Origin of the sequence: Gimesia sp., from assembly GCF_048260065.1 — a bacterium.
GTDB lineage: Bacteria > Planctomycetota > Planctomycetia > Planctomycetales > Planctomycetaceae > Gimesia.
Window position 1 is genome coordinate 1 of sequence record NZ_JBLXHC010000003.1, and the last position, 57671, is coordinate 57671.

At 47.4% G+C, this 57671-nt stretch carries 42 protein-coding genes and 1 tRNA gene (1 of these 43 running past the window's edge); 24 read left to right on the plus strand and 19 right to left on the minus strand.

Annotated features, from left to right (window positions below; genetic code table 11):
- Positions 1-306 precede the first annotated feature (306 nt).
- Positions 307-3642 (minus strand): LamG-like jellyroll fold domain-containing protein, encoded by a 3336-nt coding sequence (locus ACN0YN_RS06180; protein WP_417384127.1) that lies wholly within the window; start codon positions 3640-3642, stop codon positions 307-309.
- Positions 3643-3912: 270 nt separating this feature from the next.
- On the opposite strand from ACN0YN_RS06180, the gene ACN0YN_RS06185 reads away from it, so the two are divergent.
- The 3 genes from ACN0YN_RS06185 to ACN0YN_RS06195 are packed head-to-tail and all read left to right on the plus strand — an operon-like array spanning position 3913 to position 7746.
- The gene (locus tag ACN0YN_RS06185) at positions 3913-4716 is read left to right on the plus strand and encodes an HAD-IIB family hydrolase (RefSeq protein WP_417384128.1); all 804 of its coding nucleotides are present in this window, start codon (positions 3913-3915) and stop codon (positions 4714-4716) included.
- Between the two features lie 44 nt (positions 4717-4760).
- Positions 4761-5981, plus strand: a complete 1221-nt coding sequence (locus ACN0YN_RS06190; protein WP_417384129.1) for a glycosyl transferase — start codon at positions 4761-4763, stop codon at positions 5979-5981.
- 4 nt (positions 5982-5985) lie between these two features.
- Complete coding sequence (locus ACN0YN_RS06195; RefSeq protein WP_417384556.1) at positions 5986-7746, plus strand: sugar phosphorylase; 1761 nt, start codon at positions 5986-5988, stop codon at positions 7744-7746.
- Positions 7747-7771: 25 nt separating this feature from the next.
- Here the strand turns inward: ACN0YN_RS06195 and ACN0YN_RS06200 are convergent, their stop codons facing one another.
- Positions 7772-8161, minus strand: a complete 390-nt coding sequence (locus ACN0YN_RS06200) for a VOC family protein (RefSeq protein WP_417384130.1) — start codon at positions 8159-8161, stop codon at positions 7772-7774.
- A gap of 41 nt (positions 8162-8202) precedes the next feature.
- On the minus strand, positions 8203-8571 hold the full coding sequence (locus ACN0YN_RS06205) for a cupin domain-containing protein (protein ID WP_417384131.1): 369 nt from the start codon (positions 8569-8571) through the stop codon (positions 8203-8205).
- 290 nt (positions 8572-8861) lie between these two features.
- On the opposite strand from ACN0YN_RS06205, the gene ACN0YN_RS06210 reads away from it, so the two are divergent.
- Together ACN0YN_RS06210 and ACN0YN_RS06215 are read left to right on the plus strand one after the other, a co-directional pair.
- Positions 8862-9404 (plus strand): hypothetical protein, encoded by a 543-nt coding sequence (locus tag ACN0YN_RS06210; RefSeq protein WP_417384132.1) that lies wholly within the window; start codon positions 8862-8864, stop codon positions 9402-9404.
- 43 nt (positions 9405-9447) lie between these two features.
- Positions 9448-9984, plus strand: a complete 537-nt coding sequence (locus tag ACN0YN_RS06215) for a type 1 glutamine amidotransferase domain-containing protein (protein ID WP_417384133.1) — start codon at positions 9448-9450, stop codon at positions 9982-9984.
- Between the two features lie 4 nt (positions 9985-9988).
- Here ACN0YN_RS06215 and ACN0YN_RS06220 read toward each other — a convergent pair whose 3' ends face one another.
- The gene (locus ACN0YN_RS06220) at positions 9989-15421 is read right to left on the minus strand and encodes a PVC-type heme-binding CxxCH protein (RefSeq protein WP_417384134.1); all 5433 of its coding nucleotides are present in this window, start codon (positions 15419-15421) and stop codon (positions 9989-9991) included.
- 198 nt (positions 15422-15619) lie between these two features.
- Here ACN0YN_RS06220 and ACN0YN_RS06225 point away from each other — a divergent pair, with 198 nt between their 5' ends.
- The 12 genes from ACN0YN_RS06225 to ACN0YN_RS06280 all read left to right on the plus strand — a co-directional run bounded on the left by ACN0YN_RS06225 (position 15620) and on the right by ACN0YN_RS06280 (position 33305).
- On the plus strand, positions 15620-16774 hold the full coding sequence (locus ACN0YN_RS06225) for a XylR family transcriptional regulator (RefSeq protein ID WP_417384135.1): 1155 nt from the start codon (positions 15620-15622) through the stop codon (positions 16772-16774).
- A 232-nt stretch (positions 16775-17006) separates the two neighbouring features.
- Entirely contained in the window at positions 17007-17486 is a 480-nt protein-coding gene (locus tag ACN0YN_RS06230; protein WP_417384136.1) for a MarR family winged helix-turn-helix transcriptional regulator, read from the plus strand.
- Between the two features lie 509 nt (positions 17487-17995).
- Complete coding sequence (locus ACN0YN_RS06235; protein ID WP_417384137.1) at positions 17996-18610, plus strand: RNA polymerase sigma factor; 615 nt, start codon at positions 17996-17998, stop codon at positions 18608-18610.
- 19 nt (positions 18611-18629) lie between these two features.
- Positions 18630-20774, plus strand: coding sequence for a protein kinase domain-containing protein (locus ACN0YN_RS06240; RefSeq protein WP_417384138.1), 2145 nt, complete (start codon positions 18630-18632; stop codon positions 20772-20774).
- A gap of 191 nt (positions 20775-20965) precedes the next feature.
- Complete coding sequence (locus ACN0YN_RS06245) at positions 20966-22426, plus strand: glycosyltransferase family 2 protein (protein WP_417384139.1); 1461 nt, start codon at positions 20966-20968, stop codon at positions 22424-22426.
- Positions 22427-23050: 624 nt separating this feature from the next.
- Complete coding sequence (locus ACN0YN_RS06250) at positions 23051-23671, plus strand: GntR family transcriptional regulator (RefSeq protein ID WP_417384140.1); 621 nt, start codon at positions 23051-23053, stop codon at positions 23669-23671.
- A gap of 42 nt (positions 23672-23713) precedes the next feature.
- The gene (locus ACN0YN_RS06255; RefSeq protein ID WP_417384141.1) at positions 23714-27076 is read left to right on the plus strand and encodes a PSD1 and planctomycete cytochrome C domain-containing protein; all 3363 of its coding nucleotides are present in this window, start codon (positions 23714-23716) and stop codon (positions 27074-27076) included.
- A 17-nt stretch (positions 27077-27093) separates the two neighbouring features.
- Positions 27094-28500, plus strand: coding sequence for a DUF1501 domain-containing protein (locus ACN0YN_RS06260; RefSeq protein ID WP_417384142.1), 1407 nt, complete (start codon positions 27094-27096; stop codon positions 28498-28500).
- A 41-nt stretch (positions 28501-28541) separates the two neighbouring features.
- Positions 28542-29660: a mandelate racemase/muconate lactonizing enzyme family protein gene (locus tag ACN0YN_RS06265; protein WP_417384143.1), complete on the plus strand. Its 1119-nt coding sequence runs from the start codon at positions 28542-28544 to the stop codon at positions 29658-29660.
- Positions 29661-29694: 34 nt separating this feature from the next.
- A complete protein-coding gene (locus ACN0YN_RS06270; protein ID WP_417384144.1) occupies positions 29695-30729 on the plus strand; it encodes a succinylglutamate desuccinylase/aspartoacylase family protein in 1035 nt (344 codons plus the stop codon).
- Positions 30730-30757: 28 nt separating this feature from the next.
- The gene (locus ACN0YN_RS06275; RefSeq protein ID WP_417384145.1) at positions 30758-32431 is read left to right on the plus strand and encodes a sodium:solute symporter family transporter; all 1674 of its coding nucleotides are present in this window, start codon (positions 30758-30760) and stop codon (positions 32429-32431) included.
- A 25-nt stretch (positions 32432-32456) separates the two neighbouring features.
- Positions 32457-33305, plus strand: a complete 849-nt coding sequence (locus tag ACN0YN_RS06280) for an alpha/beta hydrolase family protein (protein WP_417384146.1) — start codon at positions 32457-32459, stop codon at positions 33303-33305.
- A 6-nt stretch (positions 33306-33311) separates the two neighbouring features.
- Here the strand turns inward: ACN0YN_RS06280 and ACN0YN_RS06285 are convergent, their stop codons facing one another.
- Positions 33312-33773 carry a PEGA domain-containing protein gene (locus tag ACN0YN_RS06285; RefSeq protein WP_417384147.1) on the minus strand — a complete coding sequence of 154 codons (462 nt, stop codon included), beginning with the start codon at positions 33771-33773 and terminating at the stop codon, positions 33312-33314.
- Positions 33774-34181: 408 nt separating this feature from the next.
- On the opposite strand from ACN0YN_RS06285, the gene ACN0YN_RS06290 reads away from it, so the two are divergent.
- Positions 34182-34255 (plus strand) — tRNA-Pro (locus ACN0YN_RS06290).
- Here ACN0YN_RS06290 and ACN0YN_RS06295 read toward each other — a convergent pair.
- The 6 genes from ACN0YN_RS06295 to ACN0YN_RS06320 all read right to left on the minus strand — a co-directional run bounded on the left by ACN0YN_RS06295 (position 34237) and on the right by ACN0YN_RS06320 (position 41528).
- Entirely contained in the window at positions 34237-35739 is a 1503-nt protein-coding gene (locus tag ACN0YN_RS06295; RefSeq protein WP_417384148.1) for a recombinase family protein, read from the minus strand. The genes ACN0YN_RS06290 and ACN0YN_RS06295 overlap by 19 nt on opposite strands.
- A gap of 78 nt (positions 35740-35817) precedes the next feature.
- Entirely contained in the window at positions 35818-37278 is a 1461-nt protein-coding gene (locus tag ACN0YN_RS06300) for a recombinase family protein (protein ID WP_417384149.1), read from the minus strand.
- Positions 37275-37631, minus strand: coding sequence for a hypothetical protein (locus ACN0YN_RS06305; protein WP_417384150.1), 357 nt, complete (start codon positions 37629-37631; stop codon positions 37275-37277). The genes ACN0YN_RS06300 and ACN0YN_RS06305 overlap by 4 nt, the downstream gene beginning before the upstream one ends.
- A gap of 14 nt (positions 37632-37645) precedes the next feature.
- Positions 37646-38632, minus strand: coding sequence for a hypothetical protein (locus ACN0YN_RS06310; RefSeq protein ID WP_417384151.1), 987 nt, complete (start codon positions 38630-38632; stop codon positions 37646-37648).
- A 77-nt stretch (positions 38633-38709) separates the two neighbouring features.
- The gene (locus ACN0YN_RS06315) at positions 38710-39336 is read right to left on the minus strand and encodes a DUF2293 domain-containing protein (protein WP_417384152.1); all 627 of its coding nucleotides are present in this window, start codon (positions 39334-39336) and stop codon (positions 38710-38712) included.
- 350 nt (positions 39337-39686) lie between these two features.
- Positions 39687-41528 (minus strand): hypothetical protein, encoded by a 1842-nt coding sequence (locus ACN0YN_RS06320; protein WP_417384153.1) that lies wholly within the window; start codon positions 41526-41528, stop codon positions 39687-39689.
- A gap of 719 nt (positions 41529-42247) precedes the next feature.
- On the opposite strand from ACN0YN_RS06320, the gene ACN0YN_RS06325 reads away from it, so the two are divergent.
- Positions 42248-42532 (plus strand): hypothetical protein, encoded by a 285-nt coding sequence (locus ACN0YN_RS06325; RefSeq protein WP_417384154.1) that lies wholly within the window; start codon positions 42248-42250, stop codon positions 42530-42532.
- Between the two features lie 111 nt (positions 42533-42643).
- Positions 42644-43036 carry a hypothetical protein gene (locus ACN0YN_RS06330; RefSeq protein WP_417384155.1) on the plus strand — a complete coding sequence of 131 codons (393 nt, stop codon included), beginning with the start codon at positions 42644-42646 and terminating at the stop codon, positions 43034-43036.
- Between the two features lie 280 nt (positions 43037-43316).
- Here ACN0YN_RS06330 and ACN0YN_RS06335 read toward each other — a convergent pair whose 3' ends face one another.
- Positions 43317-43478 (minus strand): hypothetical protein, encoded by a 162-nt coding sequence (locus tag ACN0YN_RS06335; protein ID WP_417384156.1) that lies wholly within the window; start codon positions 43476-43478, stop codon positions 43317-43319.
- A 273-nt stretch (positions 43479-43751) separates the two neighbouring features.
- Here ACN0YN_RS06335 and ACN0YN_RS06340 point away from each other — a divergent pair, with 273 nt between their 5' ends.
- On the plus strand, positions 43752-47717 hold the full coding sequence (locus ACN0YN_RS06340) for an HD domain-containing protein (protein ID WP_417384157.1): 3966 nt from the start codon (positions 43752-43754) through the stop codon (positions 47715-47717).
- Between the two features lie 4 nt (positions 47718-47721).
- Positions 47722-48306: a hypothetical protein gene (locus ACN0YN_RS06345; RefSeq protein WP_417384158.1), complete on the plus strand. Its 585-nt coding sequence runs from the start codon at positions 47722-47724 to the stop codon at positions 48304-48306.
- A gap of 328 nt (positions 48307-48634) precedes the next feature.
- Here the strand turns inward: ACN0YN_RS06345 and ACN0YN_RS06350 are convergent, their stop codons facing one another.
- The 5 genes from ACN0YN_RS06350 to ACN0YN_RS06370 form a co-directional block, all read right to left on the minus strand.
- Positions 48635-49063: a hypothetical protein gene (locus ACN0YN_RS06350; protein WP_417384159.1), complete on the minus strand. Its 429-nt coding sequence runs from the start codon at positions 49061-49063 to the stop codon at positions 48635-48637.
- Positions 49064-49898: 835 nt separating this feature from the next.
- Positions 49899-51215, minus strand: a complete 1317-nt coding sequence (locus ACN0YN_RS06355; protein WP_417384160.1) for a DNA methyltransferase — start codon at positions 51213-51215, stop codon at positions 49899-49901.
- A gap of 74 nt (positions 51216-51289) precedes the next feature.
- Positions 51290-51832 (minus strand): hypothetical protein, encoded by a 543-nt coding sequence (locus tag ACN0YN_RS06360; protein WP_417384161.1) that lies wholly within the window; start codon positions 51830-51832, stop codon positions 51290-51292.
- A 112-nt stretch (positions 51833-51944) separates the two neighbouring features.
- Positions 51945-52673, minus strand: coding sequence for a hypothetical protein (locus tag ACN0YN_RS06365; protein ID WP_417384162.1), 729 nt, complete (start codon positions 52671-52673; stop codon positions 51945-51947).
- Positions 52674-52940: 267 nt separating this feature from the next.
- Entirely contained in the window at positions 52941-53321 is a 381-nt protein-coding gene (locus ACN0YN_RS06370; protein WP_417384163.1) for a hypothetical protein, read from the minus strand.
- Between the two features lie 356 nt (positions 53322-53677).
- On the opposite strand from ACN0YN_RS06370, the gene ACN0YN_RS06375 reads away from it, so the two are divergent.
- Together ACN0YN_RS06375 and ACN0YN_RS06380 are read left to right on the plus strand one after the other, a co-directional pair.
- The gene (locus ACN0YN_RS06375) at positions 53678-54271 is read left to right on the plus strand and encodes a hypothetical protein (protein WP_417384164.1); all 594 of its coding nucleotides are present in this window, start codon (positions 53678-53680) and stop codon (positions 54269-54271) included.
- A gap of 109 nt (positions 54272-54380) precedes the next feature.
- Positions 54381-54938 carry a hypothetical protein gene (locus tag ACN0YN_RS06380; RefSeq protein ID WP_417384165.1) on the plus strand — a complete coding sequence of 186 codons (558 nt, stop codon included), beginning with the start codon at positions 54381-54383 and terminating at the stop codon, positions 54936-54938.
- Positions 54939-55004: 66 nt separating this feature from the next.
- Here the strand turns inward: ACN0YN_RS06380 and ACN0YN_RS06385 are convergent, their stop codons facing one another.
- Together ACN0YN_RS06385 and ACN0YN_RS06390 are read right to left on the minus strand one after the other, a co-directional pair.
- Entirely contained in the window at positions 55005-56288 is a 1284-nt protein-coding gene (locus ACN0YN_RS06385; protein ID WP_417384166.1) for a hypothetical protein, read from the minus strand.
- On the minus strand, positions 56285-57671 hold the 3' portion of the coding sequence (locus ACN0YN_RS06390) for an argonaute/piwi family protein (RefSeq protein ID WP_417384167.1). The gene runs 701 nt beyond the window's last position; the window shows 1387 of its 2088 coding nt (coding positions 702-2088); its start codon lies beyond the right edge, outside the window; it ends in the stop codon at positions 56285-56287. The genes ACN0YN_RS06385 and ACN0YN_RS06390 overlap by 4 nt, the downstream gene beginning before the upstream one ends.

Sequence of the window (57671 nt, forward strand, 5' to 3'; positions counted from 1 at the left end):
TCACTGCATTGAAATTGCAATGCAATCTCCCGGGTTGTTAAACCGGTTGCATACGCTTTGAGAACTTCGAGGCGGCGTTCTTTGGAATAAATCAACATGTGAAATCCTCCATGAAATGAGACTTCACCAGTCTACCAGACTTACCGCATTCGCGCTAGACTAAAATGTGACGCGCTCTAATGTTTCGTGAAGCCCGAAATCGGATCAGAATCAGCGCTGAGAAAATGACATTTTGCGCAGCAGGAACGGACGCACCTACCAGCAGAATTGACAGGTGTATTGAGAAACCGGAGACTCGTGAGACTTTCAGCCGGCAGGCTGCTCGGGGTTAAAGCCTTTAATATTCTGACCATGTGGCTTCACAGCAGAATTATCATCTGCCACCCGAAAAAAAGCAGTACTGCTTTTTCCTGAAGCCAGTTCTCTCACCCGAACTTTCCAGACACCTGCTTTATCATTGGGGGCGATCTGAATCTGAAATTTCTGTGTGCCATTCTGGAGAGCACGATATCCCGACATTTCCGCGATTCGTCCTTCGGCATCTTCGATTGAGACTTCTACCGGAATCACCGCAGCGACTGGCGTCCCCTGTTCATCGATGACCTGAATCGAAACGGTTCCTGCTTCCCCCCGTTTCAATGTCATGGGAACCTCAATCGCCACCTGAGCAATCGGCTGATCTGTGCGCAGATAAATTCCGCCTGCCCCTGGCCCCAGTTTCACATTGGCTGTTTGCTGCTGGTGGTCTGAACTGGTGCTGATCTGCTGATGTTGCACCAGATCATAGTAATAGCCAGTCTGGCGATTCACAGACAAAGTCGCTTCTGCAGGAAGACCGTTCTCCATGACGCGGCCATGGTGGCCAACATAATCGCCGAACTCTCGATTGTCATTCACCACAAATAGATAGTCGGCATGCGGGCCGCGACGGTAATAAGGAACCACATTGGGATTTGAGGAATCTACGTAGCGGGTATATTTACCAGTGAGTGCCAGACGCAGCTCTGCCGACTTTTTCAGCAGTTCCTGTTTATCAACATCCGCTTTGCCGGTCCGCGTGTAAGAGGTAATCACAATATCGGGTTTCACTGCAGGTGAAACCCGCTCGTCAGCAATCACGATCCCGCCCCGCTGCTGGAAGGCTTTGATCGTCTGCAGGATTGATTCGGTAATCACATCGCAGTCCATCATGACCAGCACCTTGTACTGATCCAGGCCTGTCTGAGTAATCGTTTCATCAAACACAACATCTGTCTGCAGGCCCGCCCACTGCAACATCTGGTGAGCATCCCCCAGCCAGTAACCGTTCCAGCCATAGGTCCCGCGCCGGGCAAATACCTGAGAGGCAAAACTTTCATAGAAAGCAATATCATTCTTTGCGTCTGGCATCGTTTTCAGAGCCGGTCCCAGAGGCTTGACAACGTCGTGAATCAATCGCGTCAGTTCGTGTTGAGTTTGTGGATTGGTATATCGATAGCCCCCTGCCCCATCTGTTGGTACCAGCGACTGCCAGCCATGATACATAATGCCCTTGATCGGGCGCGAAATCTTCGCCCAGAAAGCTTCCCGTAAATGCATGGGAGAAATCGTAATGAAAGCGGCATCGGGTTGTTCTTCTTCCCAGTGCGCCCGATTCTCCGGACCGTCCCCCGGTTTCTTTGGTATCGGTGCGGTCTGTGATCGATACCAGATAATCTGAGTCATATTCATCACATCCTGATGTTTTTGAGAGCCACGGGCCATCGCAAACAATTCATCACCAACGACATTGATGCGAATGGGATCGGGATAACTGTAAGTCCAATGCGACAGCACATCCACATTTCCACCAGAGCCAAATACACTCGCCACGCGCATCGCCGGGTCATACCAGGTCCAGAATTTTTTGGAAGTCGAATTGAGTCCCTGCTCCAGGTCGCTGTTTAAATCGTTCCAACCATCACCGGTTTTCCAGTGCCACTTGTAATAGACATAAAGCGGATCATTATCAGGGACAACGCGATCAGAGGGAAAGTTTTTCAGTTTCTTATAGTCAACACCCCGAGGCGGACCAGCTTCAGCGGGAATTTCAATTCCCGCAAACTTCTTAAATGCTTCGCGGTCATGCTCATGAAAACAGGGACGTGAATGTCCGCGGACTTCGGTGTGCAGAAGAGCAGAATCCAGGGCCGGATAATCCTGATAGGTCTGTGCTAATGAAGCCCCCACGTTATAAGTAAACTCTTTAATCTCAGGAATCAGCGGACAGATGTCTTCACGTGAAGAATGCGTCGTTCCATCCCGGTTCACACGCTGAAGTTTTTCCTGGTTCCTCAGATAGGAACCGGGAGACAGCGATGCATAGAAAGAGATGCCATTCGCCAGTCCCTTATCCAGGCCCGCTCTCATTTCAGCAACATTCTCCTCGGAATCGGCCAGTGTCGGTTTCCCAGCCTCCCGTACCTTCGCGTAGTTGACTCTGGTTCCAACAGCGTGCGTGAATCCGATTTTCTTCAAGCGATCCACTTCGTGAACTCCGGCGCCCCACATGATAACGGGAAACTGGTCCGGCAATTTCCGTCCCACGATCTGAATTGGAAATACCGCTTCCGCAGTAGTCTGTGACGGACCAGCTGTCTTCAATCGAGCCGTCAACGTATATTCATCCGGACGTAAAGCCGAATTCAATGGAAACAGGACCTGTTGGGGATTTCCCGATTCCAGATTCTTCAGCGTAGAAGTCCCCTGCACATCGCCATTCAGTAACCAGGTAACGGTGGCTTCTGAGAGCAGTTCCGGCTGCAGATTTGTAACCTGAAAAGAGAGTGATGGATTCTGCTCCATACGGATATAGCAGGCTCGCTGTGTAAGACGATCAAAGCGGACAGGACGAAATTCCAGTTCACCGCTGCTGATCCGGACCTGATCAATCAGGCCTGGGAAGCCACCATAGTTACTTCCGTTACGATCCCCGATCGTCAGTGGTCTTGTTCCGGGAGTAACCGCTCCCACACCAGCAACCGTTTTCTCACCATGGGGTAATCCATTGACCAGAAATCTGCCTCGACCGGCTCCATTGTACATGAACACGATGTGATACCAGGTTTCAGGATTCAACTGGAGGGGATCGGAATACCAGGTTTCAGAAAAGTCGCCGAAGCCAAGGACCGCTCTTAATGTTCGAGTACCAGTGCGTCCTGCCGGGTTAAACATCAATTGATAGTCAGTGTGGCTGACATATTTTTTATCGAGCAGATAGGCAGTACCTGCTTTTTCAATATCGGCCTCAGGTTTGATCCACATCTCCAGTGTAAACGCGCCGCGGGGTGAAAGTTCAGGAGAATCCTTGACGGCGGCCCAGTGCCGTTTATCTTCTATCGGAAAACCCGGGAATGAACGCATGGCTGCGCCAAATTTTCCCTGTGGTTCAATCTCCGCTCCATTGAACGATGCCGTATTTCCATTTCGTGAAAGATCAGTCCCCGGATTGGTACCATCAAAGGTCCACAACCCCAATACATGAGGGCCTGTGGCATTCTCTTTCGTATATTGTGATTTCCAGGGTTCCTGTAATGTGATGGTACCGGGATCAGCGGCAGCAAGATTGAAAACAGAGCCCAGTGACAAAAAAAACAGAGCAGCAGTTTGGATTAATTTTCGCATCAACTCGAACTTTCAATTTTCATGTTGCAGACACCAATTACTTAACACAGTTTACCAATCTATCTTTCAGAAGAAAACGGACTCGATTCTGACATTTGTCTACAATCGGTTCGAATTCCAGGATGCATTTGTCTGCTGCAAAGGTACGTGTTAGGATGCTGACAGTGCTCTTCAGTTACATCATCGATTTTTTATTCCCTCTCACCACATCTGCAGGTTATGTCAGCTGAAACTCAATGTACTCCGCAAAATTGTCCCCCCCTGATTGTCATGAGTGACCTGGATGGGACGCTGCTGGATCATGACACGTATTCCTTTGCGCCTGCTCTGCCTGTCATGACACGATTACAGGCTGCAGGAATTCCGTTGATTCTGAATACCAGTAAAACGGCTGCTGAGCTGCGCACGTTGCGGGAATCATTAAACAACACCGATCCCTACGTGGTGGAAAATGGTTCTGCCATCTATTTTCCGGATTCATCGATTATCGATTCGATCGGCTCGACTGCACATATTTCAGGAAATGACGTGCATATTTTAGGGGCACGCAGAACTGAGATCCTGTCAATCATTCAAAAAAAACGGAGCGATGAAAAATTCCTGTTTACCGGATTTTCAGACATGGAAGTCTCTGAAGTCATTGCATATACGGGATTATCGGAATCCGAGGCTGAACAGGCGATGACACGAGAATTTTCCGAGCCGTTAATTTGGCAGGACTCGGCACATCAATTGCGTAAGTTTGAAGCACTGATTGCCAATCATGGTCTGCGGCTGCTGCGAGGCGGCCGGTTTGTGCATGTGATTGGCGCGTGTGACAAAGGAAAATGTCTGCAGTGGTTCAGGGAGTGTTATACCCGTTCTGGGAAATTCATTCCTCGATTTGTGGCACTTGGTGACAGCCAGAATGATGTCGCCATGCTGAATGCTGCAGACATCGCAGTCATTGTGCGCTCTTCCCATCACGAACCTCCCGATCTTGAGAAGCAATCTTCGGTCATCATAACTCAAGAGACCGGCCCACAGGGATGGGCTGATGCGTTAACCCAAATACTGGATGAAATACTGACCTGATCATCCCGGTTTTGGCGCTCAAACATCGATCATGGAGATCTGGTATGGGAGACTTTTACCAAAACGGTATCATCACGACATTACATAATCTTTCGTCACGTCCGATTGACGAAATGGAAGCCGAACTGCTTGAGTTTTCCAAAGTTCGTCCGATGAGCCTGGTACTGCCCTGTCTGTACAGCGAACTGGAAGGGCCAGCCCTCGACAAAATTGTGACCGAACTCGCCAAAGTCCGATATCTGAATGAAATCGTAATCGGCTTGGATCGGGCGGATGAAGAACAGTACAAACACGCGATTCGCTTTTTCAGTCGACTGCCACAGAAACACCGGATTCTCTGGAACGATGGACCGCGGCTGCAGGAAGTGAATTCGGTCCTGCAAAACCAGGGACTTGCTCCCAACGAACTCGGGAAAGGCTGCAACGTCTGGTACTGCCTGGGTTATATCCTGGCACAGGGGACGTCTGCGTCCGTCGCTTTGCATGATTGTGATATTCTCACCTATGATCGGAATTTACTGGCAAGACTGATCTATCCAGTTGCCAACCCCAGTTTTAACTACCAGTTCTGCAAAGGTTATTACGCACGGGTCGCTGACAGCAAAATGAATGGTCGAGTAACCCGGTTACTGGTGACTCCACTGCTAAGAGCGCTGAAAAAAATACTCGGTTCACTGGATTATCTGGAGTACCTCGACAGCTACCGCTATCCACTGGCGGGTGAGTTTTCTTTTCGCGTTGATGTCATCAACGACATCCGCATCCCCAGCGACTGGGGACTGGAAATCGGCGTGCTCTCGGAAGTCAAACGGAATTACTCAACTAACCGTCTCTGCCAGGTCGACATTGCCGACTGCTATGATCACAAGCATCAGAACCTGTCTGTCGACGATGCCCAGGCGGGCCTGTCAAAAATGTCGATTGATATTTCAAAAGGTATCTTCCGCAAACTGGCAACAAACGGCGTCGTTTTCTCTACGGAAACGTTTCGTTCGATTAAAGCCACCTACTATCGGATCGCTCTCGATTTCATTGAGACTTATCGAAACGATGCCACCATCAATGGGCTGGTACTGGATATTCATAATGAAGAGAAAGCTGTTGAGCTGTTCGCGGAAAATGTGTTAAAAGCAGGTCTGCATTTTCTGGATAATCCGATGGAAACACCATTTATTCCCAGCTGGAATCGTGTGCAAAGTGCCGTTCCGGAAATTTTTGCGAGCCTGTGTGCCGCAGTTGACGATGACTATTCGGAGTTTGCCTGAAACCATGAGTGAGCCCGTTGAGCATACTGCAGTCAGTGAGTATCAGTTTCTGGTAGAAAACCATTTAAAGATCATTTATCCCGAAATCGATCATACATCTTTTGCCCGGGAGTTGATTCAGCTCATGTGCCCTGATGGTATGTGCCAGATACCTCAGACGCATCAGAATCACTGGGATCAGAAGAACGTGGTAATGATTACCTATGGCGACAGTCTGCTCACGGAGGAGCAGCAGCCACTGGAAACACTGCTGCAGTTCTCAGAAGAATTCCTGAAAGATACCATCAACGGAATTCATATCCTGCCATTCTTTCCCTACAGTTCAGATGACGGCTTTTCCATTATCGACTATCATCAGGTGAACCCACACCTGGGTGACTGGTCTCACATCAATGCCATCGCAGAAAAGTTTCAGCTGATGTCTGATCTGGTGATCAATCACTGTTCCAGCGAAAGTGAATGGTTTCAACAATTCAGACGGGGAGAATCTCCGGGCAAAGATTATTTTTTCTGTGCCTCTCCTGAAGACGATTTAGCTGATGTGGTTCGCCCGCGTACGAATGAATTATTATGCCCGATTGAAACTCCAGAAGGCACACGATACGTCTGGTGCACGTTCAGCCACGACCAGGTTGACCTGAATTTTGCCAACCCTGAACTCCTGCGGGAAATTGTCAAAATCATCAAGCTCTACCTGGATCATGGAGTGAAAATTTTTCGACTCGATGCGATCGCCTTTATCTGGAAAGTGGCAGGAACCAGTTGCCTGAGCCTGCCGGAAACTCACGAGATCGTGCGTCTCTTCCGGACACTGATCCAGTTCGTGGCACCAACGGCCATGATCATCACGGAAACCAATATCCCCAACCGGGAAAACCTGGCCTATTTCGGAAACTCCAATGAAGCCCATGCGATCTATAATTTCTCACTCCCCCCGCTCCTGGTGAATGCCATGCTCAGCGGGAGCTGTCAGCATTTGAAAACCTGGATGATGAGCATGCCCCCTGCCCTGCATGGTACGACTTATCTGAACTTTATTGCCTCTCACGATGGTATCGGCCTCAGACCCGCCGAAGGCCTGATGAGTGAAGAAGAAATCAGTAACATGGTCGCGATGATGGAACAGTTTGGCGCACGCATCTCCATGCGGTCGCTTGCGGGAGGCGTCAAGCGTCCTTATGAAATCAACATTTCCCTGATTGACGCAATGAAGGGGACTCTGGAAGGAGAAGACGAATGGCAGGTCGAACGCTTCCTGTGTGCGCATGCCATCATGTTTGCTCTGGAAGGAATTCCGGCTGTCTATATTCACAGTTTTCTTGGTACTCTCAATGATCAGGCAGCCGTAGCAGAAACCGGACACAACCGTTCGATCAACCGCCATCGCTGGGATTACCATAAACTGGCACTGGCATTGGCCGATGACACATCCATTCATGCACAGGTTTTCCAGGGTATGTGCCATCTGTTGAAGGTGCGTCGCCGTCAACCGGCATTTCACCCGAACGCCACACAGTTTACTTTACACCTGGGAGACAGTGTGTTTGCCTTCTGGCGGCAGAGCATGGATCGCCAGCAGAGTATTTTTGCCATCAATAATATTTCTAACCAGGAACAGATCGTTCCCTTATCGGAAATCAACCTGATCGGAACTGACAACTGGACCGACCTGATCAGCGGCGAATTATACTCTGACCAGCGGGCAGAACTGGTCCTGAAACCGTATCAGGTGATCTGGCTGACCAATCGATGGTCGCACGAATAGCCTTGAGGCTCCTATTCGAAGTAAATCAGACCTGATTTTGAAAGCAGAGTTCATAACCATCTGGGTCTTTGAGGAACAGTTGATTCATTCCATAGAAGGCGACCCGGGGAGGCTCCAGGTTCAGACCTTTCGTCATGAACTCCTCATACATCGCCTGTGCATCATGGCAGAGAAAAAAGAAACCAACGCCTTTCACACGTTCTTCCCGGGTACCATCCTCGTCGGGACAGGCCGGCTGCAGCATCAGAGCTACAGAATCCCGTTCCAATCGACACCACATGATTTTCCCTTCAGGCTCCCATTTCAACTTGACTTCAAAACCCAGCCTGTCTGTGTAAAAGGAGATCGAATCGTCAATATCTTCTACAAACAGGAGAGGAACCAATTCCTGAACAGAGTCGCCTTCAGCTGTCATGACAGCTCCTTGAAATAAAGGAAGAAAGAGAATGCTGGCGATTAATCATCTGATTCACGATGCACGGTCTCAGGCGAAAATGCAGGCAGGCAGATGGCGATATACTCCGCCCCTGCATCTCCAGGAGTGCTGTAGCGGACCCATTCTCCTGCATCCAGAATAATCGCCTGCCCCGTTTTGACTTCGAAGACGCCCTGCTTTGTTTCCACATGCAGAACGCCTTTCAGAACAACTGACATCTCCTGAAATTCAGGAGATTGTGCAGGTTCAACCCAGCCACCGGGAGACACCATCCGGGCCACGCTGATTGTTTCATCTCCGGTATTCACACGGCCTACAAATTCTTCGATCTGCTTAGGTTTGTTACCGGCCGCTTTCACAATGGTGGGCAGTTCAATATAACGAGGCATTATGAGTCCTATTCAAATATAAAATACGAATTCAGCTGTCAGTGACGAATCACCATATTGTGATTCCCTTCCACTATGAAATCCAGAGGTAGACTGCCAGTATTCCGAATACGAAAGCTGACTTGGGAAGCTCAAATCGGATCAGTAAATATTTCACCTCATACAGGCTAGGAATGCCATGAGTGAATTCTTATCATGATACCAGATTTAGAAAATCAATCCATTTTCAAACACCTCTGTCATTCTGTTCCATTCGGACCAGCTGATTTCATTTGTTCGGGAGTCAAAACATGTTGACCAGTTTGCTGCTTCCAGTTCTGTTGTCAGCCGTTGCCTTGTTTTTCGCCAGTTTTCTATCGTGGATGGTCGTGCAACTCCACCGGGACGACTGGAAAAAACTAGAGCAGGAAGATGAGTTTCTGAAAACGATGCAGACCCTCAATGTGCCTGTCGGCAGTTACATGTTTCCAGGCTGTAAATCATCTGATGAAATGAAAAGCCAGGAATACCAGGAGAAATGGAAGAAAGGCCCCCGCGGCGTGATGACCGTTTATCCCGAAGTCAACATGGGAAAAAACCTGGGGCTGACCTTTGTGTTCTTTCTGGTCGTCAGTTTTTCACTCGCCTATCTGGCCACCCTGGCAATTCCGGCTGGAGCAGAATTCAAAGTCGTCTTCCGTTTCGTGGCCACCGCCGGACTTCTGACTTTTTTATCAGCGACAATCCAACACGCAATCTGGTTTCACAATCGCATTATCGGACACATCATTGAATCCATCGCATATGCTGTTATCGTCGGCGTCATTTTCGGACTGATGTGGCCCGCTGCTTAACGTTCCCCATTCCAGTAATTAATTCGAAATCTGAGGTATACAAATGTCTGTCTCTCTTCCACTATCAGGTCAAAAGTTTCTTCTGTTTACCGGTGAGGACTACGAAGATCTGGAACTCTGGTATCCTAAACTCAGACTGGAAGAAGCAGGCGCAGAAACCACTCTGGCAGGACTGGAAGCGGGAAAGACCTATCTGGGAAAGCATGGATACCCTTCCGTTTCAGACGTCACTATCGACAGTATCAACTCAGCTGACTACCAGGGAGTCATCTGTGCCGGCGGCTGGATGCCCGATAAACTCAGACGATCCGAAAAGGTACTCTCACTTCTGCAGGAATTTCATGAAAGTGGGAAACTGATCGCCGCGATCTGCCATGGAGGCTGGATGCCGATCTCCGCAGGCATCTATTCCGGCGTGAAAGTCACCGGTTCCCCCGGAATCAAAGACGACCTGATCAACGCAGGCGCTATCTGGGAAGATGCACCCGTAGTCGTCGATCGCCATTTTGTCTGCAGTCGACGTCCCTCTGATCTACCGGACTTCTGCAGGGGAATCCTCGAAGTTCTCCAGACGACATAGCAGGTTAATCAAATATCTGTTTTGCAAGCTGTTGCACATCTGCAGCCTGATGTACCTTCAGTTGCTGCTGAATTTCGGCGTCGATCAACTTTAATAATCTCGGTTCCTGTTGAATTGCCTTCAACAGGGAGACTGCGCGACTCTCCGTTCTGAGTAATGCCTGCAGGGCGATTTTCTGATTACGGACAGTCAATACAGGCAGCGATTCAATCAGATCCTCCGTTGCAGCCGTAGTATCGATATCGCCGATCCCACTCACGGCTCCCATCTGCAGTTCGGCATGACCGGCATCAGTCAGGTAGCGTTTCAGCTGTTTCCTGCAGACGTCATAATCCAGCATCGCTACCATTCGCAGCGCATCGTAACGGGTCCCCCCTTTCACATCAGGATCGTCGGCCATCTTGACGGCCCGCTGGAGTGCCTGCTTCCAACGGACCGTCAAGTCCGGCTTATCTTTCAGCAGCGATTCAATCCTGCTACGAGGCCAGTCACCGGCAATCGTAATTCCATTAATCACTCCCCCTCCAATCACGACCGACTGCCAGCACTCCAGGGATTGGTTCTGATCCGGAAGAGATACCTCGAGCAGACGCATCAGCTCCTCTGCCTGATTTCGTTTTCCCACAGCAATCGCGGTACGCCAGATCTCGGGGATATTTCGATATTCATCTGGTGTTCCCACTTTGACTGCTGCGACCAGGGATTTGATTTTTGCACCAGGCTCTGTCTCCTCTGATTTTGAAGATTTTTCACCAGGCAGTACGGGCACCGCGACATGCTGGTTTCCGGTAGAGGCACTGGCCAAAGAGATTTCGGAGAGAAAAATCCAGCCTTGATTCCCGGTAAAGTCGATCCGAACAAACTGTGCCCGCTGTTCAGGAATGTTGATTTCAATCGTCCGCCGATCAATTTCATAAAGCCCCAGTCCATCGGCGTGATCATCAAAAGAGGAGAACTGATGAGGATTGCCGTACTGTTTGTTATTGTTACTGAAAGAGACCTGAATCGAAGCTGGGGCATGAATTGATCCCGGCTCATGATTGACTCCATATACGACTCTCAACGCATTGACTGGCATCTTACGCTGCAGATCAATCACGATCCGCGGTTGTGGCTCTGTTCCCGCAGATCGAAACCCGACCCACTGACCATCATTAAATCGGTTTGATCCTGTAGCACGATTCACCAGTTTTAAATTTGAAGGATCGTCCGGGTAATTGACATCCGGTTTCACTGAACCAGAGTAAGTGTATTTCAAAGGTGCACTGTGTTCCTGCAGAAACACCAGCAAATCCGCCATCGCATCAGGTGGAATCTCGCGTTCAAGACCTTCAGGCATGAGTGACTTTCCACTGTTACTTAATTCATCCAGCTGCGTTCTCAGAATGGTTTGAACTTTTCCCTGCTGTGCTTTTAAGGTAATGCTGTTGCTTTGCTCAGACACCAGAATCCCGGTCGTGATGCGACCGTCATCGGTCACAGCCAGATAGGAAGCATAGCGGCCGTCGACCGCTTTATTCGGGTCGAGAATGGAAGTCAGTAAAAATGACTTCGACTGATCGGTCAGCGCTGCCAGATCCGGACCGACGACATGGCCTTTCCCGTTCAAGCGATGGCAGCTGGCACACTGCTTCTCAAACACCAGTCTGCCGCGATCCACGCTCCCCTGCTTCAGATCGATCAATGCATACTGTTTCAGGACTGCGTCACGACTAGCGCTGGTGGCGACAGAAAATAATTTTCTCGCCCGCTGTTTGATTTTTTCACTTTTATGATCGATCAGCGTCTGGCGGTTCGTTAAATCAATTTGAGCGGGTTGAATGACCTTCTGCTCGATCCGATTCAACAGATCCAGTGTCGACGTTTCGCGGGAGAGCAACTGGCTGATGACCTCGGCCTGCAAAGCAGGGGTAAATTGCTTCCAGTTATCAAATACCAGTTCCACCGCAGCAGGACTCTGTGACTGGATCAGACTTTTCAAGGCTGCCATCTGGATGTTCAACGCCGTTTGAGGTGACAGCAATTCAGAAACCAGTTCAAGACTGTCCTGGCTTTGATCTACTGACAACACAAACTGTAAGGCAGCGATCCGCACAGGCTCCGGTTGCTCTGTATCAGAGACCTGTCCCGATGCGAGACTGAGAAGCTGCTTGAGTTGCGGCACCTGTTTCTCAACACCCAATTTCTCACGACTACGCAGTGCCTCCGTCAGCTCTGTTAATGCCAGCCATTCCCAGGCTTCCGGTTTCTGGTTTTGAACCATATGAGATGTCAGCGCAGTAGCAACCTGCTTCAGTAACTCAGGTTCCCTGGTCGCAACCGCCATTTGCAGCAAAGAATGAAACATCGGCAGTAATTTTGGTTTGCCTGCGATTCGGGGATGCAGACTTATCAGAGCAGAGCTCAAACGTGCGGGTTTAAAACTGGCTAATACAGCTGACCTGAGATAGACGTTTCCCGAATGCTGCTCCAGCAACTCTAACAGCGCGTTGGTCCCCTCTTGCTCTTTCACATAACCTAACGTATATGCCAACTGGAGTTGTACTGTCAGTTCCTGCTCCCGACCTGCCAGTTCAAGTACGGCCTTCGCCAGCGGTTTCGACTGTTCCAGAAAAGGCTCTGCTAATCGAAGTACTTCTCTGCGCACATGGGGATTCTGGTCGTTAATCAGAGGCAATAGTATTTCCGGTGTCAGTGCCTGTAGTCCTTCTAAAGTACATAACGCCTGCACACGGGATTGGGGCAACTCCCCTTCACTGGCAATCTGTAATAAAGAGCCGGCTACTGCTTTATCATCCCGAAAAATCAGTTCCTGTTGCACCATATCACGCAGTGTGCCGTTCGCACTGTTGAGTAACTGAGAAAGCTCTTGGGCAGGAAGTTGTTTTAGATTGGGGACCGGTTGAAAGGTTTGCTCTTTTGCGGAAATTCGATAGATCCTGCCGCGCGTCTCACCAGCACGAACGTTTAATTTCTGGACCGCTTCTGGCGAGAGGAACTTGGGATGCTCAATCAGATACCGGTACATGTCCACAATCACGAGCGAGCCGTCAGGTGCTGTTCTCGCCTGGACGGGTCGGAACCAGTTATCGGTGGATGTTAAAAAATCCCGTTCCTGTTCATCGGGAGCCCGCAATCCCGAAAAGGTGACTCCCTCTGGTTTCACGACCAGACGATGTACCAACTGGTTCACGGGCTCACAGACAAAAGCATTTCCATAAAACGATTTTCCCAGTTGATCATCCCGATACAGTCCCAGACCACAGGCAGAAGTCGGACGTCCTCGCTGTCCACTCAAATGAAACTGAACCAGTTCCCCCACCGGAAACAACTGATTTGCATTTGCTCCTTTGGGAATTGAGACTTCAGGAGGAGGCGATCCCACAAAAGGATTTTTCTGGAAATAGGATTCATTGACCGGGTAATGCACACAGAGCGTACCGTTACGGCATCCAAACCAGTTTCCCCAGTCATCGCGTACGCGCCCCTGCTGGGTTCGGCCACTTACCGGCTCAAGAACTCCAGTTTCAGGTTGAAACCGAAAATCCCGATTCGTTACATTCACTGTCTGCCCGTTAAATGACTGGATGATACCGCCAAACAAACCGCCGGAAGCATAGACCCAGTTATCCAGTCCGGGTGTCAGGCTGTTGACCCGCGCCTGATAATTATGCGTTGCGAATCCAGTCAGAATCTTCTTTTGAAGATTTGCTTTTCCGTCCCCTGTCGTGTCCTCAGCGTAGATCACATCGGGAGCCGTACAAACCAGTATGCCCTGTTTCCAGACCATCAGTCCCGTCGGAAAAGCCAGCCCTTCCAGAAACACAGTGGCTTTATCATACCTGCCATCCCGATCCAGGTCCTCCAGATACTTGACAACTCCACCGGGTTTATAATTTCCGTCCATGCCAGCAGGATAATCACGCATCTCCACGACCCACAATTTCCCATCGGGCCCAAACTCCACCGCCACTGGATCAACGACCAGAGGCTCTGCTGCGATGACTTCCACTTTCAGATCATCTTTTAAGTTCATACGGGAAATGGACTCTGCAGGTGTCAATGGTCGCTTACCACCGGTTCGGCTCACGTGACCGGTTGCTTCATAGGAATCAGGAATCTGCTGTGAAACGACATCCAGAATCTTTTTCTCCAGCCCGGGAGCGAAGGGCCCCGGCAGGTCGTACCAGACCATGGCATTTTTTCCCTCATAGCCCCCTTCCTCTAACACTCTTTCCGATGGGATGTAGCAGGGAACATCATTCGCATAGGAATTCACCCAGACTTTCGCTCCGTGTTTTTGTTTGACTGCCAGTGAGTAATCGACGACGACTTCTCCGCCGAGAAAGACCATCGCCAGATCATCACCAAAAGACCAGGTCTTGATCGGATATTCCACCTGAGCTGTTAATGCTTCACCGCGTTTTAAACGGTTCAGATTCTTTTTCGCGTGGTAACCGGTAATCCCCGGTTTACCGGCACGCTGTTTCCATTCTGCTTCAGTCGGCAGCGTCGCCAGCGGCAGTTTGATTTCGTCACTCTCAGCAGAAAGATCACCTGTAATGGCCGTGAGCCCGGTTTTCAGACACTGTTGTACTCCTGTCGCAACAGCCTGACCGTTCACACGCGCGGCTCCCTGATCATCTCCTCTGAACTTCGGATTCTGATCTGCACCGCATCCAATCACTACCATCGCCATACATCCGGGAACGTCTGCTTCGATCCCTTCGACGGCACAGCCAGCCCAGTCACCTGACATAAACGGAACTCCGCCTAATGTCGTGCAGTGACAGGCATACCCCACCAGGATTGCCCGCGAATTACCTTCCGGACTTTTCACGCGGAGAATCGGTAAGTCATAATCATTCGGCCCAGAGATATTTCTTCGATTTTTCGCAAAGGTCGCGGTTCCGATCCCCCACTCCAGCAGCGCTGGCTGGGTGTCTTTGATTGCCTGCTGGGCAACGGACGTTAATTTTTGAATCAGGTCCCCGGTATAACGATTCACAACTTCCTGTTCTGAAGTCGAAAGGTCCTTCGTGTAAATATTGGGAAGCACTCCGGTAAGCATGGGGGCAGCATGCGTGTGTGTCGAACAGATGACCAGTCCGGCAGGTATGATATCCTGCGTTTCTTTCAGATTAGCGACAACCTGCTTCGTCACCGCAGCGGGTACTCCGCAATTTTCAACTGAGAGCAGGACATGTGGTTGTTTCTGTTGATCTAGAATAGCAATCGCCCGGGCCCAGAGTGGCTGTTCGACCCGGTTAATCAATTCAGTCCCCCGCGATGCATAACCATTCAGGAGCACGGGATAATCAGGGGTAATGTCAACTTTCGCGATGCCGACCTGATAGAACTGTCGATTATCTGCATGACAACTGGAAAAAGAAAACATAAAAATAATGAGTGACAGCAGAAGACGTCTAAGAGACATTAAATTTATTCCTCATGCAGTAGATTATTTTGCGAGCGATGCATACCTCCCATCTATTCTCAAACTCAGGTATGCTTTTCAAAATAATTAGATTTCTTTAATATCTTTCGAAAGTCCAGTGTACCAGCAACTTTCAAGCCGGATCAATCCAGTGATGCGACAATCTCTTTCAAAATTGCGACAACAGAAAACGGATAGATGAACCCCGACTCAACTCCTCAGGTAGCCATTTTCATCGAGACGTCAAAAACTTTTGGTCGCGAGATACTACAAGGCATATCTACCTACTCCCGGACGCACGGCCCCTGGTCGATTTACATTGATGAATGGGGACCCCAAACACCATTGCCTGAGTGGATCAAAAGCTGGCAGGGAGATGGTGTTATAGCCCGCGTTCGCTCCCGCCAGATGGCAGAACGTCTTGTAGAGCTTCAAGTCCCGGTAGTAGACACACTGCAACAGGTACCCGACCTGGAGATGCCGGCCGTTTCTACCGATGATTCGCTGATTGCAAAACTGGCGTTCGAACATTTGCACGATCGTCACCTCAGACACTTTGCATTTGTTGGCGTCGAGAAAGTGAACTGGTCCCATCGTCGTCGTGATGCCTTCGCAAAGATTGTCCGCGAACAGGGGTTTGCCTGTGAAATCTATTCCCCCCTGTCACGCCGCCAGTTTGCAGAAAGCTGGAATGGAGGCCAGGAGGATCTGGCAGACTGGCTGGCAGCACTTCCCAAACCGGTTGGTTTATTTGCAGCTCACGACTTGAGAGCACTCTGTGTTCTCGATGCCTGCCGCCGACGCAATATTGCAATTCCCGAACAGGTCGCCGTCATGGGAGTTGATAATGATGATGTATTTTGTGAAGTCGTCAATCCGACACTTACCAGCATCGCTCATCAGGCAAAAGAAATTGGTTATCAGGCTGCCGCTCTCCTGGATCAACTGATGCGCGGCACCACACCTGCACAGCCCCCAAGCCCCGTGCCTCCCCGGTTACTGATCCCTCGCCGATCAACGGATATCATCGCGGTCGAAGACCCCGCCATTGCCTCTGCCCTGGAACTGATCAGAAGAAAAGCCTGTGATAAAATCAGCGTTTCGATGCTTGCCAGTCAAGTGAATCTCACGCGACGCTCTCTCGAACGACGCTTTATAAAACTAGTCGGAAAAACACCTCACCAGATCATTTCAGCAGAGCGCCTGAGACGAGCCAGGCAGTTACTGATTGATACTGATTATACACTTGAGCAAATTGCGCAAATGGCGGGATTTTCCAGCGCTGCTTATCTGAGTGTACTCATTAAAGAACACGAAAACTGTACTCCTACTGAGTTTCGCCAGCGGCCCTGATGCAGCTGATTCAAGGTATACTTAACAAACTTCATTTTCTGCTCATTGTGTAGATCACCCAAGATTCACATCCAGCATTGCCAGCAGACTGAGTTTTTCCCTGAATCCATTTTACAGCCAAACCACTTTTCTGTAGTGTAATCAGGTTCGATTTGAAGTCCTACAGCCTATTGACGCCTTATTAGTTTACACATAAAATGGCCGGAATATGTTCCATTAGCCAGGGGTCAAAATGTCACACAGCAAACTGCAGCATGAGATTAAAAAAAAGCAACCCTTTGACTCTCCAGAACAGGCAGCTATTCTCAATATCCTGCGAACAAGTGATGTCTTTCATAACCAGTTTGGCAGACTCTTTCGTGAATATGGCCTGACCCCTTCACAATATAACGTCCTTCGGATTTTACGGGGCGAAGGCAAGCCCATGCCCTCGCTTGAAATCGCAAACCGTATGATTCAGGTAGTCCCTGCAATTACCGGATTACTTGATCGTCTGCAGGCACAGGATTTAATTAAGCGAAATCGATGTACCGAAGACCGACGCGTCGTATATATCGAAATCACTGCTAAAGCCCTGAAGCTATTGAAAGAGATTGATAAGCCAGATCTGAATCTGCATCACAAACTGATTGGTCATCTCAGTTCATCTGAATTGACTGAACTTTCCCGTTTACTGGAAAAAGCCAGAACCTCACTGAAAAGTGTAGAATAAACAACTCTCATTTATTGAGCCCTCTCAACCAGCCTGCGCCAGTGTCTAATGTACAGTCTTCATATTCCTCGGGCCCGTATCAATTAAAAGATTCACTGATTATCGTGAGTTACTATAGGATTCCCTTGTCCGTATAGGGAATTCTACTGAGTCCAATCTGGTGATGATAACCTGGATCTCAACACGAACCTGCTCTTAATTTTACGATCTAATGGTATACTAATGGTATAATGGAATCAGAAAACAGCAGGTTCCACACACTGACACTGGTTTCGCAATCTGTAGCATTCCTCGATTGAATTTAGACTCTCTTATTCGTCATAAGGGATATTTTTATTTCATTCGAGCGCAGTTTTGAGTAAATTAATTCTTAGACCAGTCTCTCTGCAGGGACTGGTACTTTCATCGAATTCCCTGTGAATGGTAAGTGAATCAAGAAACAAGATTCACCAGTCCACTAAAAAGCCGGCAAACCAATACTAAGATGTCCTTCACTGAGGAACTGATAAATGAACTACAGCCCTGAATGGCCTTCGACTCATGTCACACTTTTGAAGCGAGTTCGATTTCAGACAGATTCCGAAGCATGGAGGGAATTTGTAGGTATCTACGGTCCGATTATTTACAATTATTGCCGTTATTTTCACCTGAATGACTGCGACGCCGAAGATGTATGCCAGGAAGTGTTTCACCAGATCAGCACTTCAATGCATTCGTTTGAATATAATCGGCAGTTAGGGCGGTTTCGCTCGTGGTTGGGCAAAGTTACGTATCACGAAGTCTGTCGTTTTTTCAAGAAAAACAAACGGTTCCAGAATCAGTCCGGGACGCCTGCTTTTCAGGAAGCGATTAATGAGCAGGCGGGAGAATCAGATGCCGCCTGGGCTGATGAATTCTGCAGCCATATTTACACAACTGCCTTGAATAATATTCATCCCCTGTTTGATGAGCGGACCTGGAAAGCATTCGAGTTAACCTGGATCAATGATATTGGTGCACAGCAGGCTGCTGAAAAGCTAAGTACTGAAATCACCTGGATCTATAAAGCAAAGTTTCTCGTGCAGAAAAAGCTGAAAGAGGAAATACAGCGACTTTCGTTCGATAGTGTTGTATTTCAAAAATGAAATTTATTTTGGGCCATTTATGCAAAAATGTATTTCGGACAGCCAGATCGTTCGTTACCTCTGCAGTGAGCTTGATGAACCTGAAAATCAGCAAGTCATAGAACATCTGAATCAATGCGCCAGCTGCCAGAAACGAACCGAGATCTACTCGGAGGACAAGGAATTGAAGAGCTGGCAGGAATGCCAGCAAAGACAAAATCAATCCGGAAGTCCTGAGAAACATCCTTTTTCTGAACAACAGCTGGACCGCATTTTCAACACAACCATTTCATCCATCAACCAGCCACCATCGACAGCATATTCACCGACACAGCAACCCGGCAACAGTTCCTCTCATCAAATTCCCGTCGACGAGGAATTGAATCGAATCACAATCAGAGTCATCGGTAATTATCACCTCATTGAGAAGATCGGCCAGGGAGGGATGGGGGTGGTCTACAAGGCCATCCATGCGCGCCTGAAAAAACAGGTTGTCCTCAAATTACTGTTAAATAATCAGTGGGATAACGCTACGCAGACGCAACGGTTCTATCGGGAGATGGAACTGATCGGTCAGTTGGATCATCCCAACATCGTCAAAGCCACCGATGCCGGAGAAGTTGATGAAACCTGTTTTTTAGTCATGGAATACTTATCCGGACACGATTTGAAAACCATTCTTAAATCCGAAAAAACGCTCTCGGTCACATCTGCCTGCTATATCGTGCGACAGGTCGCCAATGGTCTGCAATACATCCATAATCACAATCTGATTCATCGGGATATTAAACCATCTAATCTCTTTCTCACTCTGGAAGGCGAAGTAAAAATATTAGACCTCGGGTTAGCAGGCCTGAGTCAGGCAAATTCACACCTGAGTGACCTGACAGACAGCCAGTGCATCATGGGCAGCGTACAATACATGGCCCCCGAACAGGCTCACAGCGTGAAATCGATCGATCATCGAGCAGATATCTATAGCCTGGGATGTACGTTTTATAAACTCCTGACCGGAGAGGCGCCTTTCAAACAGCAATCACAGATCGCTACGATTCTTGCTCATCGCGAAGAGACGCCTCCACGACTATCCGATCTGATTCCCGAGATTCCAGAGACTCTGGAGGAACTGTTTCAGTCGATGATGAAAAAAGACCCCGTCGACAGAATCCAAACTATGGCAGAAGTTGTGGAAATACTCGACCGGTTTTTAGGCCAGCAATTCGAAATTCCTCTCAACGAATCTGCGGAAACCCAACTGAGCGAAAGCCAGGAACTGATGAAACTGTGCCGCAACACAATTCTGACACCGCCAATCGAAGTCATGTCCACTGATGCCAGTACACAGGTTCAAATGACTCAGCATTTTTTGAACCCAAAACGAGGCCGTTTGTTTTTGACCCTGGTCTTCTTTTTTAGCCTGGGTATAGTAAGTTTTTGGATCTACGCATCATCCCGAACTCCACTTCCACCAGATGGTGGTTCAGGTCCTATTAGAAAGCCTCCCACAATACCACTGACAGAGCCATCACTTGAACAATTTAAAGTTGAACGCGAAACGGCAATCTGGCTCCTGAATCATGACTGTGAAATACTTATCGATGGAGTCTACGAACCATTGACCCAGGTTCAGGAATTACCGGCGACAGATTTTTTTATTAAAGTGATTGAATTTCACCCTCAGACAATCACACGCGAAGTCTTGAACCCCCTCAAGCAGTTGGCAAAACTTGAGAATTTAATAATGGATGAGTGCCAGATCGCAGATGATGCTCTGGAACCTCTACAGGGAAAACTTTCCCTCAAAAAACTCGATCTTCATGAATCAGGATTGACCGATAAAGGTCTCTCTTACGTAAGTACTTTGAAAAACCTGACGCATATTTCACTCCATAAAAATTACAAACTGACAGACGAAGGACTCCAGGTTCTGGCTAAGTTGCAAAAGTTACGTTCGGTCAATCTTGATCAACTTGGCATCACTGACGCCGGGCTGATTTTTATAAAATACAATCCCCGCCTGGACTGGTTGAACATCAAAGACACACAGATCACAGACAGCTCAGTTCCCGATCTGATCAAGTTAAAAAGCATGAATCAATTATATCTCCAGGGAACCAAAATAACTGACGAAGGAATCCAAACCATCAGAAATGCTTACAAAGGTCGTGACCCCATCATGTATTAACTCCCCAGTCGCCTTTTCTCCCTGTATTCTAAAATATGTTCTTAGTCTTCACTAATTACATCCTGAAACCAACATTTTGCATTCTCAAAAAACTATATTGCGTTCTTGATCTTGACCTGTATCTGCCCTTCTGAATACTACCTTAATATTGGAAGTCAGTTCACTAGATACAAAGATAAAGGGCTACACTCATGGTTGGAAACGCGATTTGGCCGTATGATCCTCAGTCTGACGTGCAACAAAAACCTTACACGGAACACCCACCAGCACAATCTCAACAGATCAGCATCATCATTGCAGCACGTAATAACTCTGCCTATCTTGCAGAGACGATTGAATCAGCCTTCGATCAGAGTATTCCCTGCCAGGTGATTTATGCAGATGACTGTAGTTTTGATGATTCCATCAGTATCGCCCGGCGATACGAGAAACAGGGGCTGATTATTATCGAATCCCCTTTTCATTCAGGTGTCTGCGAAACACGTAACCGGGGAGCCGACAAAGCGACAGGTGATTACCTCCTTTTTCTGGATGGTGATGATATCTTGCCTCCCAATTATATTCAGCAACACCTTGATAAAATGTCCCCCAGTACTCCATTCGTGTATGGCGGTGCCGAAGCATTTGGCGATTATTCCACACTCTGGAATGCACCTGAATGGTCTGATGGACGGCTCTGGTTGCGTAATTTTGTGAATACATCCGCGCTCTGGAATCGTCAGGCCTTTGAAACTGCAGGACGCTGGCGCAATAAAATTAATACCATGTGGGACTGGGATCTGGCTTTACGGGGATCCCGTCTGGGCACACCTGCCCGTAGCACTGCCGTATTACGATACCGGCAACATTCAAGCTCCTGGTCAGCAAATATCCAGACGAAGTATCAGAAGCGCCAGGAAGTGCTTTTACCACAGATGCGACAGATCTGTTCGCGTCTCAGTGTCGGATCAATTATCAGTGGCAGACTTCCTGATTTTTTTCCTCAATGGCTTTCTGCTGTCTCACAGGCAGTAAAACTGATCAGTAGCGAGGAACCAGTGGAACTTGTCCTTCTGGATAACTCAAATAATGTGGATACACTCAATAAAATGAGGGCTGAAACCAGCCGCTATATCAATACATTCGAAACGATTCGAATTATTTCACACCCGAATTCCTTTTCATTCAAAAATGAAAAGGAACGCCGAGATAAAACGGCCCGTTTTATGGCCCAGGCCTGTAATCGCTTACGGGTCGAAATGCGTGGCGACATACACTGGTTGATAGAGGATGACATCCTGGTCCCGCTGGAATCAGGTATTAATTTATTTACTGAACTGACTGCTCAAAGAATCCCCCCCAATGCTGTTTCCGGATGCTATCGCAATCGTCATACAGAAACACAGTTTGTAGGCGGTCAGTTTGACGACCATCACATCGTGAAAGCATTTTCTGAAATCGGCAGTGAAACCCGTGCCGTCGATTATTGCGGGACCGGCTGCCTGATGTTCTGGAAAGATCGAACACCACGGTACTGGAACAGCCACTACAGAAATATCCCTGCTCATGATTGGGAATGGTGCTCCCGATTGAAGTCTTCGGATGGCACTCTGCTCATGCTACCAACGGTGCATTGCGGACATGCAAAGTCTCCCACTGAGATCTTATATTGAAATCTGCCATTCCGGGAGACAAAAAAGAAAGCACGAGCTCACATACACAAAGATAGGAAGCAGGCACTAGTCCCCTAACGTTGTGTGCTCATGTAAGCAAGTGAGCCCGCGCATTTCCATGATGAGTTCATTTATGCTTATCACAAAAATGAAAAACACCCTCTATATGCATATAGTGACATAGAGGTCTTTTCTTCCCAAAATAATTCAGTATTTTGATATCTTTTTGAAAGAAAATCAGAATCAAAACAACACTTGTTTAGATATATATATTTTTACAGAAATGTATTCTAGCCAGTTGTCATCAGCACATCAACCCATAATTTTCACAACATCAATAGACACATCCCTATATATATGAATCACTTACAAATTCAACTCAAATAAACAAATTGACTGATCCCAATCAATTCTGATAACGAATTCATTGATTCAATCACTACTCAGTTAAAATAATTATCAGACAGACGAACAAGTGTTCTTTAGAACATACGCCAATAATAAATCATACATTTACTGTAATCTATCCCCTTCGTTACATTTTACTTTTGAAACCAGATTGTTAACAATTAACATTTAACGATCAGCTCCACTGTAAAGAAGTCTCCTCTTCAAGGAAAAACAATGAATGAACCTCAACTGGTCCGTGGACTGGGCGAACAAATTGTAGAGCGTCTTCGTGAGGATATTCTCTCAGGCAGGATTGCTGAGGGAGAACGACTGCGTGAAGTCGATCTGGCAAAACGATTCTCTGTCAGTCGTGGACCGATTCGGGAAGCCATCCAGCAACTTGCCTGGGAGGGTGTCGTCGAAACGGATCGAAATAAAGGTGCACTGGTCTCCACTTCAGCGCCAAATGAAATTACGGAATTAATCATTCCTCTTCGCTGCACAATCGAAAAGTACGCCATTCGCCTGTATTTCGATCAACTGACAGAAGATGACTTTCTTGTCTGGGAAACGATTCTACAGAAGATGAAACAGGCGTGTGAGACAAATGATTTTGCTCTTATTTCGGAGCATGATATTGCCTTTCATCGCTCCCTGGTCACACGCTCTCACTCTCCCGATCTACTGGCGATCTGGTCTGCGATGGTGTCACGCATCCGCAGACACTTCCGAGAGTCGCATTTGAAATACCAGAACCCGATCCAGATCTACGAGGAACACCTCCCCATCATCGAAGCGCTCCGTGACGGCAGCCTGACTGAGACATTACAAACCATTGAAGACCACATCGAATAATTCAGTTGGAATACCCATTTGAACTATCTGGATAATCATGCGATGAAACTTTTACTGCACAGTCTGATCTGGTTCTCGACGTTGACCTGGCTCGTCCCCGCCCAATACGCTTCCGCTGCCCCCCCTCAGCAGAATCATGATGAAAAAGTGCGGTATTTCGAACAACATGTGCGTCCCTTATTCGTCAAACACTGCCTGGAATGCCATGGCGCGAAAAAACAGTTTGCCGAACTGAGACTCGATTCCCGAGCAGCGCTGCTGAAAGGAGGGGAAAGCGGCCCCGCTGTAAAACTGAACCATCCAGAGCAAAGTCTGCTGATGAGCGCAGTCCGTCGCGAATCTCTGGAAATGCCCCCCGACAATGCTCTGACACCTGATGAAATTAACATACTATCAACCTGGATCAGGCAGGGAGCCGTCTGGCCAGAAATTGCAGAATCAAAAACCACAACTTCCATTGACTACACAAAACACTGGTCGTTCCAACCGATTCAAGACCCCGCCATTCCCCCGGTAAAAAAGCGGGGCTGGCCACAAAACTATATCGACTACTTTATTCTCTCCCGACTCGAACAGGCAGGGTTGCAACCTGCTCCGAGCGCGAATTCTGACATACTCCTGAAGCGTATTTTCTGGGATCTGACAGGCTTACTCCCCACACGGGAACAGCTTCAGAGCTTCACAAACAGCGATCAGAAAAGCATGGTGGAAACAGCAGTGACAGCACAACTGGCTTCCCCGCATTATGGTGAGCGCTGGGGCAGACACTGGCTTGATCTGGCACGTTATGCAGATACCAAAGGATATGTCTTTTTCGAGAAGCCTGTCTTTCACTTCGCCTACACATACCGTGACTATGTCATCAACAGCTTCAATCAGGACAAACCCTTCGATCAGTTTATCCGGGAGCAACTCGCCGCCGATTACCTGAAAGCAGACCTGCCTCATGAATCACAGGCGGCTCTTGGATTCATCACGCTTGGCCCCCGTTTCAAAAATGATATTCACGACATCATTTCTGACCGCATCGATGTGGTCACACGTGGATTTCTGGGCCTTACCGTTGGCTGTGCCCGTTGTCACGATCATAAATATGATCCGGTTTCCATCGAAGATTATTACTCGCTGTATGGTATCTTTCGAAATTCACTTGAACCACTTGATCTGCCATTTCGCAGTCAGAATAAAGCCTCAGCTGAACTTCAGGAAAAAGCAGCTCAAATACAACAGGCAGCGAGCGCGTTGAATAATCTGTATCAGGGCCAGCACAAAAAAGTATTGCAGGACACTTCAGAACGTCTGGCAGAATACCTGATCGTCGCACAGTCTCGCAGACAGGGCCCCGATACGGTGAAATTCGATGTCATTGTGGATGGTAATGACCTCAACCCCGAGGTATTGTTGCTCTGGCAGGAATTTCTCGACATCGCTGAAAAATCCAGGGAACCGGTTTTTTCCCTCTGGCATAAACTGGAAACCATTCCAGAGCAAACGTTTGCCACCCAGGCAACAGAAACGCTCAATCAGACAATCTCTGAATCTCATCCAGACTCAGTCGAATATCTGCTGGCCATTCATCTGTTGAAACAAAATCCACAGCGATTTGATGACATCATTCAGGGCTATGCAACACTCTTCCACGTGATTAACAACGAATGGGCCAATCGAATTGTCACAGCCAGAAAACCAGCACAACAACAAAAACAGAAACCGTTTCCCGTTGCCAGGCGGCAATATCTGAATGCGTTTTACAGCCCTCATTCACCACTGGTCATTCCTTTGCATGGATATACGGTTTTAAAACTCTTTCCCGACAGAAAGCTTCAGGAAACAGTAAAAAAACTGAATGCCGCGCTCGATCAGGCACGCGCACAAGCGCCAGTTGAACTCGCGCAAATGATGACACTGCGAGATGCTGATCAGATCATCGAACCACGCGTCTTCAAACGGGGGAATCCCGGTTCTCCCGGTCAACCGGTCACGAGAAAATTCCTGAATCATTTCGATCAGATTTCACACGAGCCATTTCAACAGGGAAGCGGGAGGCTGGAACTGGCCAACGCAATCAGCTCTCCCCGGAATCCGCTCACCGCCAGAGTCATCGTGAATCGTGTCTGGCAGCATCATTTTGGTCAGGGAATCGTCTCTACTCCCAGTGACTTTGGCATTCAGGGGGCACGCCCTTCCCATCCACAGTTACTGGACCATCTGGCCAGCTGGTTCATGAAAAATGGCTGGTCTATCAAAAAACTCCATCGCTATATCATGGAGTCTGCAACTTACCAGCAATCAAGCGTTTCAAATGAGGCTGGGGAGAAAATCGATCCTGCCAACAAACTGTTGTGGAGAATGAATCGCCGTCGACAGGAATTCGAATCGATGCGCGATACCCTGCTCCAGGTAAGTCATCAACTCGACACAACCGTAGGCGGTAAATCGATCAGGGGAATCACTTCTGAATCCAATCGACGACGTACCCTCTATACGTTTATTGATCGTCAGCAGGTTCCCGGTCTGCTGCGAACGTTCGATTTTCCCTCTCCCGATGTCAGTACCGGCGCCCGAAATTCAACTTCGGTTCCCGGCCAGTCCCTGTTTCTGATGAATCATCCGCTCGTGCTGAAAGCGGCACTCATCCTGGGAAATGAATCAGAACAGTCTGCAAACCCCACAGCGGGAATTCAAGAGCTCTATCACAAGATTCTTCAGCGTGATCCGACACAAACAGAGCTCAGTGAGATGCTTGAGTTTTTGAAAACAGATCAAATTCAACTCAAACCTGAAACAACTCGTTCTGAATGGGAATTCGGCTACGCCGCTTATGACCTGAAAACAAGAAAACTGAGTGGCTTCCAGTCACTGCCGCACTGGAACGGTAAACAGTACCAGGGGGGAGAAAAGCTGCCCGACTCCAGAATTGGGTGGGTCTTTTTAGACCAGTCAGGCGGTCATCCCGGGAATGATCTGGAACATGTCGCCGTAATCCGCTGGCGTGCGCCAGACGCCATGACGGTATCCTTGACAGGTACTCTCAAACATGAACTGCCACAGGGAAATGGCATTCGCGGTCGTGTACTGATCAATAATCAACTGGCACTCGGCCCCTGGACATTACATCAAAGTACCGCCAAAACCGACATTAAAACAATCAAGCTGGAGAAAAATCAGACCATCGATTTCGTCGTCGATATTGCAGACCATCTCGGCTACGATTCGTTCGTCTGGTCACCGGAAATCACGATACGGGAACCAGAATTGACTGCTGTCTCGAAAACCGAACCGCCACTGCCTCATCAGTGGAACTATTCCAAAGATTTTCGCAAACCTGAACAACCGCCTGTGACTCCCTGGCAGAGTCTCGCGCAAATTTTGTTGCTATCGAACGAATTCCAGTTTATCGATTAAACAGTCAGGAACTGATTATGCCCCTCAATTCATCATTACCACAGGCACCACAGATTTCCCGACGAGAAATGTTGTCTCGTTCCGGTATGGGAATGGGGATGCTGGCACTCGCGGAACTCACTGCACGGGAAAATGCCCAGGCTGCCGGTAATGAAATTCCAGTCACACGACATCATCCCGCCCGGGCCAAACAGGTCGTGCATCTTTTCATGAATGGTGGCCCTTCACACGTTGACACATTCGACCCCAAACCACTTCTTACAAAATATCACGGCAAGCCACTTCCCAATCCGAATCTGCCTACAGAACGCAAGACAGCCGGGGCATTGGGTTCCCCCTTCCAGTTCAAAAAGTATGGTGAGTCTGGTATCGAAGTCAGTGAACTATTTGAGAAAACAGCAGCCCACGTTGATGACATGTGCATCATCCGTTCCATGCATTCTGACATTCCCAACCATGAACCTTCACTGCTGCTGATGAACTGTGGTGACAATGCACTGCCCCGCCCCAGTTTTGGTTCCTGGGTAAATTACGGACTAGGTTCACTCAATGAGAACCTGCCCGGCTTTGTTGTTCTCTGCCCGAACGGCTTTCCTGTCGTCGGCCCTAAAAACTGGCGTTCCGCGTTTCTACCCGGAGCCTTTCAGGGAACACATCTCGACACCAAAGAAACGTCTGTTACCCGGCTGATTGAAAATATCAATAATCCCCAGACACCCAAACGACAACGCCGCCAGTTAGATCTGCTGCAGAAAATCAATCATCGCCACCTGGAACAGCGCGGACACGATTCACTGCTCGAAGCGCGCATTCAGTCGTTTGAACTGGCCTACCGTATGCAGTTTGAAGCATCAGATGTACTCGATCTTTCAAAAGAACCAAAGCACATCCAGGAAACGTACGGTGACGGATTACAGGGACGACAGCTGCTCATGACGCGTCGACTTCTGGAAAAAGGAGTCCGTTTCATTCAGGTCTGGCATAGTGGCGGACAGGAGTGGGACAACCATAGTGGCATCGAAAAAAGTTTAAGGCGACTCTGTGGTCAATGGGACCAACCTATCGCCGCCTTTCTGACTGATTTGAAACAGCGTGGCATGCTCGATTCCACACTCCTGCTCTGGGGAGGCGAATTTGGCAGGACCCCGGTAGCCGAACTCCCCTCCATGAGCGGCCGCGACCACAACCATTATGGCTTCAGCATGTGGATGGCTGGCGGCGGCGTCAAAGGGGGATACGTCCACGGCGCCACAGATGAAACCGGGTTCGCAGCTTCCGAAAATAAAGTTCACGTACACGACCTGCACGCTACCATGCTGCATTTACTGGGCATCGACCACGAAAGACTCACCTACCGCTACGCCGGTCGAGATTTCCGTTTAACCGATGTCCACGGTCGCGTTGTCAAAGACATGCTTTCATAACTCACTGTTCCTCATTCTTTTCAGCAAGGTTTTCAACTTCGATGAAAATTGAACAAATCACCTGCCAGATTTTGCGTTCCGGTTCTGTCACCAACAAAACAGCCAGCTGTCAGGATTCCGTGCTGGTCCGCATTAAAACAGATACTGGCCTGGAGGGCATTGGTGAAGCCGACTCCTCGCCGGAAGTCGTCAAAGCAATCATTGACGCCCCTTACAGCCATAATGTGGCCTGCGGATTACGCGAACTGCTGATCGGCGAAAACTCGCTCGAAACTGAACGACTCTGGCAGAAAATGTATCGTCATACGATGTACTTCGGTAGAACTGGCGTCACGATTACAGCCATGGCCGCGATCGACATGGCACTCTGGGACCTGAAAGGCAAGCATTTCAATGAACCCATTCATCGACTGCTGGGAGGCCAGTATCATACGGAATTCCAGGCGTATGCTTCGATTCTGTTTGGAAAAGATGGGCAGGAAACCTGCGACATCGGTCAGCGCTGGATTGAAAATGGTTACACTGCGGTCAAATTCGGCTGGGAACCAATGGGGCAGTCAGAAGCGCTTGATATCGAGTTAGTCGCGGGAGCTCGAGAAGGGATGGGCGATGGAATTCTGTTAATCGACGCTGGCTGTGTCTGGGATGCCCGCACGGCACTGCAACGGGCACACGCTTTTTCCGAATATAATATCGGCTGGCTCGAAGAACCGCTGTTTCCCCATGATGTCTCAGGTTATGCCTGGCTGAAAGATCGCTCTCCCGTCCCCATCGCTGCCGGCGAAGAAGAGTGCGGACGCGAATCGTTCCGCCCCTACTTCGAACAACGGGCACTCGACGTCTATCAGATTGACCTCGCGAGAAATGGTTTTACCGAAGCCGGTTATCTGAAACAACGGGTTGCGGAAATCGGTGCCCGTCCCTGCAATCACTGTTACACCAGTCCGATTACCGTCGCTGCGAGCCTGCACTGGCTGGCCACCTGTAAAGATGCCTTTATCTTCGAGGACTGCGTAGAAGATGAACCACTGCGGCACGAATTGACTCTCGAAAAAGTCCAGGCCGAAAATGGAGTCATTCAGGTCCCTGACCGCCCCGGTCTGGGAATCACCCTCAATGAAGATTTCGTCGCCGCTCATATTGTCGCTGAATCGAAGTAGCATCAAATCTCCCAGCAACTAAAGAAGAAACAACATGACACAATCACCTATCAGTACCAGGATCGACTTCGAAAAGTCCGGCATTCAATGGGGAACACTCAACATTCCCTTTTCCTATAATTTGAGTGGCTGGGCACAGCTGCAAATTCCCATCTCGACGATGGCAAACGGAGAAGGCCCCACGGTTCTGCTGATGGCGGGAAATCATGGTGATGAATATCCCGGACAGATTGCCATTATGAAGCTGATGAAAACGCTGAACCTGGAAGAAATCTCCGGACGCATTATCTTTATCCCCGCGATCAATATTCCCGCCGCCAAAGCGGCCACCAGGCTCTCCCCCCTGGATGGCAAAAACCTGAATCGTTGTTTTCCCGGCAATGCCGACGGGACTGCGACAGACATCATGGCACATTACCTGACGCACGTGATCTTTCCCAAAGTCGATGTTGTGATTGACCTGCATACCGGAGGGCGCGGCGTCTATTTCTATCCTTGTGCCCATATGCACCTGGTTGAAAATCGTGAGCAGCGACGTCGCATGGCTGCCGCAACCGAAGCTTATAATACCGATTTTTGCTTCCTGTATGCCGACATTGCTGGAAAAGGACTGCTCCCCGTCGAAGCAGAAAACATGGGCAAAACCGTTGTGACTACAGAAATGGGAGGGGGCGAAGTCACCAATGCCGCCGTTCATCGTCTGTGTCAATCCGGACTGGAAAACGTACTGATCCACCTGAAGGTTCTTGCTGGTGAAGAGACCTCACGCACCGATCTGGGTTTACCACCGACGCGCTGGATTCAGGCCCTCGATGCCGAAGATTATATCTTTGCTCCGGAATCAGGCATTTTCGAAAGTTTTGTCGATGTCGGCGCGGATGTCTCGGCAGATCAGCCTTTAGGGGCAATCCATTTTCTGGAACGGCCTGATCGCGACCCAACCATCATCCACGCCCCTTCAAACGGAATCGCCATTGCGCACCGCGGTCCCACACTGACCAGTCAGGGCGACATCCTGTTCTGCCTTGCCCATGATGTGGAAGCAGATGTTTTGAAAACGTTTGCATGACGACTGTTCTACAAACGAGAGAAATATCATGAGTTGGCTGGACTGGATCATCGTATTCGTGCTGAATGGGTCGGTAATCGCCTTCGGGTTTTACCTGGCGCGCAGCACTCACTCCAGTAGTGACTGGTTTCTGGGAGGCCGTTCACTTCCCTGGTGGGGACTGGGACTCTCCATCTTCGCAACCAGTGTCGACAATGCTGATGCCGTTTCACTCACCGGCTACGCTTACAATAACGGCATGCATATCATCACCGCCTTCACACTTGCCAGTGTCTGTGGTGCTGTATTAGCTTCGTTTGTAGTGGTCCCGGTTCTTTATAAAGGCGGTTTTTACACAAACGCCGAATACCTGGAAACCCGCTTTGGAAAATCGATTCGTACGATCAGCGCGCTGATTCAGATTCAATATCGCACCAGCATGCTCGGCCTCATGATCTGGTCTATCTACCTGATGCTGCAGGGCATTCTTGATTTCACTCCTGTGCAGTGCTGGGCACTGATTGTACTCCTCGTCATTTTCACCGCCGCCTACACGACCTGGGGAGGTCTGACGTCTGTTGTGTGGACCGACGCCCTGCAGAGCCTGATCATGATTGCAGGTGGCATCACAATTTTCTTTGCGGTCTGGTCCGCCAGTGGAGGCTGGACAGCTACGGTTAAGAAACTTTCCGCATCCACCGACGCCAGTGGACAACCATTAATTAACTGGCTCCACATCGGACAGTTCCAGGACAGTCAGTCAACTTCACCTTACCTGATCGTGATGGGCTGGTCGATTATCGGACTGGGTTACTACACCGTCAATCACACGCAAACCATGCGACTGATGGGTGCCCGTTCTTTATGGGACATGAAAATGGCAACCCTCTTCGGCTGCCTGCTGATCATGCCCATCATGATTGGCACAACTCTAATGGGCGTAATGGGACGCGTGCTGGTACCCGAATTCACAGATCACTCTGCACCAGACCAGTTATTCCCCTATTATGCCAATCAGTTTCTGGCTCCCGGATTCAAAGGACTGGTGGTCGCCGGAATTCTCTCCGCCGCCATCAGTACCTTCGATTCGATCGGCTCAGCGCTCTCCGCATTATTCACACGCGATATCTATGCCTGCTGGATCTGTAAGAATCAAACTGAAAAACATTACCTCAATGTGACTCGCTGGGCGACAATCGGTATCCTGCTGATCGGGTTCCTGTATATCCCCTTCATTGTCCGCTATGACAATATGATCCAGGCATTTCGCACATTGATTCCGATTTTTGTCACGCCACTGTTTACCATCTATGTGATCGGGGTCATTTCGCGTGTCCCCCGTCAGAGCGGTCTGGTAGGACTGATCGCCGGCTCATCGTTTGGTTTACTCGGCTTCATAGACCGCGAACTGATTGACATCGGCTGGCTCAGTCCACTGCTCACCGAAAAATGGTACGCCTTCCCCTGCTCTATGCTGGTCACTGCATTGGCTATGTTTTCAGCTGCATTGAAATGGGGCTGGCTGGACAATCAAACCAAACAGGAACTGAAACAGAAAGATGTGCCACAAGAGCATAACTGGCTTACAGAGAGCCGGGAAGAACTGCTGAATATTAAAATCAGCCCCTTTGATAAGCCAACCCCACAATACTTGAATCCAAACTGGTACGCCCTGGTATTGATTGCGATTTCCTTTTGGATCATCTTCGGACTCTTCTGGTAATCAAACTCCTGACAGACAGGTCATCATGAATCGTTACGTGCAGAATCGTCTACGAATCAGTTTATCATTGCCAATTATCTATTTTTGTGTAATGACCACCGCACTCGCAGCAGAACCTGAACCGAAACTGTCTGCTCCACAAGACATCACATTTACTGCCCGCTGTGACCAGAGTCAGCAGCGCTATATCCTGATGCTGCCGGAAATGTTAAATGCGCAGCAGTCACACTCTGTCTTAATCGCATTGCACGGCCATGGATCAGATCGCTGGCAGTTTGTGAAAGAACAAAGAGGGGAATGTAAGGCGGCCCGCGATTTTGCGGCGAAGCATCAGTTGTTGTACGTCTCCCCCGACTATCGTGCCCGTACATCCTGGATGGGTCCCCAAGCAGAAGCAGACCTTGTCCAGATCATTGATGATCTCAAAAAACAATATCAGATCAAGCAGGTCTATTTGTGTGGCGGTTCCATGGGCGGATCTTCCAGCCTGACCTTTGCGGCGCTGCACCCCGAACTCATTGATGGCGTCGCTGCGATGAATCCCACAGCCAATCATCTGGAGTATGACAAATTCCAGCCCGCTATCCAGGCATCCTTCGGAGGGACAAAACAGGATATACCTGAAGAGTATAAAAAGCGAAGTGCCGAATACTGGCCGGAAAAATTCACCATGCCCGTCAGTATTTCCGTTGGCGGGCAGGACCAACTGGTCCCTCCCGACAGTGCACGTCGCCTCGCTCAAATTCTCAAACAGCTCAACAGACCGGTATTGCTGATTGATCGTCCCCGGCAGGGGCATTCGACTTCCTATGAAGACAGCTACTCCGTGCTGGAATTCATGCGGGAAAAATCAGTTCAGCAGAAACAACCTTGAACCTGGTCATTGTCCAATCTGGGTTTCGCTACGCAGCATATTCCCCCGGTTCAACAATTCTTCCGTTGGCACAACGACTTTGGGCTGCAGCTGATAGGTGAACTCGTGACGATTGGTCACTTCGAATGGCAGCAGATTGTCTGAAACGGCATCCAGAGGGAAGACCTGATACCAGGGGGTTTTCACTTTCTGCATTACGGTCTGCGTTTCATAGCCATCTTTGGTCAAAGTAATTTCCCGTGTCGCGTAGTAGGTGAAATCGACAGAAACCGGAGTATACCCGATTTCATCTCCATCCACCTTCACCAGAGCCCCTGCGGGGATCGAACGGATCGTCATTCTCCGATGCACGCACCCCGTCTGGGTGATCGCCAACAGCACCAGCAGCGCAAGCAGGAACGACCGCTTTGTATTCACGGTTGTCTCGTAGCGAATACCGGAAATCTCAGGCTGGCTGGAATCGGACATGAATGATTGAAATCAGAAGTAACAGGAATGGCAAATAACGCGATTTCAGGTCGGGAAACCCGATAGAAGAGCGGGAATTCTACAGAGATGCCAGTTTTATGCCAAGACCTGTTTCTCCCTGACCAATTTTCCCCGTCCATCGTAAGTTACTTGATTATTATGACTTATAAACACACAACAATTAAGATCTCAAGTCGGAAAAACGACGAACCTTTTCACTGGATCTTGTTTCAATACTCGAAATTGATCGTAAAAACAGCAGATTTGCGGTATGCAGGAAATTATTTTGCAGACAAAAGCGGGTAAGTGGGCCCGTTATCTTGAATTTCTGGTCCGAGCGTGCGATAAAGTGCGTATCAACAGCAAGTTATAGAACTCTGAGCTCCTCAGCCAGAGCTTCTCAACAATCGGGACGTAGCGCAGCCTGGTAGCGCGCTACACTGGGGGTGTAGAGGTCGCAGGTTCAAATCCTGTCGTCCCGACTATCTTTCAAAACAAGCCCTTTGGCCAGTAGGTCAAAGGGTTTTCTCATTGTGACTCCTAGACTTACGCCATCGAGTGTATAGTTCAAACAGATGATTTCGAGGAGACGACGTTTCGCAGAGTAATCTGCCTCAAACCATTTCTCCCGAAGGCTTTGCGAAAGTTCAAACGCTTTCACTGCAATATCGATGATTTCATTGCGGCCACGGTCACAAACCTCGATTTCCATCTTCAATTTGACAATCTGGTCTCGTAGCTCCTGATTCTTCGAGGCGAACATATCGGCGTCAATTTCTTCGAGCATTCGTAGGTTTAGAAGCCGGTTTTGATGGTCACGAATCTGAACCAGTTCTTCCTGAAGTCGCTTCGCTTTGTTTGCTGTAGAACGCTCGTCCCAGTTGGTCGCCTGTCGAAGTTCCTCTCGAATCAGGTCACGGAAGTCGTCATCGTCCACACGAAGTGAATCGAAGATGGCGAGCATCTGAGAATCGAGTTCCTTCTCGGTGAGGCGAATGCGGGGGTGGTCCCCTTTATGGTACCGGGCGCAGCGATAGTACATGTATTCTCGCTCCCCGGCCTTTGTCATCTTAGTCTTCCGCTCTCCAGTGATCGGCGAACCGCAATGCCCGCACCTGATCAAATCGCTGGCGTAAGTCATCTGGTGCTGCTTGTAGACCTTATGACCAAGAAGAGACTGCACTCGATCCCAAAGTCGCCGCTCAATGATCGGTGCATGAGTTCCAGGGTACCATTGGCCTCGGAACTTGATATCACCGATGTATGAGCGGTCGGTCAGGATGGTATAGAGCTTGCTCCGACCGAATTTGGAGACCGATGGGAGACATTGAATGCCCTCCTTCTGGAGAGTCTCTACGATCATGTCGAGGGTATGATTGTGATAGCCATACAATTCAAAGATACGACGGATCTTGATGGCGTTCTCGGGATGAAGCTCGATAATACTTCGACCATCAATTCGCACGTTCCGATACCCATACGGCGGCCGAGACGGAAAGAGACCATTTTCGACTCGGCGTTCAAGCCCTTCCCTCACATCAAGAGACTGCTGCTCGGTATAGAAACTGGCCATACTCGCCAACATTCGTCGTTGCATCCGACCGGCAGGAGTGCTTTCGGTTGGTTGGGCAACGGAAATGAATTGAACACCATGCTCGGATTCGAGTCGCTCAAGCTCAACGTAATCGAAAAGATTCCGAGCAGCACGATCGACCTTATAGAAAAGCAGCCCGTCGAGCTTGTGAGCATCCTTTCGTGCGAACGCCATCAGTTCCTTGAATGTACTGCGTTCGTCATGCTTGGATGCCGTCTCTGCGATACGAAACAACTGCACGATTTCACCGTTGTTTCGCTCGGCATACTGCCGAAGGGCATCGACCTGGATATCCAGAGAGAACCCCTCACGCTCTTGTTCTCTGCTGCTAACCCGAGCCAGTGCCACATATCGCTTCTTTGCATTCATCATCGTCCATCCCTAAAAAACACTTCGCCGATTGACGAAGTCCATTTTCACTCTGAGATGGCAATATGCAACAATAAACTACTATTCTGTAAGAAATAGTTCTAATGGTGTCCTGTACCTTGGGATCAGTCGTGTATCTTCGAGAACAAAGCCATCGAAAAGGAGTTCGAGCGTCCTCCGTTTGAAGGTGAAGTCGCCGTCATGCCAGAGTCTACGAATCTTGCCGATGATTAGGTGGGCGCTCTTGCTCCGCTCCAAGGGTTCACGTTGTTGAGCTTCCAAATCGTCGATCGCCACACGAAGCAATTCTATTCGTCGTCCAATTTCAGATTTCTTCGCCACAAAATCATCTGGAGATATTTCTTCGGCAAGGCGAAGATTCAATAGTTGTTCCTGCTGGGTGAAAGCCAGCGACTTTTGTCGTTTCAAATCCTTGGTTCGAGCGATCGTCTCCGAAATGTCGGCTTTTGTCTGTTGTTCGGCGACACGGTGCATCCATTGCGGCACTGCGATTTGCAGCCATGAATGAATGCGTGAAAGAATCAGCATTACTTGGAAGTCGAACTCTTCCTCTCGAACCCGAACCCTTGGATGCCCTGAGCGAGTGTACCGGGCACATCGATAATAGACGTATCGAGACTCGCCTTTGCGAGTTTTCTTCGATTTGACTTCGCCGCTGATCGGACGTCCGCAATAGCTGCATGTGATGAGGTTTCCCGCATAGGTCATGGCATGTGAGCGATAGCTCTTCCTTCCCAACAGCACCTGTGTTCTGGACCAAGTATCGTTATCGACGATTGGCTGATGCGTGCCTGGAGACCACCTTCCCCGAAATCGAACTTCGCCGATATACGATCGGTCGGAAAGGATCGAGTAGATCTTAGAAACGCTGAACCGTGGTTTTGATGGGAGCCAGGTGACGCCTTCATCCTCAAGCTGACTTGGGATGTGTTCGCCAGAAATGTATTCATAGGCATACAGTTCAAAAATTCTCCTAACTTTTGCTGCATTCCCCGATTCGGTTTCAATGAGCCCACGGCCATGAACACGAACATTCCGATAACCGAACGGCGCTCGACTGACAAACAGTCCACTCTCGACACGACGGGCCAATCCTTCTCGCACATCCACTGACTGCTGCTCCGTATAGAAAGCCGCCATGTTAGCTAAAGTCCGGCGCATCATCCGACCAGCAGGGGTGTTCTCTGTCGTTTGAGTCACCGAAATGAATGAAATGCCGTACTCGCTTTCGAGTTCCTCCAGTGCGATAAAATCTCGAAGGTTTCGTGCTGCTCGATCGACTTTGTAAAAAAGAACACCGTTGATCTTATCAGCGTATTTCTTGGCATAGGCAAGCAATTCGCTGAACACCTTGCGCTCTTCACTTTTGGATGCTGTCTCAGCTATGCGAAACATGCGGACAATTTCACCGCCGTTCTGTTCAGCATAGCGTTTCAATCCGTCAATCTGGATGTCGAGCGAAAACCCCTCACGCTCTTGCTCCCGACTGCTGACCCGTGCCAGAGCTAAATAACGTTTCATGATAGACATCCTTGCTTTGAGTCGATGTTAAGTGCTTGCTCCATCGGCAATTCAAGCAGTTCCCCCATGTTGATGAGAATTGCAATGGCAGCTTCGAAATCAATATCTTGCTTCGAATACGGTTGCCATGTATCAATTGTGTTTCGGATAAATTCGTCTGTGATCCAATCCGCTGTACCTGGCGGAATTGAAACCTGTCCCATGTCGATCGTGTGGTCTCGATGTGTATCCAAATCAATCACCGAAAATTGGAAGCACTGTGAGAAATGCATTTGCATCTCTTCCGAGGCGTCGAAGATCTCCTTGCCGCAAGGTCTTGTTCTTTTTGTTGTTGGTCGTCCTTGATCTTTCATTTCATCCTTCCTTGTCAAATGTCGTTTGGTCTATCATTCACAGTTTCGCAATTCACCGTAGTAATTTGCTCGAACAGACCGCATTGCCTGGCTTCTTTGATTCGGTCGTAGAACGGTCTTCTTCCCAGCCCGGTTGTCTCTCGAAACAGGAGAAGACGCTCATCGGTGTTGTTGCCTTGCAGGTAAGCAAGCACCGCATCATGTCTCTGTCGATCAACCCGCTCGGACCGTCGTTCGGCAACAGGTTCCCCTTGGATGCGGCTACGGACGATCGATTCCCAGCTAAGTCCCCCTTCGTTTTTCCATTGAAGGAAATCTGGTAGTGCTTGTTCGGTAAATGTCCGAAGATCGACTTTGGTCTCCCGTGTTCGAACTTCCATTTCAGCTACTAGGAAGTCAGCTACTTCCAGGCACTCCGAAGCAGTCAGCTTTTGACCATTGTGCTCAAATCCGCCAGTGGCGATGTACCTCATCATTACTCCCAATTCGGGATCGGACAATCGCCATTCAACAGGGCTAAACCGAGATGCAATCGCACCCAGATTTCCATAGGTCTTCAGAGGTTGATTGGCAGCGATAATGATCCCGCCTTTGAAAGGGAAACGTATGATTGCTTTCTTGTTTGTCCAGGTCACGACCCGTGGCTTACCATTCGGCGAAGCACAGGCTGATCGCAGAACACCCTGAGCTTTGGCATCCTTATAAAGTTGTTCCATATCCTCCAGGAAGTGGATCGACTCGTGATATTTACAAAGCTCTTCAACGAGCCCAGGTGCGGACATGTCTGAATTGTAATATCGAAAGTCAGCAGCATACTGCTTCAACCCTTGGGCAATCGCATGACTTTTTCCATGCCCGCCTGGCCCCCAGACGAAGAAAGCGTGTGTGTACCCTTGAGCGACAGAGGCCACCCGCTTTTGAACGATAGCACTTCGTTCGTCGATGAACTGCAAAAGTTCCTGGTCGGCCCCAGGCAGTTGTTTTAGTCGGTTCTTGTTCATTGGGTATTCATCCTTGAATGGTGCTTGATAGACGATACGCCGCCGCCGATGGCGGCGGCGTATTGCTTGCTCCGTCCTTATTCTTCTTTTCCGTTGTCGATCGAAACATGCTTACCTGACCGCCAGGTTTCAAGAATCGAATCAACTTCAGGGGCAACACGACTACGGACTTCACGGTATTCCTCGTCAGTCCAAGTGTCGTCCAGCAATTCCTCGTAATTGGTGTGTTCATGCCGTGCGTGGGCAGCAACCGCCAATCGAACCTTCTCATCGAGGCTCAATTGCTTGGTGCGGCCGACCCGTTCGCTCCCGACCTCGCATGCTCGGTCGGCCACGGATTCGACCTCAGATTTTGGAAGGCCAGGAAACTGTTTGACGATTACCTCTCGGAATTCCTTGACGTATTTCGCTTCCCGCCTGACTCGATAAACAGCAGCCTTCATTCGCTGCTTTTCCCGCCGAGCAGCTGATTCTACTCGGCGTGTTTCTGCTTCCACAACTACATCCCGAGGTACGAAGTAACCTGTTGCGAAGTTGAACTTTGGTCCTTTCTTCATCCTTGAATAGATGCAGGTACCCTGATCTCGGCACAACTTCTTCATGGTGGTCGTAAGGTAGCGATTTCCGCTACTAACGAACTCATAATTGGTGGGGATCTTCTTCTCTTGTGAAGAGTCCCATAGTTTTATTTCTTTCTCGTACATGTTCGTCTTCCTTGACGAGCAGAGGCTGTGCAGGAATACCCCGAAAAAACTCGGAATATCGCAGTGAGCCCATACAGGGCTTGTTAGTGGCCGCCAGCAGCCTCTGATATCAGCAGCTTTGCTGATTCGAATATGAAAGTGATTTGGGAACCGCTACTGACAACTCCGTGTTGCCGATCGCCCTCCCGCACTGAGAGAGAAACTATCAAAAGTGAAAACGAAAAGGAATACCGACTGAATTTAGTGATGTCTTTTGGATCGACTGCGGTTTACAGTCATGAAATAAAATGGCACTCGAAAATATTGTAGAATGCTTCATTGATTTGCCACAGTATATTTCAATCTACATTTTATATTGTTTGACGTACTTTCCTTACAACCGACTTCTTTAAGCGGCTTAATTTGATTCGATCGATGTGAAAAAGTTGTCGTTTGATCGAAATCGTTTCCGGTGGACCTCGATGCAGACTATTTTGCATCACTGTACCTGAATTTGATCGCAGCGAATGATACAGGGAGTTATGTATTCTTTCTTTTCTTATACCCTTCCCTACCCACTCCCTCGCACCTGCGGTGCTCAGTCGCCCGTTGTTTGAAGTCCCAGCCCTACGAACTCTTTTCTCAGAATGTTGATCCTGTATTATTGTTGGGAAGTTATCACCCTTCTCCCATCTCCATGCTTTTCCGATCTGGTGGTTCTTGTCGAAGATTTTGACTACCCCGATCTTCTCCAAATGATTGCGGACAACTTGGAAGTAAGTCTGGTTCCAGCTTGGAGTATCTTCAATCAAATTCCAGATAGCCTTGATTCGATTGACTGGCAGCGCCTTGTTCTCCAAGTGATCTTCCAAGCAGAAAGCAATTACGCCTATGCACTGCTCGACAAATCGGGCTGGAACTCGAATCTCCTGAATTTCGGCGGTCATGTCGAATTGGTTGATTCTGCGACGGTGGCCAACAATTCCCTTAGGAAAATGACGGCGACACCAAAAACGAATACCAGGATCAAGTATGACCGACTGGTTCCCCTGGACCAGAGATGGATCAAATGTTTCTGCGATCTTGCCAAGGATGTCGGTAACACGCTGCCAACGATGTCCTTCATTATCAATCCAATTTCCTGAATAGAGGCCATTCAGCTTCAAATGCTCTAAGGCTTCCTCGACCGAAGGCAATCGCTTATTAGTCATATAATACTCTCTGGCATAAGGTAATAATGCAGACCAATTTCGCTGAAATGCACAGGGCTCTTTCGAATCGTACTTGGCAGCACCAGTTACCGGCCTAACAGTAACGTTATTAGCAGGCTCGCTCCCCTGTGGGGAGCGAGCTTTGAGAATCTCGTTCGATTCATCGATAAGCTCACACTCTAATGCAACTTTATCGGACAGTCCTGCGCATGAATATCGAAGAGCAGAGATCAGCGTTGCCTCATCGTAGTTGTTTCCCTGGTAGATCCAGTTCACGAAATGCATAGCCGAGTAGCACCGAAGATATTCCCAGACCGTCTGTCCATAGAATCGCACATCTTTGATTTTACGGTTGACCCGAGGGAGCATGCCGTGGTCAGCGATCGTGATCTTGTCTCTTCGGAGAGGCAAGAAGACGGCTTTACAGTTGTCTGGGAAGACCTCGATATTGCCGTTGTGGCAAAATCCTAGTTCGATCAGTTCATGCCGGATATCAGAAGCCAGAGATTGTGCATCCTTTAACAGGAAATGATCACCAGCACTTCTGAAGCCGAAGAACTTGGCAGAACCGTTATTAGGATTGACTTCGGAGATCCACTTGACATGAGGAATTCTGCGTAAATGACGCCCGATCTGGATGACGATCTTCTGATGATGCTCAGAAGGAACTGATGCATCGTGCCGATCGATATCAACGGCGATGAAAGGGACCAGCTTGGTTTCTGCATCAGTGACGATCCCTTTGCGATCACCGGTGACGTGGTCTTTGAAAGGAATCCATCGGGCGTATTTCTTGCGAGTGTCGGGACAACTAAAGTGATATGGATTGGAATCTGGAGATCGGCCAATTCCGTCTTCGCAAACCGGAAGAGACAAATATTTTTCTCCATGCCCTTGGTAAAGCCAACGGGACAGAGCATTTGTTGCCCTGGATTCTGTGAGCCGCTTCCCATTTGCGTGCCATTTAATTGATCTTAAAAAACGTGTACTTGTTATGCCCATTCGTTCCTTTCTCTCCACAGTATAATAGTCTTAGCATTCCAAAAAAATGCCGACCTTATGAAGAGAATGTATGCAGACAGACTCTAACTAATATAGTTCATGTTTGCCCGTGAACGTTCCGAAGCCCGCCAGCGAAAGCTGGCGGGCTTTACTTTTGTCATTAGTTCTTATTAGCTGCCTATTGAAATAGAGATTGAAGAATGCTTCAGTAAAGTCAGAAAATGGTATTCACCCTATTTGTAGCCGATACATTATTCTTGAGTTAGAACTTCGCTATCCACTTGATTGGCTTGCATTGTTGTACAGAGGCACCAATTTCTGTTACCGGCAATGTCGGCATTGAGTTTGAACAACTGATGCGCTAAGATTCGATCAACATTGAGGCACCCAACGATAGTTGACGACCAGAATGCTCCCGTCCTTCGTGCCGTATGCATGAACGCAAGGTCGAGCATCACGCCAGCTACTAAGTGCCTCGCATCTCAAAAGACATTTTCGTTTGCCATGAACGCCTGGAACAATTTCCAAGCGTGATTCGAAGCCCGTCAGGCATTCATTATGGAGTGTATGCGTTGGGCGAATCTAGCATGTTGAAACGAGCTGACGCAGCGACGAATATATCCATTTCCCCCTAAAACGATGGCGGACTTCAGACGATTTAAAATAGATGCTCAGTCATCTCGACAACCAGTGTGGTGATTAGTGAAAGAAACAACATAATGAAAACTGACAATAATATTTGCAAAATCGACGTATGTTACGACGAGTATTGCAACGGACTTTGGGATTACTATCGCAAAGGAAGGCGTCCCATTTCTGAGGCTTTGCGGGATCAGGCCAACTTTCTCCAATGGAATGTCGATCTGCTCCGAAAACTTGCAGAAGAAGTCGAACGTTTTGGCGAGGATGATTTGAAACTTGACGTAGAGGAATTGACGATTGCTGGACCAAATGACTTGATCCAGCGGCTCATCGATGAGAAGTTGGCGGTACCTTACGACTGACCCAAAAACGCAGCCTGTATTTAAGTCATGAAGCAGACGCACACTGACGTCTATACTCGAAGAGGACTAACAGGCGAAATTGAGACGATATAGATATGAAGGTGAAATATCATGAAAGTAACGACAAAATCGATAACCTATGAGGATGCGTGTGAAGACTACTTCAACTGTGCCAAGAGCCAGCTAGGTGAAGAGACACCGAAAACTCCCTCGAAGAAGATCAAGGTGATTCTATTTGGTGAAGAAGTCACCCAGACCCACACCGAAGCAATTATCGAACTCCCGACAGATGCCAGTATGGAAGAGATCCAGAAACTCGACGGAAGTGAACTGGAATCAATGTTATGGGACACGTGCGAGTACGTCGAATGGACTCCCGGTGATATTCAAAGCCAGATCACTTTTGAAGAAGTTGTTGTAAAGCCCTGCCCTGAAAATGAAGAATCCGATCTTTGTCTCATTCGCAACGAAACCGGAGAACTGGTCTTGGCGAAACCGAAATAGCCTGCTTGTTAGGGCCTTGACCGACAGGCTGTCCTCGCTTGGAAGTTACACTTTCACAGATTTCAGAATATATGGACATCGCCTTTGCTCAAAGCTACTTCGAGCGGGGGCTTGTCCAATCTGACGCTCACTAACCAGTTATGACATTCATGCTGCCGATTGACCTCGGATTCGATACGCCAAAGCACGAACTTTATTGATTAAAATTCAACGTGAACGAGACAAATCGTTCTGGTTCTTTCCCAGCGTCTTCCCAACCATAAGCATAAGTTCCGACATGTCAGAGCCAGACTGTAGTGTCTGCCATGATCTGAAAGCCACAATCACGGGCTCGCTGGCAGAAGGAATAATCTTCCGCCAAATAATCGTAGCCATCATCACGCTGATAAAGCATCGGATGAAAAAAAGGAATCATGGTTTCGCCGAAACGTTCATTGCACATGGGAAGTTTCAACTTTTCCTGAATCTTGCGATAGACTTCTCGGCGGATGTGTAGAAAACCAGTTCCTGCATAGAGAATTTCAATGAGTTCCGAAATATTTGAGCAAGCAATATAATTTAAGCCAAGCGACCACTATTTGCGGGAAACTTCAACTTCAACTCTATCGTTTCATAGTAAGTGCCCTTTAAACTGACCAGCCACCCGTGTACACTATGGCACCTTAGTCATTGTCAGATTTATGAACTGTGACCTACATATCGGGAGCAACCTTGGATGAAAACAGATCCTCTCTCTGAGAAAATATATTCTCTCTCTGAAATGAAGAATATAATTAATCTTCTCATTATCACTGTTATCGATGAAGAACATGATGCTATCAATTCATTTTTTGAACCAACTGGAAGGATTGTTGGAAAGAAAAAAAGGCTTGAACATAAAGAATATTATGATTACTCCCAGTTGCAGGATAGTAGTGGTCACGAATGGCATATAGCAACGCTATTTATTAGGAAGCAGGGAAGTGGTCCTGCACAATCAATGACAACTTTAGCACTTCAATCATTTCCCAAACTTCAATGGGTGCTACTCTGTGGGATTGCTGGAGGTGTTCCTGAAATGTCGTTTACACTTGGGGATATTTATCTTACTAACTACATGCATGACATGACGGTGAGTTCAGCACTAGATGGTAAAGATTCTCTATATAGAACAGGTGGAGGCCCTATCGGCAAGCATGTTGATTTTATCGCAAAGCTAACTGAGAATAATGCTTTCTTGAATAACTGGAATAGCAAAGAAATTTTGGGAATGGACCGACCTCAAGTCCAGCTAACTAAAACATATAAAAATAAGTCTTTCTATGGAGTTACTCGTTGGAGGAAGGAAGTTCACAAAACAGTTTCATATCATTTTTCAGAAGAGCAAGCTAAGCGCTTACCTCTAATTACTGCAGGACCCGCTTTCAGTGGAAACGTTCTCATGAAAGATCCTGATCTAATGAAAAAATGGTTGGATAAGGCCAAAGATACATATGCTGTCGAGATGGAACTTTCTGGGGTTTATGATGCAATCAGTATATTTGGACCTAAAGTAAATCTATTACCTATACGAGCTATTAGCGATATTGTGGGATATGTTCGGACGGATGACTGGAAAAAATATGCTTGTAAGACAGCCGCATCCTTTACCTGGCATATGGTAAAAGCTGGCATACTCGACCCTAATATGAAATTTCTATTTAATAGTATGAGGGATAAATCTTCTGAAACTTCGAAATATAATTGGGCGTCTAAACTCTCTCCTCACATTGAATCGCTACAAGACTTGTCCGCTGATAAATTCAAAGAATCAATTAAATATTTTTCACGTCTATTTTCATGTTTGATTACAACAAGTGATGCTCTAGCTAAAGCTATAGGATTTGATGAAAAAGAGAAAGAAGAGGAATTGTGTGACAGACTATGGGATTTCATCAAATCAATGAGTGCTGAAGAATCTCTCATCACTAAATGTCCATTATTTGGTCCACCAGGTTCAGGTAAGAGTTCATTACTTTCATTACTAGCTCTGATGGCACAAAGAGAATTTGAGAACAATGATAAAATAAAAGTCAACTATATAAATCTCCACGAGTGCGATGAGGTTACGGGACAAGATAAGGACGAGACTCAGACTAACGCAGTCGTGAGAATGACTGAAATGATTAATAAATTAGGTGAATTAAAAGAGGATGAGACTCTCTACTTATTTGCAGACGGATACGATAAGCATCCACGTGATAAAGTACCTGATTTTCAGGAAAAATTTTTACACCGGATCAGCCAGATCTCGGGTATCAAACTTTTTGGAATAGGGTTTCTAGATAGAGAAGAAAGAGCACCGACCCAAGCTGAGTCAGGTAGTCAAGAAGTTCCTGTTGATCCAGATGAACCCGAAAATATTTCCTTAATTTTCAATTCAATAAACATAAATCAATCAGATGATTTTTGTGATCGTTTTATCGACCTTCACACTTTTCTCAATGATAATATGATACTGAATGTTGAAAAATATACTGATCTAAAAGTTAATCTCACGAAAACAAAGCTGAAAGAGCGAGTACTAAAAGTAGGCCTTCATAGACTGGATCTTTTCAGACTCAATATTATTGCGACTGCCAACTACACAAAAAAAACTAATTTCACATCTGCTTTGGAAGCATACATTAGGAAAGAAATTCAGGCAAGGATTTTAGATGTTTCACCGGAGTCAGAAGTTGATGTAGATGCCAAGTTGTTTTTGGTTTCTCAGTATCTTTATGCTCAAGATGTGTTGAGTAAAGGTGGAGAACCAAAGGACGCTGAATTAGCGGCAAAGAGATATCGCATCAAATTCTGGGGGTTATTAACTGGCCATCCAATTATTCGAACTTATTTTCATGCTCGGTATGTGATTCTTACATTACAAAGAATTGGCGTTGAAGTCCCCGAAAGATCTGTAACAACTGATTCTTATCCGGTCAATGCTGTTAAGAACGCAGTAAGGAAATGGAAACTCGCTGGGCTAGACGGAAAATTGTTCAATGATATTACTAACATGCATTGCAAAAATATTATCAATCACCTTTCGGCTCAGAAAAAAGAAGACTTATACAGAGCAATTGAATGCATTTGTGATAGTAACGATGTATTGACCTCGTTTGATTTTACCCATTTATGTTACTTACTAGGTAGGCTGGATTCTAAAGACTTAGATGCGAAATCGTTACTACGGAGATTATATGATAACTATTTCTCTTCGTTGGAAGTTTTTGAGAATGCATTTGGGGAAAAATATCTCACGAAAAGTGAAGACAGATTAAGATTCAACATGTTGCAATGCTCACTCATTATTAGTCTGTTGTATCGCCCCTCTTCCAATGATGATGAAATCAAACTATCAAAAGAATTTTTGAAAAAAATGCGTAATAAGGATTGGTGCGATACCATTAGTGAATTCCATCTAGCATATTATGGAGATACTGATTTTTATTATAAATTCACAAGTCATTTGTCAGACAGAAAAGATACATTAAAAAAGAAACAAACTCTAGAACCATACTCGCACACATTAGACGCATTAGAGCCTCGGCTTCAAGATTCTATAAGGTCAGGCTCAACTCAGCATCATCAACTGTTTGACATTGAAATGGCGACATTATGCGCTTTAGCAAATAAGCGTCAAAAGCGAATGCGAAATCGTATGGAGCAAGAAAAAAGAGAAGGTGATATACGAGAAAATAAAGGTGTTGTCCCAGACGGAAAAATAGAATGGACTATGGGGCATGATCAGAGTCAAGATAAGTGTCGGGAGAGAATGCGAATCCTATTAAAAGAGTATTTGGAAAAAACCGATGTTGAAAGCAATTCTACAAATATCACAAGCAGACCCGTCACACCATATGCAAGGATGACTCAGCACTTTATTCAACCAGAGGAGCGAACTACACCTTTCATATATATTTCAAAGATGTATGAATTAAAATACGATACGCCACGGTCTGGATGGATGCGAAAGTTAAAACTTAAAGGCAGAGTTGAATCTGTTGCTTCACATACATGGGGGACTATGCTCTTGGCAGAAGTATTGTTACCTGACCAGCCTCCTCAGATTTTAGAATTACCAGATAGGGAAACTTATTCAAAAGATAAGATTATTCGCTTACTTTTGATTCATGATGTTGCTGAAGCTTTCACTGGTGATCGACCATCAACCATGCCAAATCAAAGTACACGTTCTGCACAAGAGAAGGAATTCATTGAAGAACTTTCATTTCTTGGAACACTTAGTGGTATTAGCGGTTTTCAGTCAATTGTTGAAGGTTGGGATTGTGTTGAGGAGGCCAGCGATAAAAGTGAGATTAATGGTCGTATCGCAAACTTCTTAGATAAACTAGAAGCCCTTATTCAAATGACCATCTACTATAAAATTTACTCGGATCAAGCGAAGAATACTGAATGGCGACTTTTTTATAAAAAACTTCGAGGCGATGTTTACAGGGCAGCAGGAAATACTCGATTTCTCACTGATATCATTGATATTTGCTCGAAGTGGACAGATGACGAAATAGACTTACCACATGACTATCCACACCATCAAGATGCATTCAAAGACATCAAGAAGTATTACCCCTCGATACATAAACAAATTGATCTAATTACAAAAAATAGAGAGAAAGTTTCTGTTTGGGAAATGCCTGATCAGAAACAAAATGAGGAGTAGATTAATGCAACAAGAACAACATCTGGCATGGCTTCAGTTTGAATCACTTTCTCGTGAGTATCAAGCATTGAAGTCAGAACAATCCGCAAGGATTGGTTTTCGAGACAACTTACTTTACGTTACATTGGGTTCTCTTGGTGCATTATTGGGATACAGTTTCTTTTCGCTAGAGCAACTAGAAGTAAATGCAGATCGTGCATTAGCATTATTAGCCGGACCATGGATTACAATTATTTTAGGATGGACTTATTGCATAAATGATCGTGTGATAACTCAAATTGCAAGATATGTAGAACTAAATTTAAAACAGAAAATGCAACAAATTGAAGGCTTAGATCGCTGTGCTCCATTTGAATGGGAAATCCTTCACCGAACAGATGAAAATAGATTTGCTAGAAAACTAATGCAATTAATTATTGATTTATTTGCCTTTCCAATTGCGGGAGTAACTTTTATTGTTCTTTCTTTGAGCCAATCTTATTTGAGTCTAGGTGTTATGGGTACTACAATAGCAGTGTTCGAAGTTTTACTGCTATTAGTGCTTACTTGGCATATTATTGCGAATTGTGGTTTATTGAAAAAAACTTGAAAACAGACAATGAACTTAAACACTACAAGTTGAAATATGGATGAGCATCCGGCATATTCAACGATAATACAAGGACGACTTGAGTGTCTGGCTACTGGAGATATAGGCGATAAGTAAGAAATGTTAAGCATTTTATCGACAGATTGTGCAAAAAATGTAGCGGAGATATCGAGGCAAAGCCGCAGAGTTTATGCATGCCTCTTAGGTGCCGAAGGCTCAGGGAAAACACGCTTTCTCGCCAAATTGGTGATCCTGGGAGAATCCAACCGTGCATCATTGCTGACAGTCACACCAACTGATCAGGTTAGCAAGCCTCATCAGTGGGCGATTACTCAGAGTTATACAATTCTGCAAAACATTTGTACGCAAATGCCTCACAGTACGCTGGATGGATTTGATAGATTGATCCGTCTTTCCGTCGAATCACCCAGCATTTTGTAGCCGGAAACAGCAAAGTTTTATTAGGACATTGAATCACACCACAGAAAAGTATTTTCAACTGTGGGTTCTCACTAATCAGGGTACTTACATGGTCTCGTTCCGCTGAGCTGACTGGCTTTACTTTTCGCTCACCATCTCCGTGAATAACAATCTTGCGTATCGTATTGAGCATATCATCTGACTGTTGCTCTGATCCACAACAGCTTGCATGGAATTCGAAAAGTGTGCCATCCTCTTGTGGACAGATAATTCTGATGACGGATTCCAGCTTGCATCTTCCGGTTTCTTTGAGTTCGCCTAACGTTGTCATTTTCATTTCTTTTCTGAGAATAAGGTTTAAAAACACCCGTCTTCCGGTCTTGGATGACCGGCATGCCAATCGGCTACGTAACAGGCGACGGGGGAACCTGCCACGACCTTGCCTGCAAGCGTGGGATTTCCCCACTCAACAAGGGTTTTACTTGCAACATCGTTGCTACCCACGCACTTCTAAAAAGTGCGACAGCCGACTCAAATGAGTCAGATGTATCAGAGTTCTTTCAGCCATTACACAAATTAAGAGAAGGATTACCAACGGTCTTCATACAGGTCAATCCTCCGAAACTTCAGATTTTGGAACGGTGAGATCGTTGATTGTCTCGCAATCCCAGCAGAACAATTGGAGTGCTAGATTGTCTTCATCCACTTCTACGTCCCCTATTTCGATGTCCTTCGAGTTGCAAGTTGGACAAATGAAAAAGTGATTGTTAATGAGACATTTACGCCAGTAATACTTTTCAATCATAGGATTGTTTCCAATTTTTGTGGTCATGGTCATCGTTTGCTTTACGAATGGTGATTAGAAAAATACATCTTTTAAAAACTAACTCAAGAGCAACTTCTCTGACTCGACCTTAAACACAACGGCAACAGAGGAAATTCAAAAAACAACGGTGTAGAAATAGAAAAGACTGAAGACGCCCTGAAGGAAATGAAGTAGTATTCTTCAAAAGATGTCCGCACTCAGATTTCCGAAATTGAAGATCGACATTGTGAGAATCTCCTATTTTGTCTCCAGTGATCTGGAAAACTGAAAAAAGTGCATTAAATTAAATTCGTTTTTTTCAATATATTTTCTGTCATAAGCGTCGATACCTCGGATGAATCCCTACTCATGCAGTCGTAGGAGGAGCAATCTTGCCAGCGACTGCTTTCCCTTCCTTCGCATCTTTGATAACCTCGGCCAGCCGATGCTGACCAATACGAACGTTTTGCTCCTCAATATCGCAGCCGATAAAACGACGCCCGAGTTCGTAAGAAGCTATAGCATTGGTAAAACTTCCCCCAAAAGGGTCGCAAACCATCTCTCCTGGATCTGCGAAGATTTCGACAAGATCACGGGAAACATCGAGCGGCTGTTGCCAGTCGTGGAAATCCTTTTCCTTTTTGTGAGCCCAGCGAAGATCAGTGAATCCCTGTCGCCCTTGGTATGGCCCCTTCGCAAACACGACAATCGGACGCCACCCGCCTCGTCCGCCAATATGTCGGATGTAAGTCTTTCCCGAATCAATCAAGAGAGAGATTGTCCAGACATACTCCAGATGTTTTGCCAGTGCAGACATGATTTGAGGAAGATGAGAAATCCCTGTGTAGCTGACTAAAACGCCGCCTGGTGCGAGGATTCGTGCAGCAAATATTCCCAGATCCTCCCACAAAGGCAGTGCTGACTTAGCATAGGGCGGGTCCGTGATAACCAGTCGAACGGACTGGTCGGTCATGTTCAGGTCACGAAAATCCGAATGGAACAATTTCACTCCCTTTAAACATTGGCTTGGAACGCTGGAGTTGATTCTCTGTTCCCTTCGCTTCCTTCGAACCAGCCCCTCAGCATCTCGCACAGTCATCGATTTACGTGGAACATCATCGCCAAGTTGTTTCATTGCTTTCTGGGCTCGACCAGTGGTTCGCTTGTTCTGTGTAAGAATATGCGGCAAAGGATATGTCCCCCCATTTCGACGGCGGGTACGTTCCATTCGTGGAATTTCCCCCTTTGCCACGAGTTCATCCCGTACGCTCCTCACTGTCTTTTTGGTTGTACCGCAAATCTCCGCAAGCTGTGTGTTCGACATTTCTGGATCACTCCTGAGTTCATTGCCGATAATTCGGCGGCGTTCCTGGCGGCTGATCTGGCGACGAACGAGGTTGACTGAAAGTGCAAAACGACGTTTTTCCTTCTCAGTCATTTGTCCCACTGTTTGCACCTTGAGCGGTTCTTTAATTTTCAAAATGCTGTGAGCCAATTGTCGATGATGACCATCGAGGATATTCCCGTCGCAGTCTTGAATGATAGGCACCTGAACCTGTTGCTGTTGTTGAATACTTTGCAGGAGAGCAGCGAACTCGGATTTCGACATCCAGCCCAATACTTGGAACATCCCCTTGTCTTGGGGTGGGTAATTGTCGAGGATCATCTGGTTTTCGTTGTTCATGATTAAGATTCCATAATGTGTGTACGAACCTGTTTTTTCAAAATTGCAAACAGCCGAGCTACTTCACGTGTTGATTACTGAGGCAACCGATCTACTCGCTCTTTCGAAACTGGAAAAACGTAGCGGCACCCACCCTTCGCTCGTTCACCGCAAAAGGCTTCCGCAAGCGGACGTATTTCATTGCATTTCGGGCAACGCTTTTTAAATCTGGCTGATTGTTTTTTATTGATTACCCATCTAATCAACTCTACATGGGATGCCAGCACAATATATGACTCTCTCCTGCCATTGCGTTGATGAGATCGAGTACGGATCATATTTGCCGATGTGAGACTTGCTTTTGCCCAATCAACTGCATTCATCCACTTGGGACGCCCATTCACGATTCGCCTGTCCGCCTTGCTGAAGATCGGGCCAAAGATCTTTTCCACGATGGCAAGAAATTCGTCATTACGAATCCAGCCTCGATGCTCTTCCAGGACTCGCAGCAGGAGTTCCTTGTAACTGGCAGCGCTGATCTCCTGATTAGCATTCGGCCGATGCATCTCTTGCCAGGTTTTAGGATCTGATAGATCATAAGTTTCGTATTTGTGAGATTGTTTCAATTGTTTATTCATTTGAATGACCTTCTGATGAACGCACAACAGATGCGAAGTATGGGAAATAGAAGTGGTTGGCTTAGATTTAGGCTGGGCCAACCACGAGACGGTTAAGATTGAGTAGTTCAGATCACTCGTACATCGTGATGCGTATATCAGAGAGTGGAAGATTAGAAAGCCTTCCTGTGAATTCGATCACACTCGGATGTAGCGGAAGACAGATATCTCCTTTGAGATAAGCTGTCGCCAAATAATCGCATACGCCGTAATGCATTCGTTTTAAAGTGAGTTCAGCGAGTTCGGGTGCTATGTCAAATAAACCATTAGCGTCTTCTGTGAGATTGTCGAAAAATACTTCCCGAGATGCATTTCCTACATATTGCAGAATTCGAACTACATCCTCGTCAGTGAGCGAGTCGAGCGTTGTCGTTACGTCTGCATCCAGGTTTATAAATCCGTCTTCGATATGTTGTCGGACAGTCTCCAGTGAAGAGGCTCCAGGATCAATAACTCGTAGGAATTCGAGTATCTTGTCGATAACAGAATCGTGGTAAGGTAGAAGTTGCTTAGAATGCATCTTAGTCAGTAGAGCGAATTCTTTCTCCAGTTCACGAAGCTTGCTCTGTGAAGTCTTAGAATCATCTTTGGCTTTTTGAATCTCTTTTGACGTGGCAGCGAGTCTTACCTGCAAATGTTCTCGACGTTGCGTTTCGTCGGCCAGTGATTTTTGGAGAGATGTAAATTCCCTTCGAGTCTCACCAGCAGTACGATGTAAATCCTCTGCAAGATAAACTTTTTCCTTCGGTAGAGAATTCCTCAAATCCTGAACAAGTTTTTGGAATCGTTTTTTTGTTTTCATTGTTTTATCCTTATTAGATTGGACCTTTTGCGCAGACCGAAAGCGCACGGGAGGTATTCTGGTTCTCGTAAAATGATTCTGGGATCGAGAAAGTAGTGAGCAGTAATCTGTTACTGGCATCCATAATTGCCTTGTCGCTATCACTGCTCTCGTTTCTTACGTGTCCCTCGCTTCTCACGTTCAGGCCACTCGGCTTAGGGCTACCCTTGAGTTGTACGTAAGGGCGACGGAAAGTAGCATCACGAGCGATCTTCTGGATCATGGTCTTTAGCGGCGGTCTTGCCACTCGCTTGACCATTCGCTTGCTTTGTAAGGCTTGCTGCTTTTCATTGTCCAAGCCGATACAATCCATTTTCTATCACCGGGATCGCCCGGCAACAAATCAAACGAACCATTGCTCAAGACAAGCCGATATGTGCTGGGCTGTCCATCTTCGAATTCAAATTCAACAAAGGAAGCGTTTCGCTTTATTCGGACATGGGACGCATTCTTTGTCTCGGCCAAAATTGCGTCAGCCAAGCTGATTGGGAGCAAAAGCCGCACAGCACCCGCATTGCATGAGGCGTATATCATTTGCTGGTCGTTCCACTCGGATTTCCAATAATTGGTCTCCACAATATCCTGGCCGTCATTCTTGTATTTGAGCATCACTTTTGTCTCCGATCTATGGGATTACATTGACAGTTGCACGTCCTACACAACCACTGCGTAGGGCCTTGCAGTCTGGCCGCAACATGGAACCAGTCGCCTTGCAATGCACAGAGCCACCGTATCTGTAACCGTACCTGTAACCAATCAGGGAGAGGCTTCGAAAGCGAGCGAATCCGACCGATTGGCCGATTGCTGAGAAACGGCTACATGACAATTCGCTCCCTGGAAGGTCGCCCTGGTTTTGAATCTGCATCGGGCTTTGCAGGCTGGTTGCATGTTGCAGCCAGTCGCTTTTCAAGGTACCGTGGAACTGTATCTGTAACCGTACTTGTAACCATGCAAGGAGAAGACGTGTGGCAGTCAGTAAATCCAGTCAGATTCGGGTATTACTGAGGGAACAACCGGACCTCACGTCCAGCGAGATTCAAACTGTGTTGGCAGATCAAGGAGTCGAAGTCAACCGCAATCTCTGCAAGGTCGTTCGGCACCGAGAGCAGCGCTCGGCGGCGCAAGACAAGCCCACGACGGAGCGTCAGCTCCGTCGTGGGGAGACAAGAATGGGCGGAAAGGTATATCGGCTCAGCAAAGAAGACTTGGCTGTACGTCGTTTCATAGAGAGGTATGCAAAGAAATTAGAAAACCCTGGCCTCGAACTTCATGTAATGGATGGGAGACTCATTCGAATGCAGCAGAAAGTTTGTCAATGGCTCGAAGCTGTCTCTACCAGAAGTGCCAGGCGAAGAAGAAAAGACATCCTTGATCAGTTCATTACTGAGCTTTGCAGGCAATACCCCAAACCAGAAAAGATTGAGGGATTACCACGGCCAGTAATTAGAAAGAGGCCATTCAAGAATAGAAGTGATTCTGCCCCACGAAGGCAGCTGACAGAGGATGAACGAGAATCTCGATTGCAGAACCGGCCAGCCAAGGAAGAATCAGATGGCTAACAGAACCAAACGCCACAACACAATGATTCGATTTGAAGAGAGTGAGTGCGCCGATCAAATTGGCTGCACCTGTACCGAAAACGCATGAAATCATCAAAGGGGCAGCGACATGAACGTTGGAGAAGAAATAGCCGCCGAGTATCTGAAGTGGGTGTACGGTTGCGATTTTGTTGAACCGAACCTGAAGATTCCTGAAGTGCAAGGAGAAATTGATGTTGTTGGCATCAACCTTCGTGACAAAAAGGTCTACGTTTGCGAAGTTGCTGTTCACCTCGAAACAGGGTTGCAGTATGTGAAGAAAAAGCGGCCTGACAACGTGCCTCGATTGACGAACAAATTCGACAAGGGGCTCACGTATGCCAAGGTATATTTCCCCGATTACGAAGTTGTACCAATGTTCTGGTCGCCGATCGTAAAGAACCAAACGGCATCAGCAATGTACAACCAACTTCGAGATGTTTCCGAAATTCAACAGTTCGTCGAAGAGCGTTTTGGGCTTCAACTCGAAGCCGTCATCAACGATGACTTCTCACGACGACTCGATGAATTGAAGGAAGTTGCACTTTCGAAGACGGAGGAGTTGACGTCACCCATGATGCGTTTCCTTCAGATTGAAAAGAAGTTGGCGAGGCACTTGTCAAAGCTGAATCGCCACGGCGAGCAGTGACTTCCCAACAGGTTAAGAAGCCAATTCCCGAACTGAATAATCAACAATTAGAACGTTTCAGAGATGCTATGTTTGGTCTTCCAGTTGGTCTATTGTATTTTTCTCATCTGGGGGAGATAACATTTCAATCAAATTACCTGGTCGTGAGATAACAATGGCGTCAATCACGTCTTGAAGGTCAAGCAAACCTTGAATGAGGACATCATGTTGATGATTTCGCCGGGCATCGTCCCACACAAAGGCAATTATTTTTTTGTATCGTGATCCCTTCACGAGATACAGGCTATTATCCTGGGCAATTTCTCGGATCATGTCTTGTGATGACGTAGTAGACCGCCAGAACTTGACCTCAATTATAAGTTGCATTGAGGGAATGCATATGTCGGCACGTGGCTGGAGTGCCCCAACCTTCGGTGTGTATTCCTCATCCTTTAAGTCAGGAAACAGTGGTGCGAGTATCACCCATAATAGGTTTTGTACGTGGTACTCATTATCAATGTGCCATTTTCGAGCTTCCGCTCCCTTTCGTTTTGTTCGTGGTGAGTCTTCCCACGTCCAGAATCGCATTCCTGCTTCGACTCGCCTCAGCACATTACCCAAGTCTTTTACCGTAATCCTGCTCAGGTCCAAAGTGGGAGATTTCGAAGTAATGTATCTGAGAGCACACAACCGAATGGCAGCTAGAGGAGTTGTAACCACACTGTCGTGATGAAGTAAATCCGTCAAGAGTTGGATTTCGTCAGATTCTGAATTCATCAGTGGCTCAACATCCAATAGCCCCTTGGATCGCAGCATCACCCGAACATCGGCGCATTGAGGATCGTCCAACCTGATGACACTGTGATTCGGTTGAAAAATGGCTGATGCTGCATCTATGAGTGCCCTTTGGAATGGCACGACAGCAAATCCTGCCGAGGCCGACCGACAGCGATCAATCCATTGATGGATCTTATCAGTGAGGGGTTGTTCTTTGAGGGATACAACGCCACGGGCAATACCCATCAGAGCAACTCCATCCGTCACGAACCCCATCAGGGTACCACCTGTCACAAAGGGTTCTTTGCCACTTAGGACATCCAGCCCTTTACGTAACGCATCTAACTGTATCTCGTCGCACATCGTCAACTCGGCTGCATAGCCAAGTATTGCAACTTGCTGGTAAGTACGCTGTGCTCCACTTGCCGATGCCGCTGCATCAATATTTGATCGAATTGATGAAAGCGGCATACAATCGGGAACAAGCCACGATGCGAACACTTGCTCCAATGGATGTCTTCCTGCCGAATTCGTGATGATTACTTGCAAGCTCTTTGACGCATCTGCGAGGAGAAGATCTTGAGTTGATGTCATAGGAACCACCTCGTCCCTCCGATGCGTCCGAGCATCACACTTGGATTCCAATGTGAAACTGTTCCGAGATTTCCAAGTAATTTTGCAATCAGTTCCGAATAGAGAATAGTTACCGGAAGTGGGGATGGGAAGAAACTTCGCCAAGAATGAGATGAAAACGTATAGACCTGTCGAGTCAAGTACGTCATATCATGGAACGTGGAGTTTCTTCCTAAACGCAGGAGTACCGGACGGGGAATTCCGTCTGTTGCACGTTTCACATCTCTGGCCCCAGTTAAAGTCAGCAGAACCTCGTGGCCCGACATTCTGAGAAAGTGGCCACGGTCTGGAGCAAGCACTCCTTTCGTACCACCTGTCTCAAAATCTCGCACACCTCTCTGAGCATTATCGAATAATAGAAATGGGTGGTCTTCTACAACATGGAGAAAGGCGAATTCGACATCGTACTCACCGAGTGATTCTACTATGCTCTTAACGGCCTCGGCTTCGGCATCCTTGAAAGGTTTGAAGGCATGGAAGACGAGTCGGACATGTTCACCTTTCTGCCAGTTCATGCTCCGAGCTAATTCAATCATCGTCTTTTTCAGCGATACGAGCAACGTTTGTTGGTAATCATCGTATGGAACGGCTTGAGAAACGTTTGAGAGGCAGTAATTGCCCTCACCGGTGAACACTGTTGTGATACCAACGACTCGTTCACTTCCTCCAAGACGACTGGTTCCGCTTTCGGCACTGCCGAGTCCGATGACCAGTTCATGTGCAATCGTTGGATTCGCCTTCAAGAGCCAAGGGATGCCACCAAGTTTTGAGTAAGTCGCCAAAGCCATATTGTTCAAGGCGTATCCGATTCGAGTGTCAGGTAGTTCTGCTGTTTCGATCTCAAATTCTTGTACGGGAATCTGGTGAGTGAGGAACTCAACCTTCGAAACGAGATAGGGGTTCTCATCGCCATGTAATTGATGGAACGAGTCTTCCGTTTGGACAAGAGCCAAGTCCCACTTCTTTTGCCCATCATTTTGAGACATCAGAGCTTTATGGACAGCACGTTTGTACTGATCGGCAGAATCACCCTCCGTCTCGAAAAAAAAGATGGAGGCGTCATCCAAAGCGTATTTACGAATAAAACCCGCTGCAAAAGGGGGAGTTTTCTTCGAGTTTGGAGGCGAAATGCCTCTGAGTAACTTGTGGATGAATTGCTCGACTCGACCTTTTCTTCTTGACTGACACACCACACAGATGCGTGGCTGTGTTGGAGTAAATATTTGCGACGTGTAGGGGCCAAAACTGTTGAGTCCCCGATCATGCCAGATGTCTGTACTCCCCCCCGCAGGATCAAAAACATAAACCGGTTTTGGGGCGTTCCGAATTGTTGGAAGCGGATGC

What these genes read in the sequence shown, in the direction of transcription:
- ACN0YN_RS06370 (WP_417384163.1), bottom strand. Translation starts at nt 53,321, where the DNA reads ATGCTCAAATACAAGAATGACGGCCAGGATATTGTGGAGACCAATTAT.
- ACN0YN_RS06280 (WP_417384146.1), top strand. Translation starts at nt 32,457, where the DNA reads ATGAATCGTTACGTGCAGAATCGTCTACGAATCAGTTTATCATTGCCA.
- ACN0YN_RS06385 (WP_417384166.1), bottom strand. Translation starts at nt 56,288, where the DNA reads ATGACATCAACTCAAGATCTTCTCCTCGCAGATGCGTCAAAGAGCTTG.
- ACN0YN_RS06285 (WP_417384147.1), bottom strand. Translation starts at nt 33,773, where the DNA reads ATGTCCGATTCCAGCCAGCCTGAGATTTCCGGTATTCGCTACGAGACA.
- ACN0YN_RS06260 (WP_417384142.1), top strand. Translation starts at nt 27,094, where the DNA reads ATGCCCCTCAATTCATCATTACCACAGGCACCACAGATTTCCCGACGA.
- ACN0YN_RS06250 (WP_417384140.1), top strand. Translation starts at nt 23,051, where the DNA reads ATGAATGAACCTCAACTGGTCCGTGGACTGGGCGAACAAATTGTAGAG.
- ACN0YN_RS06325 (WP_417384154.1), top strand. Translation starts at nt 42,248, where the DNA reads ATGAAAACTGACAATAATATTTGCAAAATCGACGTATGTTACGACGAG.
- ACN0YN_RS06180 (WP_417384127.1), bottom strand. Translation starts at nt 3,642, where the DNA reads ATGCGAAAATTAATCCAAACTGCTGCTCTGTTTTTTTTGTCACTGGGC.
- ACN0YN_RS06205 (WP_417384131.1), bottom strand. Translation starts at nt 8,571, where the DNA reads ATGCCTCGTTATATTGAACTGCCCACCATTGTGAAAGCGGCCGGTAAC.
- ACN0YN_RS06310 (WP_417384151.1), bottom strand. Translation starts at nt 38,632, where the DNA reads ATGAACAAGAACCGACTAAAACAACTGCCTGGGGCCGACCAGGAACTT.
- ACN0YN_RS06230 (WP_417384136.1), top strand. Translation starts at nt 17,007, where the DNA reads ATGTCACACAGCAAACTGCAGCATGAGATTAAAAAAAAGCAACCCTTT.
- ACN0YN_RS06315 (WP_417384152.1), bottom strand. Translation starts at nt 39,336, where the DNA reads ATGTACGAGAAAGAAATAAAACTATGGGACTCTTCACAAGAGAAGAAG.
- ACN0YN_RS06190 (WP_417384129.1), top strand. Translation starts at nt 4,761, where the DNA reads ATGGGAGACTTTTACCAAAACGGTATCATCACGACATTACATAATCTT.
- ACN0YN_RS06240 (WP_417384138.1), top strand. Translation starts at nt 18,630, where the DNA reads ATGCAAAAATGTATTTCGGACAGCCAGATCGTTCGTTACCTCTGCAGT.
- ACN0YN_RS06340 (WP_417384157.1), top strand. Translation starts at nt 43,752, where the DNA reads ATGAAAACAGATCCTCTCTCTGAGAAAATATATTCTCTCTCTGAAATG.
- ACN0YN_RS06265 (WP_417384143.1), top strand. Translation starts at nt 28,542, where the DNA reads ATGAAAATTGAACAAATCACCTGCCAGATTTTGCGTTCCGGTTCTGTC.
- ACN0YN_RS06335 (WP_417384156.1), bottom strand. Translation starts at nt 43,478, where the DNA reads ATGTGCAATGAACGTTTCGGCGAAACCATGATTCCTTTTTTTCATCCG.
- ACN0YN_RS06195 (WP_417384556.1), top strand. Translation starts at nt 5,986, where the DNA reads ATGAGTGAGCCCGTTGAGCATACTGCAGTCAGTGAGTATCAGTTTCTG.
- ACN0YN_RS06380 (WP_417384165.1), top strand. Translation starts at nt 54,381, where the DNA reads ATGAACGTTGGAGAAGAAATAGCCGCCGAGTATCTGAAGTGGGTGTAC.
- ACN0YN_RS06295 (WP_417384148.1), bottom strand. Translation starts at nt 35,739, where the DNA reads ATGATGAATGCAAAGAAGCGATATGTGGCACTGGCTCGGGTTAGCAGC.
- ACN0YN_RS06350 (WP_417384159.1), bottom strand. Translation starts at nt 49,063, where the DNA reads ATGAAAATGACAACGTTAGGCGAACTCAAAGAAACCGGAAGATGCAAG.
- ACN0YN_RS06225 (WP_417384135.1), top strand. Translation starts at nt 15,620, where the DNA reads ATGAACCCCGACTCAACTCCTCAGGTAGCCATTTTCATCGAGACGTCA.
- ACN0YN_RS06355 (WP_417384160.1), bottom strand. Translation starts at nt 51,215, where the DNA reads ATGAACAACGAAAACCAGATGATCCTCGACAATTACCCACCCCAAGAC.
- ACN0YN_RS06215 (WP_417384133.1), top strand. Translation starts at nt 9,448, where the DNA reads ATGTCTGTCTCTCTTCCACTATCAGGTCAAAAGTTTCTTCTGTTTACC.
- ACN0YN_RS06210 (WP_417384132.1), top strand. Translation starts at nt 8,862, where the DNA reads ATGTTGACCAGTTTGCTGCTTCCAGTTCTGTTGTCAGCCGTTGCCTTG.
- ACN0YN_RS06245 (WP_417384139.1), top strand. Translation starts at nt 20,966, where the DNA reads ATGGTTGGAAACGCGATTTGGCCGTATGATCCTCAGTCTGACGTGCAA.
- ACN0YN_RS06320 (WP_417384153.1), bottom strand. Translation starts at nt 41,528, where the DNA reads ATGGGCATAACAAGTACACGTTTTTTAAGATCAATTAAATGGCACGCA.
- ACN0YN_RS06330 (WP_417384155.1), top strand. Translation starts at nt 42,644, where the DNA reads ATGAAAGTAACGACAAAATCGATAACCTATGAGGATGCGTGTGAAGAC.
- ACN0YN_RS06345 (WP_417384158.1), top strand. Translation starts at nt 47,722, where the DNA reads ATGCAACAAGAACAACATCTGGCATGGCTTCAGTTTGAATCACTTTCT.
- ACN0YN_RS06255 (WP_417384141.1), top strand. Translation starts at nt 23,714, where the DNA reads ATGAAACTTTTACTGCACAGTCTGATCTGGTTCTCGACGTTGACCTGG.
- ACN0YN_RS06220 (WP_417384134.1), bottom strand. Translation starts at nt 15,421, where the DNA reads ATGTCTCTTAGACGTCTTCTGCTGTCACTCATTATTTTTATGTTTTCT.
- ACN0YN_RS06200 (WP_417384130.1), bottom strand. Translation starts at nt 8,161, where the DNA reads ATGACAGCTGAAGGCGACTCTGTTCAGGAATTGGTTCCTCTCCTGTTT.
- ACN0YN_RS06305 (WP_417384150.1), bottom strand. Translation starts at nt 37,631, where the DNA reads ATGAAAGATCAAGGACGACCAACAACAAAAAGAACAAGACCTTGCGGC.
- ACN0YN_RS06360 (WP_417384161.1), bottom strand. Translation starts at nt 51,832, where the DNA reads ATGAATAAACAATTGAAACAATCTCACAAATACGAAACTTATGATCTA.
- ACN0YN_RS06270 (WP_417384144.1), top strand. Translation starts at nt 29,695, where the DNA reads ATGACACAATCACCTATCAGTACCAGGATCGACTTCGAAAAGTCCGGC.
- ACN0YN_RS06365 (WP_417384162.1), bottom strand. Translation starts at nt 52,673, where the DNA reads ATGAAAACAAAAAAACGATTCCAAAAACTTGTTCAGGATTTGAGGAAT.
- ACN0YN_RS06275 (WP_417384145.1), top strand. Translation starts at nt 30,758, where the DNA reads ATGAGTTGGCTGGACTGGATCATCGTATTCGTGCTGAATGGGTCGGTA.
- ACN0YN_RS06300 (WP_417384149.1), bottom strand. Translation starts at nt 37,278, where the DNA reads ATGAAACGTTATTTAGCTCTGGCACGGGTCAGCAGTCGGGAGCAAGAG.
- ACN0YN_RS06185 (WP_417384128.1), top strand. Translation starts at nt 3,913, where the DNA reads ATGAGTGACCTGGATGGGACGCTGCTGGATCATGACACGTATTCCTTT.
- ACN0YN_RS06235 (WP_417384137.1), top strand. Translation starts at nt 17,996, where the DNA reads ATGAACTACAGCCCTGAATGGCCTTCGACTCATGTCACACTTTTGAAG.